The sequence below is a fragment of the Candidatus Dependentiae bacterium genome (assembly GCA_026389065.1).
Classification (GTDB): Bacteria; Babelota; Babeliae; order Babelales; family Chromulinivoraceae; genus JACPFN01.
Window position 1 is genome coordinate 1 of record JAPLIP010000053.1, and the last position, 46730, is coordinate 46730.

General features: G+C 36.1%; 65 protein-coding genes. 15 read left to right on the forward strand and 50 right to left on the reverse strand.

Annotated elements, in window-relative coordinates; translation table 11 throughout:
• Both NTU89_03625 and NTU89_03630 read left to right on the forward strand, forming a co-directional pair.
• Positions 1 to 447: hypothetical protein (locus NTU89_03625; protein ID MCX5923625.1), on the forward strand; the 447-nt coding region annotated here is incomplete at its 5' end.
• A gap of 32 nt (positions 448 to 479) precedes the next feature.
• A complete protein-coding gene (locus NTU89_03630; GenBank protein ID MCX5923626.1) occupies positions 480 to 1064 on the forward strand; it encodes a hypothetical protein in 585 nt (194 codons plus the stop codon).
• A 26-nt stretch (positions 1065 to 1090) separates the two neighbouring features.
• Here the strand turns inward: NTU89_03630 and NTU89_03635 are convergent, their stop codons facing one another.
• The 35 genes from NTU89_03635 to rpsL all read right to left on the reverse strand — a co-directional run bounded on the left by NTU89_03635 (position 1091) and on the right by rpsL (position 20633).
• Positions 1091 to 1336, reverse strand: a complete 246-nt coding sequence (locus NTU89_03635; protein MCX5923627.1) for a NifU family protein — start codon at positions 1334 to 1336, stop codon at positions 1091 to 1093.
• Complete coding sequence (gene rplQ / locus NTU89_03640) at positions 1337 to 1660, reverse strand: 50S ribosomal protein L17 (protein MCX5923628.1); 324 nt, start codon at positions 1658 to 1660, stop codon at positions 1337 to 1339.
• Between the two features lie 63 nt (positions 1661 to 1723).
• A complete protein-coding gene (locus NTU89_03645) occupies positions 1724 to 2782 on the reverse strand; it encodes a DNA-directed RNA polymerase subunit alpha (GenBank protein ID MCX5923629.1) in 1059 nt (352 codons plus the stop codon).
• 64 nt (positions 2783 to 2846) lie between these two features.
• Positions 2847 to 3449, reverse strand: a complete 603-nt coding sequence (gene rpsD / locus NTU89_03650; protein ID MCX5923630.1) for a 30S ribosomal protein S4 — start codon at positions 3447 to 3449, stop codon at positions 2847 to 2849.
• Between the two features lie 32 nt (positions 3450 to 3481).
• Positions 3482 to 3865 (reverse strand): 30S ribosomal protein S11, encoded by a 384-nt coding sequence (gene rpsK / locus NTU89_03655; GenBank protein MCX5923631.1) that lies wholly within the window; start codon positions 3863 to 3865, stop codon positions 3482 to 3484.
• 26 nt (positions 3866 to 3891) lie between these two features.
• Positions 3892 to 4281, reverse strand: a complete 390-nt coding sequence (gene rpsM / locus NTU89_03660) for a 30S ribosomal protein S13 (GenBank protein ID MCX5923632.1) — start codon at positions 4279 to 4281, stop codon at positions 3892 to 3894.
• Positions 4282 to 4292: 11 nt separating this feature from the next.
• Positions 4293 to 4409: a 50S ribosomal protein L36 gene (gene rpmJ / locus NTU89_03665; GenBank protein MCX5923633.1), complete on the reverse strand. Its 117-nt coding sequence runs from the start codon at positions 4407 to 4409 to the stop codon at positions 4293 to 4295.
• Positions 4410 to 4444: 35 nt separating this feature from the next.
• Positions 4445 to 4666 carry a translation initiation factor IF-1 gene (infA, locus tag NTU89_03670; GenBank protein MCX5923634.1) on the reverse strand — a complete coding sequence of 74 codons (222 nt, stop codon included), beginning with the start codon at positions 4664 to 4666 and terminating at the stop codon, positions 4445 to 4447.
• Positions 4667 to 4690: 24 nt separating this feature from the next.
• Positions 4691 to 5446 (reverse strand): type I methionyl aminopeptidase, encoded by a 756-nt coding sequence (gene map / locus NTU89_03675; protein MCX5923635.1) that lies wholly within the window; start codon positions 5444 to 5446, stop codon positions 4691 to 4693.
• Position 5447: 1 nt separating this feature from the next.
• Positions 5448 to 6128 carry a nucleoside monophosphate kinase gene (locus tag NTU89_03680; protein MCX5923636.1) on the reverse strand — a complete coding sequence of 227 codons (681 nt, stop codon included), beginning with the start codon at positions 6126 to 6128 and terminating at the stop codon, positions 5448 to 5450.
• A complete protein-coding gene (secY, locus tag NTU89_03685; protein ID MCX5923637.1) occupies positions 6125 to 7435 on the reverse strand; it encodes a preprotein translocase subunit SecY in 1311 nt (436 codons plus the stop codon). Before secY ends, NTU89_03680 begins: the two co-directional genes overlap by 4 nt.
• A 13-nt stretch (positions 7436 to 7448) precedes the next feature.
• Positions 7449 to 7880, reverse strand: coding sequence for a 50S ribosomal protein L15 (rplO, locus tag NTU89_03690; protein MCX5923638.1), 432 nt, complete (start codon positions 7878 to 7880; stop codon positions 7449 to 7451).
• Positions 7867 to 8388, reverse strand: coding sequence for a 30S ribosomal protein S5 (gene rpsE, locus NTU89_03695; protein MCX5923639.1), 522 nt, complete (start codon positions 8386 to 8388; stop codon positions 7867 to 7869). Before rpsE ends, rplO begins: the two co-directional genes overlap by 14 nt.
• A 23-nt stretch (positions 8389 to 8411) precedes the next feature.
• Positions 8412 to 8777 (reverse strand): 50S ribosomal protein L18, encoded by a 366-nt coding sequence (gene rplR / locus NTU89_03700; GenBank protein ID MCX5923640.1) that lies wholly within the window; start codon positions 8775 to 8777, stop codon positions 8412 to 8414.
• Positions 8778 to 8813: 36 nt separating this feature from the next.
• Positions 8814 to 9347, reverse strand: coding sequence for a 50S ribosomal protein L6 (gene rplF / locus NTU89_03705; GenBank protein ID MCX5923641.1), 534 nt, complete (start codon positions 9345 to 9347; stop codon positions 8814 to 8816).
• Between the two features lie 15 nt (positions 9348 to 9362).
• On the reverse strand, positions 9363 to 9755 hold the full coding sequence (gene rpsH, locus NTU89_03710; protein MCX5923642.1) for a 30S ribosomal protein S8: 393 nt from the start codon (positions 9753 to 9755) through the stop codon (positions 9363 to 9365).
• A gap of 24 nt (positions 9756 to 9779) precedes the next feature.
• Positions 9780 to 10085, reverse strand: a complete 306-nt coding sequence (rpsN, locus tag NTU89_03715; protein ID MCX5923643.1) for a 30S ribosomal protein S14 — start codon at positions 10083 to 10085, stop codon at positions 9780 to 9782.
• Positions 10086 to 10092: 7 nt separating this feature from the next.
• Positions 10093 to 10653, reverse strand: coding sequence for a 50S ribosomal protein L5 (gene rplE, locus NTU89_03720; protein MCX5923644.1), 561 nt, complete (start codon positions 10651 to 10653; stop codon positions 10093 to 10095).
• A 37-nt stretch (positions 10654 to 10690) separates the two neighbouring features.
• Entirely contained in the window at positions 10691 to 10960 is a 270-nt protein-coding gene (gene rplX / locus NTU89_03725) for a 50S ribosomal protein L24 (protein ID MCX5923645.1), read from the reverse strand.
• A 9-nt stretch (positions 10961 to 10969) separates the two neighbouring features.
• Positions 10970 to 11335 carry a 50S ribosomal protein L14 gene (rplN, locus tag NTU89_03730; GenBank protein ID MCX5923646.1) on the reverse strand — a complete coding sequence of 122 codons (366 nt, stop codon included), beginning with the start codon at positions 11333 to 11335 and terminating at the stop codon, positions 10970 to 10972.
• Positions 11336 to 11344: 9 nt separating this feature from the next.
• Entirely contained in the window at positions 11345 to 11590 is a 246-nt protein-coding gene (gene rpsQ / locus NTU89_03735) for a 30S ribosomal protein S17 (GenBank protein ID MCX5923647.1), read from the reverse strand.
• Positions 11580 to 11786 carry a 50S ribosomal protein L29 gene (gene rpmC / locus NTU89_03740; GenBank protein MCX5923648.1) on the reverse strand — a complete coding sequence of 69 codons (207 nt, stop codon included), beginning with the start codon at positions 11784 to 11786 and terminating at the stop codon, positions 11580 to 11582. The genes rpsQ and rpmC overlap by 11 nt, the downstream gene beginning before the upstream one ends.
• Before the next feature lie 3 nt (positions 11787 to 11789).
• Positions 11790 to 12200 carry a 50S ribosomal protein L16 gene (rplP, locus tag NTU89_03745; protein MCX5923649.1) on the reverse strand — a complete coding sequence of 137 codons (411 nt, stop codon included), beginning with the start codon at positions 12198 to 12200 and terminating at the stop codon, positions 11790 to 11792.
• Positions 12201 to 12217: 17 nt separating this feature from the next.
• Positions 12218 to 12862, reverse strand: coding sequence for a 30S ribosomal protein S3 (rpsC, locus tag NTU89_03750; protein ID MCX5923650.1), 645 nt, complete (start codon positions 12860 to 12862; stop codon positions 12218 to 12220).
• A 25-nt stretch (positions 12863 to 12887) separates the two neighbouring features.
• Positions 12888 to 13238, reverse strand: coding sequence for a 50S ribosomal protein L22 (gene rplV / locus NTU89_03755; protein MCX5923651.1), 351 nt, complete (start codon positions 13236 to 13238; stop codon positions 12888 to 12890).
• A 68-nt stretch (positions 13239 to 13306) separates the two neighbouring features.
• Complete coding sequence (gene rpsS, locus NTU89_03760; protein ID MCX5923652.1) at positions 13307 to 13594, reverse strand: 30S ribosomal protein S19; 288 nt, start codon at positions 13592 to 13594, stop codon at positions 13307 to 13309.
• Positions 13595 to 13625: 31 nt separating this feature from the next.
• Complete coding sequence (rplB, locus tag NTU89_03765) at positions 13626 to 14441, reverse strand: 50S ribosomal protein L2 (GenBank protein ID MCX5923653.1); 816 nt, start codon at positions 14439 to 14441, stop codon at positions 13626 to 13628.
• Positions 14442 to 14450: 9 nt separating this feature from the next.
• The gene (locus tag NTU89_03770; protein MCX5923654.1) at positions 14451 to 14816 is read right to left on the reverse strand and encodes a 50S ribosomal protein L23; all 366 of its coding nucleotides are present in this window, start codon (positions 14814 to 14816) and stop codon (positions 14451 to 14453) included.
• The gene (rplD, locus tag NTU89_03775) at positions 14807 to 15430 is read right to left on the reverse strand and encodes a 50S ribosomal protein L4 (protein ID MCX5923655.1); all 624 of its coding nucleotides are present in this window, start codon (positions 15428 to 15430) and stop codon (positions 14807 to 14809) included. The genes NTU89_03770 and rplD overlap by 10 nt, the downstream gene beginning before the upstream one ends.
• A gap of 42 nt (positions 15431 to 15472) precedes the next feature.
• Positions 15473 to 16096, reverse strand: a complete 624-nt coding sequence (gene rplC, locus NTU89_03780) for a 50S ribosomal protein L3 (GenBank protein MCX5923656.1) — start codon at positions 16094 to 16096, stop codon at positions 15473 to 15475.
• A gap of 14 nt (positions 16097 to 16110) precedes the next feature.
• Positions 16111 to 16416: a 30S ribosomal protein S10 gene (gene rpsJ / locus NTU89_03785; protein MCX5923657.1), complete on the reverse strand. Its 306-nt coding sequence runs from the start codon at positions 16414 to 16416 to the stop codon at positions 16111 to 16113.
• Positions 16417 to 16433: 17 nt separating this feature from the next.
• Positions 16434 to 17627 carry an elongation factor Tu gene (tuf, locus tag NTU89_03790; protein MCX5923658.1) on the reverse strand — a complete coding sequence of 398 codons (1194 nt, stop codon included), beginning with the start codon at positions 17625 to 17627 and terminating at the stop codon, positions 16434 to 16436.
• A 47-nt stretch (positions 17628 to 17674) separates the two neighbouring features.
• Positions 17675 to 19753, reverse strand: a complete 2079-nt coding sequence (gene fusA / locus NTU89_03795) for an elongation factor G (GenBank protein MCX5923659.1) — start codon at positions 19751 to 19753, stop codon at positions 17675 to 17677.
• Between the two features lie 6 nt (positions 19754 to 19759).
• Complete coding sequence (rpsG, locus tag NTU89_03800) at positions 19760 to 20239, reverse strand: 30S ribosomal protein S7 (protein MCX5923660.1); 480 nt, start codon at positions 20237 to 20239, stop codon at positions 19760 to 19762.
• 16 nt (positions 20240 to 20255) lie between these two features.
• Positions 20256 to 20633 (reverse strand): 30S ribosomal protein S12, encoded by a 378-nt coding sequence (rpsL, locus tag NTU89_03805; GenBank protein MCX5923661.1) that lies wholly within the window; start codon positions 20631 to 20633, stop codon positions 20256 to 20258.
• A 289-nt stretch (positions 20634 to 20922) separates the two neighbouring features.
• On the opposite strand from rpsL, the gene NTU89_03810 reads away from it, so the two are divergent.
• Positions 20923 to 22005, forward strand: coding sequence for a M50 family metallopeptidase (locus NTU89_03810; GenBank protein ID MCX5923662.1), 1083 nt, complete (start codon positions 20923 to 20925; stop codon positions 22003 to 22005).
• A gap of 101 nt (positions 22006 to 22106) precedes the next feature.
• On the opposite strand, the gene rplM is transcribed toward NTU89_03810, so the two are convergent.
• The 4 genes from rplM to yidC all read right to left on the reverse strand — a co-directional run bounded on the left by rplM (position 22107) and on the right by yidC (position 26423).
• Positions 22107 to 22541, reverse strand: a complete 435-nt coding sequence (gene rplM / locus NTU89_03815; GenBank protein ID MCX5923663.1) for a 50S ribosomal protein L13 — start codon at positions 22539 to 22541, stop codon at positions 22107 to 22109.
• A gap of 148 nt (positions 22542 to 22689) precedes the next feature.
• Positions 22690 to 24018 carry a M24 family metallopeptidase gene (locus NTU89_03820; protein MCX5923664.1) on the reverse strand — a complete coding sequence of 443 codons (1329 nt, stop codon included), beginning with the start codon at positions 24016 to 24018 and terminating at the stop codon, positions 22690 to 22692.
• Between the two features lie 44 nt (positions 24019 to 24062).
• A complete protein-coding gene (gene recR, locus NTU89_03825; GenBank protein MCX5923665.1) occupies positions 24063 to 24662 on the reverse strand; it encodes a recombination mediator RecR in 600 nt (199 codons plus the stop codon).
• Between the two features lie 18 nt (positions 24663 to 24680).
• On the reverse strand, positions 24681 to 26423 hold the full coding sequence (gene yidC, locus NTU89_03830; protein MCX5923666.1) for a membrane protein insertase YidC: 1743 nt from the start codon (positions 26421 to 26423) through the stop codon (positions 24681 to 24683).
• Positions 26424 to 26543: 120 nt separating this feature from the next.
• Between yidC and NTU89_03835 the strand changes: the two genes are divergently transcribed.
• The 6 genes from NTU89_03835 to NTU89_03860 all read left to right on the forward strand — a co-directional run bounded on the left by NTU89_03835 (position 26544) and on the right by NTU89_03860 (position 30621).
• Entirely contained in the window at positions 26544 to 26894 is a 351-nt protein-coding gene (locus tag NTU89_03835) for a MerR family transcriptional regulator (GenBank protein MCX5923667.1), read from the forward strand.
• An 81-nt stretch (positions 26895 to 26975) separates the two neighbouring features.
• Positions 26976 to 28388, forward strand: coding sequence for a UDP-N-acetylmuramate--L-alanine ligase (gene murC, locus NTU89_03840; GenBank protein ID MCX5923668.1), 1413 nt, complete (start codon positions 26976 to 26978; stop codon positions 28386 to 28388).
• Between the two features lie 196 nt (positions 28389 to 28584).
• Positions 28585 to 29232 carry a hypothetical protein gene (locus NTU89_03845; protein ID MCX5923669.1) on the forward strand — a complete coding sequence of 216 codons (648 nt, stop codon included), beginning with the start codon at positions 28585 to 28587 and terminating at the stop codon, positions 29230 to 29232.
• Positions 29233 to 29272: 40 nt separating this feature from the next.
• The gene (locus NTU89_03850) at positions 29273 to 29629 is read left to right on the forward strand and encodes a hypothetical protein (GenBank protein MCX5923670.1); all 357 of its coding nucleotides are present in this window, start codon (positions 29273 to 29275) and stop codon (positions 29627 to 29629) included.
• A 35-nt stretch (positions 29630 to 29664) separates the two neighbouring features.
• A complete protein-coding gene (locus NTU89_03855; protein MCX5923671.1) occupies positions 29665 to 30042 on the forward strand; it encodes a hypothetical protein in 378 nt (125 codons plus the stop codon).
• 30 nt (positions 30043 to 30072) lie between these two features.
• A complete protein-coding gene (locus NTU89_03860) occupies positions 30073 to 30621 on the forward strand; it encodes a hypothetical protein (protein MCX5923672.1) in 549 nt (182 codons plus the stop codon).
• A gap of 84 nt (positions 30622 to 30705) precedes the next feature.
• On the opposite strand, the gene NTU89_03865 is transcribed toward NTU89_03860, so the two are convergent.
• The 6 genes from NTU89_03865 to ffh all read right to left on the reverse strand — a co-directional run bounded on the left by NTU89_03865 (position 30706) and on the right by ffh (position 35616).
• The gene (locus NTU89_03865) at positions 30706 to 31149 is read right to left on the reverse strand and encodes a hypothetical protein (GenBank protein ID MCX5923673.1); all 444 of its coding nucleotides are present in this window, start codon (positions 31147 to 31149) and stop codon (positions 30706 to 30708) included.
• Positions 31146 to 31859, reverse strand: a complete 714-nt coding sequence (locus tag NTU89_03870) for a hypothetical protein (protein ID MCX5923674.1) — start codon at positions 31857 to 31859, stop codon at positions 31146 to 31148. The genes NTU89_03865 and NTU89_03870 overlap by 4 nt, the downstream gene beginning before the upstream one ends.
• A gap of 150 nt (positions 31860 to 32009) precedes the next feature.
• Entirely contained in the window at positions 32010 to 32420 is a 411-nt protein-coding gene (rplS, locus tag NTU89_03875) for a 50S ribosomal protein L19 (protein MCX5923675.1), read from the reverse strand.
• Between the two features lie 98 nt (positions 32421 to 32518).
• On the reverse strand, positions 32519 to 33823 hold the full coding sequence (gene trmD, locus NTU89_03880; protein MCX5923676.1) for a tRNA (guanosine(37)-N1)-methyltransferase TrmD: 1305 nt from the start codon (positions 33821 to 33823) through the stop codon (positions 32519 to 32521).
• Between the two features lie 40 nt (positions 33824 to 33863).
• The gene (gene rpsP, locus NTU89_03885) at positions 33864 to 34223 is read right to left on the reverse strand and encodes a 30S ribosomal protein S16 (protein MCX5923677.1); all 360 of its coding nucleotides are present in this window, start codon (positions 34221 to 34223) and stop codon (positions 33864 to 33866) included.
• Between the two features lie 67 nt (positions 34224 to 34290).
• Positions 34291 to 35616, reverse strand: a complete 1326-nt coding sequence (ffh, locus tag NTU89_03890) for a signal recognition particle protein (GenBank protein MCX5923678.1) — start codon at positions 35614 to 35616, stop codon at positions 34291 to 34293.
• A 130-nt stretch (positions 35617 to 35746) separates the two neighbouring features.
• Here ffh and hflX point away from each other — a divergent pair, with 130 nt between their 5' ends.
• Positions 35747 to 36886: a GTPase HflX gene (hflX, locus tag NTU89_03895; GenBank protein MCX5923679.1), complete on the forward strand. Its 1140-nt coding sequence runs from the start codon at positions 35747 to 35749 to the stop codon at positions 36884 to 36886.
• A 2-nt stretch (positions 36887 to 36888) separates the two neighbouring features.
• Positions 36889 to 39405, forward strand: a complete 2517-nt coding sequence (locus NTU89_03900; GenBank protein MCX5923680.1) for a UvrD-helicase domain-containing protein — start codon at positions 36889 to 36891, stop codon at positions 39403 to 39405.
• On the opposite strand, the gene NTU89_03905 is transcribed toward NTU89_03900, so the two are convergent.
• Entirely contained in the window at positions 39402 to 40268 is an 867-nt protein-coding gene (locus tag NTU89_03905; protein ID MCX5923681.1) for an ankyrin repeat domain-containing protein, read from the reverse strand. The genes NTU89_03900 and NTU89_03905 overlap by 4 nt on opposite strands.
• 178 nt (positions 40269 to 40446) lie before the next feature.
• Positions 40447 to 41448 carry a tryptophan--tRNA ligase gene (gene trpS, locus NTU89_03910; GenBank protein MCX5923682.1) on the reverse strand — a complete coding sequence of 334 codons (1002 nt, stop codon included), beginning with the start codon at positions 41446 to 41448 and terminating at the stop codon, positions 40447 to 40449.
• Between the two features lie 103 nt (positions 41449 to 41551).
• Between trpS and NTU89_03915 the strand changes: the two genes are divergently transcribed.
• From NTU89_03915 to NTU89_03930, 4 genes are read left to right on the forward strand one after another with little or no spacing between them, the layout of a single operon-like run.
• Positions 41552 to 42484 carry a hypothetical protein gene (locus NTU89_03915; protein ID MCX5923683.1) on the forward strand — a complete coding sequence of 311 codons (933 nt, stop codon included), beginning with the start codon at positions 41552 to 41554 and terminating at the stop codon, positions 42482 to 42484.
• Positions 42438 to 42851 carry a hypothetical protein gene (locus NTU89_03920; protein ID MCX5923684.1) on the forward strand — a complete coding sequence of 138 codons (414 nt, stop codon included), beginning with the start codon at positions 42438 to 42440 and terminating at the stop codon, positions 42849 to 42851. Before NTU89_03915 ends, NTU89_03920 begins: the two co-directional genes overlap by 47 nt.
• Entirely contained in the window at positions 42851 to 44236 is a 1386-nt protein-coding gene (locus tag NTU89_03925; protein MCX5923685.1) for a hypothetical protein, read from the forward strand. Before NTU89_03920 ends, NTU89_03925 begins: the two co-directional genes overlap by 1 nt.
• A complete protein-coding gene (locus NTU89_03930) occupies positions 44236 to 44856 on the forward strand; it encodes a DUF502 domain-containing protein (GenBank protein ID MCX5923686.1) in 621 nt (206 codons plus the stop codon). The genes NTU89_03925 and NTU89_03930 overlap by 1 nt, the downstream gene beginning before the upstream one ends.
• 44 nt (positions 44857 to 44900) lie before the next feature.
• On the opposite strand, the gene NTU89_03935 is transcribed toward NTU89_03930, so the two are convergent.
• The 3 genes from NTU89_03935 to NTU89_03945 form a co-directional block, all read right to left on the reverse strand.
• Positions 44901 to 45521 (reverse strand): GNAT family N-acetyltransferase, encoded by a 621-nt coding sequence (locus NTU89_03935; GenBank protein MCX5923687.1) that lies wholly within the window; start codon positions 45519 to 45521, stop codon positions 44901 to 44903.
• A gap of 133 nt (positions 45522 to 45654) precedes the next feature.
• On the reverse strand, positions 45655 to 46407 hold the full coding sequence (locus tag NTU89_03940) for a M48 family metalloprotease (GenBank protein ID MCX5923688.1): 753 nt from the start codon (positions 46405 to 46407) through the stop codon (positions 45655 to 45657).
• 127 nt (positions 46408 to 46534) lie between these two features.
• Positions 46535 to 46730, reverse strand: a 196-nt coding sequence (locus tag NTU89_03945; GenBank protein ID MCX5923689.1) for a hypothetical protein, incomplete at its 5' end; no start/stop codon positions are given.

A 46730-nucleotide genomic window follows, 5' to 3' on the forward strand; every position in this document is an offset into this window, starting at 1 on the left:
AAAATAAAAGGCGCCTTGAAAGATAAAAAAAGTAGTGGTGGCGGCGGTGGTGGAGGCGGTCCAAAAAAAGACCCTAAGAAAGATCCCAAGAAAGACAAAAATATACAATTATTGTGTCCACATGGAATATATGAAAATAATCCAAAACATCATCAAAACTCTAAAGGCAATATTGGCAAGCCACCTCGCGATGGACAAAAAGCACTTAATGAATCAATAAGAGTGCCAAACAAAAATTACAGAGTTGGCATTGAAAATGGCAAGTTTGTGAGGTTTAATGAACATTGTCCAAATAAATATCATGGATATATCATAGAAAAATTCCAAGATTTAGATCGGGCCGCTAAAAACGCTTTATACAATGCTGGATTCATTCGAGACACCACAAAAGGAAAAACCAAGCAAAAACATATGACCAACTATGCAATGATTGCTGTAATTAATTAAGAAAAGAGAGTCGTCAAAGTAAAAATAAAATAATGGATATAACAAAGTTCATAATCTCTGATACTAAGTATTTAAAAATAAATCCTGAGCCTATCGGCAAAGATGATTGCGAGGTTTGTGCTCATTGCGACATCGATTATGTAAATGAAGAAAAAAATATAATCATACGATTTGGATATGAAGAAATATCTAGCTTTTGCTATTTTATTATAAAATCTGGATATATTCAAAAATTAATCAAAGGAAAAATTATGCTAGAAAGCAGCATTAAACAAGACTTAGGACTTGAAATTAATCAATTTTCTAAAGGGTTACAAAAATCAAACAATCATTTCAAATATCATTGCTGGAGTAATGATCATAAACAAACTAGACCATACTTTAATAGCTGGATGTACAATGATAAAAATGGAAACATAGTCTTTGAAATCACTCCTTTTTATCCTTGGCATGGTGAAACAAAAAAATCTAATCCAGATTTTATAACATATAAAAAGTTTATGAAAGATTATAAACCAACCGTCAAAACAATAATCCCAAGAGAAAATTTAATAAAATGGATTGATCAAGCCAAGGAGTTAAAAAGGAAGTTTATCGATGTGCACAAAACAAAATAAAGAAACTTTGCAATTCTAAATACTTCCTATTCTACAGCTTCTACTCGTAAAATAGTTGGTATTTTTTCTTTAAGCTGTTTTTCTATGCCATATGTAAGTGTATAAAAAGAAAGGGGACATTGTACACATGTCCCATAAAATTTGATAAAAAGGATAGAATCTTTAAATTCTACCAACTCAACGCGCCCGCCGTGCGATTCTATATAAGGCTGTATTTCATCGAGCGCTTGTTGAATTTGTACTATAATTTCAAAGTTAGTTTGCTCGAGCATTTAAACCCATTGCAAACGTGCCATATTCGCTGAATCACTTGGACGACGTCCAAGGCGTAGAATACGGGTGTAACCGCCTGGGCGAGTTACATACTGTGGCGCAAGTTCTTTAAATAATTTTTCAAGAGCTACTTCGCTGTATGGTAAAATTTGTTTTGCACGACGACGCGCATTAAAATCATTACCTTTTGCTGCCAAAGTGACCATTTTTTCAGCCAAACGACGTATTTCTTTTGCACCTTCAAGAGATACTGTTATGTGACCATAATTAATTAAATTAATTACTTGGTTTCTCAAATAAGCCTTCCGATAGGAAGACTTCATGTTCAATTTCTTTTTGCTACTTAAATGTCTCATGGGACCTTTTCCTTACCAAAACAAAGATGATTATTTATTTCCAGTTTTTCGCTTTAATGCTTTTAAAGCAACTTCTTCTTTAATTTCCATACCAAAACGTAGACCCAAAGATCTTAAAACGTCTTTTACTTCATCTAAAGATTTTCTTCCGAAATTTTTAATCCGTAAACTTTCATCTTCAGAAACGTTTACCAAATCAAGAACACGAGCGATATTTGCATTTGCTAAGCAATTATGAGCTCGAGCTGATAATTCCAATTCATCAATAGATTTAAACAAAGCTTCAACAGGAATATCTTTAAATCCATTATCTTCAACTTCTTCACTTTGATATGAAGATTCTTCTTCATTAGATGAAGAAATATCATTAAATGGAATTTCTGTATCAACTAAGAAATTTTCAAGCTGTGTTCTTAAAACCGATACTGCATAATTTAATACATCAACCGGATTTTCTGCACCATTTGTTGTTATTTCAAGAGTTAATTTATCATAATCAATCTCTTTTCCAACACGTGTTTTTTCAACAAACAACGCAACGTTGCGAACAGGAGAAAACATTGCATCAAGGTACATACGACCATGCTCTGCAAGTGCTGTACCAATAGGCCATTGAGCCAATTGATAACCGCGACCAGACTCAACAAAGAATTCAATATCAAGTTGTCCATCTTTTGCAAGAGTAGCAATAACAAGATCTTTATTTACCAGTTCAAGGTGTTCATCACAGACAATATCTGCAACCGTAGCTACATTTTTTTCTTTGCCTGAAATAACCAATTTCATTGATCCTGGTTTGTTTTCTTTGTTCTTGATAACAATTTGTTTAATGTTTAAAACAATTTGCATGATATCTTCAACAATGCCAGGCAATGATGAAAATTCATTATTAACACCTTTAATAATAACTGAGGTTACAGCTGAGCCTTCAATTGCCCCTAGCAATGAACGGCGTAGTGCATTACCTAAAGTAATACCAAAACCTGATTCCAATGGCTGAGCAGTTAACTTCCCAAAAGTTTGGGTCATAGACTTCTTTTCCCAACCCAATGTAGGCATAGTAAGTGGCTTATACGTTGATTTCGACATATTATTCCCTAATCAAAACTGACATATACAAACTCGGTTTCTCATTCAACTAGCTTTCTCTTTTTTATTTTGAATACAACGCAACAATCAAATGTTCTTCGACAGGGAATTGTATATCATTTCTAGTTGGATAACGAAGAACGTTTCCTGTTCTGCTTTGCTTAACAAGCTCTAGCCACTCAGGAACTTTAATTGCAATATTCATACGTTTATCAACAACTGTTGCTAGGAATTCTGTTTTGCTTGCAACAGATGAATGCAACCCAACAACATCGCCAATTGATACTATGTATGATGGTTTAGTGACTCTAACGCCATTTACTAAAACATGTCCATGAACAATCATTTGACGAGCTTGGCTGCAAGAAATTGCCATTTTTAATCTGTAAACAACACTATCCAAACGACGCTCTAATAAGATTAAAAGGTTTTCTCCAGGAACACCTTCCATATCAGTAGCTTCTTTAAAGAAACGCTTAAATTGCTTTTCGCGCATCCCGTACATTTGTTTTACTTTTTGTTTTTCTTGAAGCTGGCGACCATATTCTGAAACTCTTTTAAAGCTTTTTTTAGAATTTTGTTCGCCTTGTCCAGAATCAGAAGACTTTGGATCTCTTGATTTTGAGCTTGAATTTGAATTTGATTTTGTATTTGGTTTATTTACCATATCATTCTAACCTGTTCTTGAATTTTAATCTTTTATACACGACGTTTTTTAGGAGGACGAGTTCCATTGTGAGGCAATGGAGTTACGTCTCGCAAAGTCGAAACGTGTAATCCAGAACTTTGGAAAGCTCGCACAACTGAATCACGACCAGCTCCAGGTCCTTGCAAGTTAATTTCTACGGTTTTAATACCCATACCCTGCATGTCTTTTGAAAGAGCATTTGCTATTTGAGAAGCTGCAAAAGGTGTACCTTTACGAGATCCCTTAAACCCTAATTTTCCAGCACTGCTTGACAAAACCACATCGCCTTCAAGCGTAGTAATTGTTACCATTGTGTTGTTAAATGAAGACTTAACATGGGCTACTGCCGCAGACAATTGTCGCTTCGTTTTTTTTACTTTTTTGTTAAACGCCATAATTTATCTTACCTAATCAACAGATCTTATTTTTTTGCTATTTTTTTCTTCATTGCGACTGCAGATCCTGCTCTACGTGGACCTTTTCTTGTTCGTGCGTTTGTTTTTGTACGCTGACCACGAGAAGGAAGACCTTTTTTATGTCTTAATCCACGATACGAACCAATTTCTTGAAGTCTTTTGATACTCATAAGAACTTCTTTGCGCAAATCACCTTCTGTTGTGTATTCGTCAGTAACTTTTTTTTGAATCGCAAAGACTTCTTGATCAGAAAGATCTTTTACACGTGTATTATAATCAATACTAAGGGCTGTTAAAATATCTTGTGATGATTTTAAACCTATGCCGTACACATAAGTAAGCCCATACTCTACTCTTTTTCGAGGAGGTAAATTAACTCCAGAAATTCTTGCCATATATATGACCCTTATCCTTGACGTTGTTTATGCTTCGGGTTTTTTTTACAAATTATTCTTACCACGCGTTCTCGTCGAATAATTCGACAATCGCCACACATTACTTTTACAGATGTTCTTACTTTCATTATAACAGCTTTCTTTCAAAAAAAAATTAATTTAACTATTTATTTCTTCGTACAATTCTTCCACGAGTCAAATCGTAAGGAGAAAGCTCCAAAACAACCTTATCTCCAGGCAATATTCGAATGAAATTCATTCGCATTTTACCTGACACATGTCCTAATATCATGTGCCCTCCCTCTACTTCAATCTTAAACATCGCATTGGGCAATGTTTCTTTTACAATCCCATCAATCCGGACAACATCATCTTTTTGTTTCATACAAACCTTATATCCTTGTACCGCTTATTGTATTAGCCTTGTTAGAATTTCAGGACCATTTTCCCCGACAAGCACAGTATCTTCTACATGTACAGCCAAAGATTTATCCTTTGTTCTAACAGTCCAGCCATCTCGATCAACATACACTTCATATGAACCTTGAGTAATCATAGGCTCAATTGCAAATGTCATTCCAACTTGCAATCTCATCCCAGTTCCTGCAGTTCCAAAATTAGGCACATCAGGCTCTTCATGCATGTGTCTGCCAATTCCATGACCTGCAAAATCTCGCACAACTCCATATTTATAACGCTCAACATGCTCTTGAACAGCTGCAGAAATATCATACAACCTTTTACCCGGAGCAGCCTGAGCTATTCCTTTATCTAAAGCTTGCTGAGCAATCAATATCAAATGATTTTCATGCTCGTTTTGCTCAAATCCAACCACATAAGATCTAGCCATATCCGCACAATAAAGTTGCCAAGCAGCACAAACATCAACTTTTACAAGATCACCTTTTTGTAAAATAACTTTTTCGCTTGGTATCCCATGCACTACCACATCATTTACAGAAATACAGCTCACATGCCTGTATCCCTTATAACCTTTTGATTGAGAAACAAGCTGCCGCTTTTGTAATTCTTCCTCAATCCAAGCATCAATAAATGCTGTAGATACGCCTTCACGTACGATTGGACTAATTTTTTCAAAGATATCGGCGAGTAATTTACCCGCAGTCCTCATCTTTTCTAGGGCTTGTTTACTTTTAATAATCATATTATTGGCGCACTATCTTTTTAAAATCTTCAAAAACATTTTGTACCGATTGATTACCATTAAGCATTTCAATCTTCATGCCTTTATCAATATAAAAATCAAGAACATCTTGCTCATGTTGATAATACGCCTGTAGTCGTAATTTCAATGATTCTAATGTATCATCTGATCTTTTAACCAGTAATGATTCACATTTATCACATTTCATTTCAACTCTTGGTCTAGATTTTGAAATTGACGACGTAGAGTAAATCTGTCCACATTCTTTATTTGAACATAGCACTCGATTTACAATACGATCAGTCAAAAGCTCTGAATCTATATTCAACTTAACTAAAATCAATTCAAATTCTGGCAAATACTTATGCATCAAAGCATCTAAAATATCAGCCTGCTTTTTTGTTCGAGGATAACCATCAAGAATAATATCTTGCGATAATTCTTTTTGCATAATCATCCACTGTGCCAACATATCAGCAACAACTTCATCAGAAACAAACAAACCATGCTCAGTTGCGAACTTAATTTGTTTTCCGATCTCAGAACCTTGCGCAATATGTTCCCTGCATAAATCTCCAGTTGAAACATGCTTCCATCCAAAATGCTCTACACACATAGAGGAAAGCGATCCTTTGCCAGAACCAGGAGGACCAAAAAACAAAAATATTTTGTTTTTGCTCAACGAACACCCCCACGTTTCATTCTGCCCCCTGACAAAAATCCTTCGTAGCGACGTTCAATCAAATATGATTCGACCTGGCTTGAAAATTCTAATGCGACACCAACAACAATCAACATTGATGTTCCAGACTCGTAGAATGGAATACCAAATAGTTTTTGTAAGATCGCTGGAAATACTGCAAGCAATCCTAAATAAATTGCTCCAACGAGTCCGATTCTATTCAATAAATATTCAAAATATTGTACTGTTTGCTTACCAGGACGCATCCCAGGAACAAACCCGCCATTTTTTCGAATATTTTCAGCCAACTCAACTGGATTAATAGCAAGGGCTGAATATAAAAATGAAAACAAAATAATCAATAAAAATTCCGAAACTAAAAACAGCGGTCCGCTATTAAAAGCTTGAACTACCGTGTTTACTATCGGAAAATATGGTGCAAGCATACCAGCTAAAAACAATGGGAATTTCAAAACAGCTCCAGCAAAAATAACAGGCATAATTCCAGCGCTATTAATTTTGAATGGAATATAACTACTTTGACCGCTATAAACGCGATTTCCAACTATTCTGCGTGCATACTGCACAGGAACCTTACGCTCACCTTTTTCTAAGAAAATGATAGAAGCGGTAATAAATAAAAAGACTACAAGAACCATTAAAGCAAGAATAATATTTACACTTCCTTCTTGCACCTCATGAACCAATCTAAGTATCATATTTGGATAATGAGATACGATCCCAGCAAAAATAAGCATTGAGCTTCCGTTACCAATTCCATGTAATGAAATTTGATCACCTAGCCACATAGCTATCATTGCTCCTGCAGTCAATGTCATTACAAAAAGAATTCGAAATGACCATCCTGGAACAAGTACCAATCCTTGATGTTCTAGCAATGTAGCAAAGCCAACGCTTTGCAACACAGCAAGTCCAAGAGCCAAATATCGAGTGTATTGATTGATAATTTTACGACCATACTCACCATCTTTAAGCAATTGCTCTAATGATGGAACAGTCATTCCTAATATTTGCATCATGATCGAAGCACTAATGTAGGGCCCGATGCCCAATGCAAACACTGTACAAGCCTGTAACGACCCACCAGAAAAAATATCAAAATAACTTAATAATCCACCAATTCCTGATTTTTGCCCCATATATTCAGCAAGCTTTTGAACGTTAACTCCAATTACAGGTATATAAGCACCCAAACGGAAAACAATCAAAACTCCTAATGTAAAAGCTATCTTCTTGCGAAGTTCAGAAATTAGAAAAATATTTCGAAAACTTTTTAATAAAACCACGTCTTTACTACTCCTAAACGAGTTTGACAGCACCGCCTACGCGCTCTACAGCTTCTTTAGCAGACTTACTACATGCGTCAACTTCAACAGTTATATTTTTTTCTAAAACACCTGTTGCTAAGATTTTTACCAACAGTCCTTTTTTAACACATCCAGCCTCAAGCAACATTAATTTAGTTACCGTTTGTCCATCTTCAAAAAGATTATTAAGTTGACCAAGGGTTACTAATTCAAATTCTTGCTTAAACATGTGGTTGCTAAATCCTCGTTTTGGCAAACGACGAGATAAAGGCATTTGACCACCCTCAAAGCGAGCAGAAACACTACCGCCTGAACGAGCCTTTTGACCCTTATGCCCTTTTCCTGAAGTTCCACCACGACAACCGCCGCGACCAACACGTTTTCTTTTTTCTGTTAATTTTACTAAATTATTAAGCTGCAACATCTTGTTTTCCTGTTATTTCCTGTATTGTTTTGCCTCTTAATCTAGCAATATGCTTTACAGATCGAAGCTTTGACAATGCGTTTAATGTTGCTTTCACAACGTTAATGTTATTTGACGAGCCAATAGCTTTTGTCAAAATATCTTTAATTCCAAGAGCTTCCATTACTGCACGAACCGCTCCACCAGCAATAATTCCAGTCCCTTTAGAGGCTGATCGAATAACTACTTTACATGCTCCATGATATCCTTCGACATTGTATGGAACAGTTGTGTTACGCATAGGAATTGTAATGCGTTGTTTGTGTGCTCTTACTGTTGCTTTAGCAATAGCAGCAGACACATCTTTACCCTTACCAAGTGCGATTCCAACGTTACCGTTTTGATCACCTGATACAACAAATGCTGAGAATGCAAAACGCTTACCACCTTTAGTAACTTTGGTAACACGTCGTACGCTCACTGCTTTGTCAAACGAGCTCGTTTCTTCCTGGATCTGTTTTTTACTCATAATTTAATACCAACGTTTAAATGTTATATTTTTAATCCGCCTTCTCTCAGGCCATCAGCCAAAGATTGAACGCGACCGTGATACAAATAGCTTCCTCTGTCAAAACATGCAACATCAACATTTGCTTGTAATGCTTTGCGAGCAAGATCTATTCCTACAGCTTTTGCTATAGCTTTTTTATCAAGTTTTTCTGTTTTAGATTTCAAATCTAATGCTTTCGATGATGACGCAACAATAGTTATTTGCTGGCTATCATCAATCAACTGTGCATAAATATGATTAAGACTTCTAAAAACAGAGACTCTTGGTCGTCCTGATTTTGCGATTAAAGCCGTTCGAACACGAGTTGCTCTACGTTGGCGTTTTTTTTGTAATTTCTTAATATTCACCTAAGTGCCCTTTGCAATTTATCTAATTACTTTTTGTTAATTTTTTCCGGTTTTTCTATGAATTACTTCATTTTGCAAACGAACACCAGTTCCTTTGTAGGGCTCAGGTCTTCTTAAAGCACAAATACGCTGAGCAACATCACCAACCAAAAACTTACTCGTTGAACGAAGATTTATTTTTTGGCCAGTTTTGTCAATAACAACCGCAATGTTTTCAGGCAACTTAAAATCAATTTTATGGCTGTAGCCTAAAGAAAATGTAATCATATCTCCTTTAAGTTCACCTTTATAACCTAAGCCAACAATCACAACATCTTCAGAAAATTCATTAACAGAACCCATCAATTCATTTGATAGTAAAGCTCTGTGAAGACCCCAAAAATTGTTGCTTTTTTTGTCTAAAGCATTTGCAAGCTCTATTTTAATGAAGCCATTTTCATGCTTCACACGCAAGCAATCTGGTAACACATATGTACCTGATTTTTTTGCTCCTTGATAAGAAACAACTTGGCCATCTATTGTTACAGCAATATCTTGAGTGCTGATAGGTTTTCTACCAATTTTAGACATACACAGTTCCTTTTCTTACCAAATCGTACAAATTAACTCGCCGCCAACACGATGTTTTCTAGCGACTCTATCAGTCATGACACCTTTACTTGTAGTTAGGATGCTAACACCCAAACCACTAATTACAGGCTTAACGCTATCGACACCAGTATAAACACGACGACTTGGTTTGCTAATACGCGTGATTTCATGAATCACTGATTCACCATCAACATATTTTAAGACTATTTTAATAGTTTTTTGCGCATCTTGTTCTTCTAACAAAACATCAACAACAAAACCTTCTTCTTTTAAGATTTGAGCAATCTCATAACGAAGTCTTGAATAACCAATCTCTACAGAAGATTTTGATCTTACAATGCCATTTCGAACTATCGTTAAAAAATCTGCTATTACATCTTTTGACACATTAATCCCTTATAGTAACCAAATTTACCAACTTGCTTTTTTAACACCAGGCAAAAGCCCTGCTGACGCAAGCTCTCTAAAAACAATTCGAGAAACACCAAAAAAGCCAATATATCCGCGAGGACGGCCTGTTTGTGAACAACGTTTCTTTAAACGAGCTGAGCTTGAATTTCTTGGAAGGTCTGTTAGAGCTGCTTGAGCAGCCAAACGATCTTCAAGAGAAACTTTTGTATTGCTCACAATCTTTTTTAATTCGTTTCTTTTTTCTCTGAACTTTTTAACGAGACGGTCTCGTTTTTTATCGCGTTCTACGACAGAAGTTTTTGACATATCTTACCTATTTACCTTCTTGCACAAAAGGCATACCAAAGCTCTTTAATAAAGCGTATGCATGCTTTTTATCTTTTGTACTAGTTTCGATTGAAATATTTAGACCAAATACTTTACTTGCAGTATCATAATCAACTTCAGGAAAGATAACCCATTCTTTTATCCCTAGATTGTAATTTCCAGAGTTGTCAAAGTTTGTAGTCACACCCCTAAAATCACGTACCATCGGTAAAGACAAATTGATTAATTTATCTAAAAATTCGTACATACGCTGTCTTCTTAAAGTTACCATAACTCCAAGAGGCATGCCTTCTCGAATTTTGAAACCTGCGATAGATTTTTTTGCAATTGTTTTTACTGCAGCTTGACCAGCAATCATCGTCAAAACTTTTTGAACAGTTTGCAAAATTTTGCTATCCGCAACAGCTTCTTTAACACCTATGTTCAAAACGATTTTTGAAATCTTAGGAGTTTGCATTACATTTTCCAAACCCAACTCTTTTTGCAAAGCAAGAGCAAGCTTTTCTTTGTACAAGACTTCTAATCGAGCTTTTTTGAGACTTTTCACTTTTTAAATTCCTTTTGCTGGCCTTGCAAGTATTCTGCTAAACCCGTTTAATTTTACTAACACGTACTGGTTTTCCTGTCATTGCATCAACGGGCATAACATTAGATGCATGAATAAAAGCTTCACGTTTTTGTATTCCAGCAACTTCGCCTTGTCGACGAGCTTTTACATGCTTAGTAACAACGTTTACGCCTTCAACTTTAATTCTACCAAACTTTTTACAAAGTTCTAGAATTTCGCCGACTTTTCCTTTATCTTTGCCAGAAATAACCTGAACTTTGTCGTTTTTTTTCAATATATTTTTCATATTTATTACCTACAAAACTTCTGGAGCTGAAGAAACAATCTTCGATTGACCAGTTGCGCGAATTTCTCTAGCGACTGGACCAAAGATTCTCGTTCCTAACATTTTACCATCTTTTAAAATAACCCCAGCGTTTTCACTAAAACGAATGTAGGTGCCATCAGTACGACGCAACTCTTTTTTTGTTCTAACAATCATGACATCAACGATATCACCTTTTTTGACCATGCCCTGAGGTATTGCTACTTTTACAGAACATTTCACGATATCACCAATGTATGCATATCTTTTGCGAGTGCCACCAACAAGATGGAAACATTTTAATAATTTCGCACCAGAGTTATCAGCAACCATTAAAAAGGATTCTTTTTGTATCATGAATTTACCTTAACTAATAACACGGTGAAGATACATATATTTTGTTTTTGACTTAGGAGCACCTTCAAAAAACTCTACTCTATCACCGATTTTTGCAGACTCTTCTGGATCATGCACTTTGTAATTCTTAACAGTTCTAACAATTTTTTGAAACTTCTCATGCTTAAAAGCTCTTTGATAAGAAACAACAATTGTTTTGTTCATTTTGTCAGATATTACAACGCCACTAAACATTTTTTTATTATTAGTTTCCATGTAATTCCTTTTGTCTTACTAAAGTTAACGCACAAGCTAAGCTTCTACGTAAACTTCTGATAAGAGCTGTGTTTTTTTCTGGTGTTGAGAACTTTTTCATTCTCAACAAAAACATCTCTTTGCGTATTTCTTCTGCACGAATTTTCAATGGCTCTAGCGCCAATTGCTTTAATTCATTTTTTATTTTTTTCTGCATAATTTAAACTTCCTTTCTCACAAACTTCGTTTTCATAGGAAGTTTATAAGAAGCCATTCTAAAGATTTCTTTTGCCGTTGCTTCATCTACATCGCCAAGTTCACAAATAACTCGTCCACGTTTTACTACAGCAACCCAAAACTCTGCGTTACCCTTACCCTTACCCATACGAGTTTCAATTGGTTTTTTACTGACTGGTTTATCAGGGAAAACTCTTAAAAAGAATTTACCAACTTTTTTGATTCTACGAGCAACCGTAACGCGAACAGATTCTATTTGCTGAGCTGTCAACCAAACTGGCTCAACTGCTTCTAGACCAAATTCTCCAAACTCTACAGTACGAGCTCCTTTAGAGATCCCGGTCATTCTTCCGCGGTGTGATTTTCTAAATTTTACTTTTTTTGGCATCAACATGGCTTATTCTTTCTGTTTTATTTTGTTTGGTATTCGCCAACACAGATCCAAACTTTTACCCCAATAACGCCCATCATTGTGTATGAACGAGCGTAACCATAACTAATATCAGCACGAAGCGTATGAAGAGGCACAGAACCAACTCTTGACCATTCAGCACGAGCAATTTCTGCTCCGTTCAAACGACCTTTACAGCAAATTTTAATCCCTCTAGCGCCAGCTCTCATTGCAGAAGTTGTAGCTTTTTTCATAAGCTTTTTAAAGTTAGCACGTTGTTCAAGTTGGCTAGCAATACTTTTTGCTACCAAAACAGCATCAAGCTCAGGGGTTCTTACTTCTTCTACAGAAATATCAACACCACTAACTTGAAGCATTTTTGCTAAATTTTTTCTTAAAATATCAACTTCTTGACCTTTTTTCCCAATAACAATACCAGGACGAGCAGAATGAATAATTACTTTGACGACTCCGCCAGTTTTTTTTATTTCAATTCGTGCTACTTCAGCCTTACTAAGATTTTTTTCTAAATATTTTCGAATTATTAAATCATCACGGAGTTCTTTTCCGTAAGATCCTTTTACCGAACTTCTTGGAAACCACTGAGCATCCCAGTCTCTATAGACTCCGACGCGAAATCCTATCGGATTAACCTTTTGACCCACAAAGTTTTCCTCTCTATCAATCTATTTATTTATTTTCAACTTCTATACGCTTCAACACAATAGTTATATGGCTCAGTCTTTTTCTCAAAACCATAGATCGACCCATAGCTGACGGCTTAAAATATTTATAAGCTGGTCCTTGGTCAACACGAATCTCTTCAATTTTCAAATCTTTTGGAGCAATATCTTCTTGCTTGTTACGCGCATTTGCAATAGCAGACTCAAGAAGTTTTGTTACAGGTAACGATTTTTTAAGTCCGTATACTTTTAACCAACCAAGTGCGTATTGCGCATTTTTGCCACGAATAACATCTACAATCGGTCGCAATTTATACGGTGATCGTTTGATATATTTTGCTGACGCTTTAAAATCCATGTCTTACCCATTTATTAATCATACTATTATTTTAACAAAATGCAGCAGCAACTCAAGAAAAACAACTATTACGATTTTGAAACCGCGCTTGTTTGACGTTGACCACTATGCATTTTAAATGTTCTCGTTGGAGCAAACTCACCTAAATGGTGCCCAACCATATTTTCACTTACCAATACTTCAATAAACTTTTTCCCATTGTGCACTGCAAATACCAGTCCAACAAACTCAGGTAAAATCATACTTCTTCTTGACCAAGTTTTTATAACTTCACGTCTTGAACTTTCTTTTACCTTTTCGACTTTTTTCATAACTGAAGGATCCACAAAAGGACCTTTTTTTGCCGATCTAGCCATAGCTCACTTCTTCCACGTATTTCTAAAGACCTTATTTGCGTCTTCTAATAATTAACACATCTTTTTTGCGACGAGTTCTTGTTCCCTTACAGCCTTTACCCCAAGGAGTAACAGGATGAGAACCAGATTTCGATCTACCTTCACCACCACCATGAGGGTGATCAACAGGGTTCATAGCCATACCACGAACAGAAGGACGGAATCCACGTTGACGAGTTCGTCCAGCTTTACCCCAAGAAATATTCTTGTAGTCAGCGTTTCCAAGAACTCCAACAGTAGCCCAGCAATCTAAATTTAGCATGCGAACTTCACCTGAAGGCATTTTTAATGTCGCAAAATTATCATCTTTTGCAATAATTTGAGCTGATGTTCCTGCGCTACGCGCAAGTTTTCCACCAGAACCAGGTCTCATTTCAATATTATGAATAAAGAAACCAGCTGGAATACGATTTATTGGTAAAAAATTACCAACTTTTGGCTCAACCGTTAATCCTGAAATAACAGAGCTACCTTCTTTTAAGGTCTCTGGTAACAAGATATACCGTTTATCACCATTTCTATAAAAAACTAATCCAAGATGAACGTTACGATTTGGATCATATTCAAGTGAATTAATGATTCCTTCTACATCGTGTACAGAACGTTTAAAATCAACGATTCTATATTTTCTATCTGCTCCACCACCTCTATGACGAACCGTAATTCGACCATAAGCATTTCGTCCACCCTTTTTACGCAATCCAACAGTAAGGCTTTTTAAAGGCTTTTCTTTTGAAAGATGTGACGTATCAATGAATGTTTGAAATCGTAAAGAAGCATTTCTTGGTTTTCTCGCAACAATTGCCATACAAAATCCTTAACTGTTTTCATGTGAGCGAGAAGCATAGCCTTGCAGCTTCTCTGAGTTTTCATGCCCAACTGGCATAGCAGCATCACCAAAAAGATTCAATTCATGACCCTTTTTAAGAGTGATGATTGCAACTTTTCTCAAATTATCAAAACTAACGTTTTTTGTTCGAGAAGTTTTTCGCTTCCCTTTGCGAACAATAACGCGCACAGATTCAACTTCAACGTTAAATATTTTATGCATAGCTTGCGATATCAATGATTTGTTAGCTTCTGGATGCACTTCAAGTGTTATTTTTTTCAATGTTTGATGTAAACGATATGCTTTGTTAGAAACTATCGGCCCAACAATAATATTGTAGATACTTAATTCCATTTTGCCACCATATCTTTAAACAAACCAACGTCTTTTGTCAAAACAACAATACAATTACCTAAAGACAATTCGTAAGCATTAACATCATCAAAACTTAATACTTGAACATTCATTAAGTTATTCATTGATGCCCAATGTACAAAATCTTCTCTTGGCAAAAACAATGTTATTTTTTTCGCCATCAATCCTGCACCTACAAATGCTTTATACGCTAAAGCCGTTGACGGTTTTTCACCTGGCAACGCCCAATCAAAGGAAAATAAATTACCTTTGTTAGCATAAGAAGCTATGCAAGCAGACAGAACTTGGCTTCTTGTTTTTTTATTAACTTTTAAATTTCTAACACGTGGTTGTGGACCAAATATCACACCACCGCTTCTCCACAATGGAGATCTCGAACTTCCTGCACGAGCACGGCCAGTTCCTTTTTGTTTCCAAGGTTTTTTATTTGAAAACGAAATTTCACCACGAGATTTGCAACCAACTGTTCCCTGACGCCAATTTTGCATTAACGCTCGAACCCATATCGCATAGCTGACTTCAGCTTTATGCTCGATAACAAGACCTAGGTCCTGAACGGATATTTTAGTAAGAGAGCTTGCTACCTGGCTCATATCATTTGAATTCATTTTTTTATCAACTTGCTTATTCATCGTTTACCCATTCTTACGAACGTATACTAAAGATCCAGGTTTTCCAGCCATAGCACCCTTAATAAGAACAAGATTATCTTGAGGTACAACTTGTACAACTTCAAGACCTCTTACCGTTTTGCGCGTCACACCCATGTGTCCAGCCATTTTTTTACCCTTAATGACTTTACCCTGTGAACGCATGAAGCTAATACTTCCAGGTCTTCTACCCAACATAGAACCGTGACTCGCTACACCACCCGTAAACTTATGTCTACGCATGACACCAGCAAAACCACAACCTTTTGTTGTTCCCATGACATTAACAATATCTTTTGCTTGAACAACATTTGAAAAATCAAATGGCTGTCCTGCCAAAATATCATCAGACACTAGATCAACTAAAATTTCTTTAACCCAACGAAAATACTTTGATTTTTGTTTAAGCCATTCTTCTTGAAACTGTGCACTTTGATGCTTTTCACGAACATACGCAACCTGAATTGCATTATATCCGTCTTTTGCGTGCGTTTTGATTTGTGAAACAAACCAACCCGAAGCATCAACAGCGGTTACTGGGACGACTTTATTGTTTTCAGAAAAAACCTGAGTCATTCCTACCTTGCGGCCCCAAAAACCATTAACCATAATAACCCTTTGTTTTACTTAATTTCAACATCAACACCAGCAGAAATATTTAGCTTCATCAATGCAGCCATTGTCTGATCTGATGGTGAAATCATTTCTAAAATCCGCTTGTGTGTAATTATTTCAAACTGCTCTCTAGATTTTTTATCAATATGCGGAGAACGTAGAACAGTAAAACAACGCTTTTTATTTGGTAAAGGAACAGGACCGACAAGGTCGGTTCCTGTTTTTTTAGCCGTCATAGCAATTTCTTTTACTGCCTTATCAAGCAATTGATGATCGTAAGATTTTAATGTCAGTCTAATTTTCTGCTTTTTCATCTATCTTCCAATCATTATTACGAAATAATTTCTGTAACGATTCCTGATCCAACAGTTCTACCACCTTCTCTAATCGCGAATCGTAAGTCTTTTTCCATCGCAATTGGAGAGATAAGCTCAATGTCTAAGACCACGTTATCACCAGGCATAACCATTTCACGCCCTGCAGGCAATGTAACAACACCAGTTACGTCTGTTGTTCTAAAATAGAATTGCGGGCGATAGTTGCTGAAGAATGAACTGTGACGTCCGCCTTCTTCTTTGCTTAACACATATACCTGGCCTCTGAATTTTTTATGAGGCTTAATAGAGTTAGGTTTCGCAACAACCATTCCACGTACAATGTCTTCTTTTTTAACACCACGAAGAAGCAAACCAGCATTATCACCAGCTCGACCTTCATCAAGGTTTTTTCTAAACATTTCAATACCTGTAACTGTTGTATCAATAGCTTTTTCATTCAAACCAACTAATTGAACAGCGTCACCGATTTTAACGATACCTTTTTCAATTCTTCCAGTTGCAACAGTACCACGACCAGCAATAGAGAAAACACCTTCAACAGGCATTAAGAAAGGCTTGTCAACATCACGCTTTGGAACTGGGATGTAGCTATCAACAGCATCCATCAATCTTTTAATTGAAGCTTCGCCAAGATCGCTTTGATCGCCATTTAAAGCTTTAAGAGCAGAACCACGAATTACAGGAATTTCATCGCCAGGGAAATCATATTTTTTCAACAAATCTCTGATTTCTTCTTCAACCATGTCAACCATTTCTGGATCATCAACCATGTCTACTTTATTCAAGAAAACAACCAATGAAGGAACGTTAACGTTTTTAGCTAAAAGAATATGTTCACGAGTTTGTGGCATAGGTCCATCTGCCGCAGAAACTACTAAAATAGCTCCATCCATCTGAGCCGCACCAGTGATCATGTTTTTAACATAGTCAGCGTGACCCGGACAGTCAACGTGTGCATAGTGACGATTTGCTGTTTCATACTCAACGTGTGAAGTTGCAATCGTAATACCACGCGCTTTTTCTTCAGGCGCATTATCAATTTCGTCAAACTTTCTTGCTACCGCGCCACCTGTTTTTGACAATACAGTAGTAATCGCTGCTGTTAAAGTTGTTTTACCATGATCAACGTGACCAATAGTTCCAACGTTTACGTGCGGTTTACTACGTACAAATGTATCTTTTGCCATAATTTCTCCTGAAACACATCTTTATTAATTAAACTAAATTAAACCTATTATTTTTTCGCTGCTACAATTTCATCTTGGACATTTTTTGAAACTTCACGATAACACTCAAATGCCATCGTATAACTTGCTCGACCTTTGGTCATAGATCGTAACTCAGTTGAGTATCCAAACATTTTTCCAAGAGGAACTTCTGCCTTAACAATCTGAATTGAGCCCTTGCCCTCCATCCCTAATATTTTTCCACGTCTCGCGTTAAGGTCACCCATAACATCGCCCATGTATTCATCAGGAGTATCAACTTCAACCTTCATGATTGGCTCTAACAGAACAGGCGAAGCCTGACTCATACCCTCACGAAAAGCCATTTTTGCTGCCATTTTAAAAGCTATCTCTGATGAGTCAACATCATGATATGATCCATCATAAACAGTAACCTTAAGATCAACAACTGGACTTCCAACCAAGATCCCAGTATTTACTGCCTCAGCTAGACCCTTTTCAACAGCAGGAATATATTCTCGCGGAATAGTTCCACCTACAACTCCATTTACAAATTCATAACCAGTACCGCGCGGCAATGGTTCCATTTTTAACCATACGTGACCGTACTGACCTTTTCCACCCGACTGTTTAATGAATTTACCTTCAACATCAGATGACTTTTGAATTGTTTCTTTATACGCAACACGCAAAGCACCTTGCGCAACTTCAACTTTGTGCTCACGCTTCAAACGATCAACCACAATTTCCAAATGCAACTCACCCATACCAGCAATCTCTGTTTGATCAGTTTCATGATTGTACGTAAAGTTAAATGAAGGATCTTCTTGGTTCATCTTTTTCAAAGCAATAACCATTTTTTCATAGTCTGCTTTAGTTTTTGGCTCAACAGAAGTTGAAATCACCGGTATTGGAATATCAATTGACTCAAGCAATACTGGATGCGATTCATCACACAAAGTATCACCAGTGTTAATCTCTTTTATTCCAACAATAGCAACAATATCGCCAGCGGAAGCTTCTTTAATTTCTTCTCGCTTGTTTGCATGCATCCTTAAAAGTCTACTTACTCGCTCTTTGGTTTGCTTTGAAGCATTGTAAACATATGATCCAGATTTTAAAACACCTGAATAAATACGAGTAAATGTCAACACACCCACAAAAGGATCTGTCATAATCTTAAACGCAAGAGCTGAAAACGGCTCTTTGTCAGACGACAACCGAACAACTTCTTGCTCAGTCTTAACATCAATACCTTTAATTGCAGGAACATCCAAAGGAGACGGTAAATAATCAACAACCGCATCAAGCAATAAATGAACACCTTTATTTTTAAAGGCCGACCCACAAAATGCAGGGAATAGTTGTCGCTTCACAACGCCATTTCTAATCGCCTGTTTTATGTCAGCCAAAGTAATAGGCTCTTCATTTAAATACTTTTCACCCAACACTTCATCAGCATCAGACGCTTTTTCAACAATTGTTGCATACATTGATTTAATTTGATCCGCATATTCTGCAGGAGCATCTTCAAATACAACATCTTTTTGCATGTCGCGCTCATCGTTATAAAAACGAATCATTTTTCCAGTAAGCACATCAATCAAGCCATAAAGAGCTTCTGACTCACCCAAAGGAATTTGCATAGCAACTGCGCGACCAACTGCTAATTTTGTATTTATATCCTGAATTGCTGCGTAATAATCCGCACCAATTCTATCTAATTTATTAATAAAAATGATTGCAGGAACATCATAGCGATTTGCCTGGTTCCAAACAGTCTCAGATTGAGGCTGCACACCAGCAACACCACAGAACACGCTCACCACTCCATCAAGAACACGAAGTGATCGACCTACTTCAATAGTAAAATCTACGTGACCAGGAGTGTCAATGATATTAATTTGACAGTTTTTCCAAAAACAAGTTGTTGCCGCAGATTGAATTGTAATCCCACGCTCTTGCTCTTGTTCCATCCAGTCCATAATGGCTGCGCCTTCATGAACTTCACCGATTTTATGTGAAATACCTGTATAAAACAGAATACGTTCAGTAACCGTTGTCTTCCCAGCGTCAATATGAGCCGCAATCCCTATATTTCTATATCTATCTAGCGTATAGCTCATAACAACCTACCAAGCGTAATGTGAAAATGCGCGATTAGCTTCTGCCATTTTATGAACATCAAGTTTCTTTTTAAATGCTCCGCCACGTTCTTCATACGCATCTAAAAGCTCACTGCCTAAGCGTAAACCCATAGACTTGTCTGAACGTTCTGCAGCAGCTTCAATAAGCCAACGCAGCGCCAATGAACGGCCACGAGCTTCTCCAACTTCACGAGGAATTTGGTAAACACTTCCACCAACTCGTCGAGAGCGAACTTCAATAAGAGGCATAATGTTGCCATAAGATTTATGAAATGCAGAAAGCGCTTTTTCTTTGCTTCCGAACTTTTGTTCTAAAACATCAAGCGCAACATAAACGATTTTGCGAGCAACATTTTTTTTACCACGCCACATAACTATGTTAATGAAGCGTTGTAACAACTCTGACTGATAAATTGGATCTACACCAACATCACGTCGTATAATATTTTTTTTCTTTCTAGGCATACTTTAATTCCTTTGTTTACGCCGCTTTAGGTCTTTTTGCACCATACTTAGATCGAGATTGTTTTCTGCCTGTAACGCCAGCTGTATCAAGAGCTCCACGCACAATGTGATATTTCACACCCGGCAAATCCTTAACGCGACCACCACGAAGAAGAACCATTGAGTGTTCTTGCAGGTTGTGACCTTCTCCAGGAATGTAGGCTGTAACTTCTATTCCGTTTGACAATTTAACACGAGCAACTTTTCGAAGCGCTGAGTTTGGTTTTTTTGGGGTCGTTGTGAATACACGAGTACACACACCACGAACCTGTGGACATTGTTTCAAAGCACCGCTTTTTGTCTTGTTGACAGTCTTTTTGCGGCCGAGACGAACAAGCTGATTAATTGTAGGCATATAAGAACCTTATTATAACAAAGTAGAGTTATAGTCGCTATCTAGATTACGTATCGCTCAAAGCTGACTGGACTTATCATTAATAATATGACGCACAGATAAACTTTTTGCATATTTTAATTATAGACTCTTTGCAACTTTTTTCAAGAAAATTAAAAAATCCCCTTCAGGATAAGCATCGTCCAACATTTTGGCGTAGACTTGTGCAAAGCAACATGCTAGCTTGGTACAATGTAATTTTATATTACTTTTCTTTTTTAAAATACTTCTTTTTTAGCATAGGGTCCTTATGATAGAATCAATTTTGCATCAATTTTCATCAATAATTTTAAGCCTTATTGGAATCTCTTTTATAATAGTGTTTCATGAATTTGGACACTATGTTTTTTGTAAGCTATTTAATGTCTATACCCCAACCTTTTCTATTGGAATTGGCAAAATTCTATACTCGAAAAAAATAGGCGATACTGACTTTTGTATATCAGCTGGGCCAATTGGAGGATACGTTGAAGTTGCATCAGAAAGCGGCATCAACGGATCATTAGGTTTTAATCAAATCCCATACTACCAAAAAGTGCTTATGATGCTTGGCGGGATCATGTTTAACTTTATTCTTGCATACCTGCTATTTGTAGTGTTGTTTTTTACTGGAATGCCTGATTCAGGGCAAGCGCCATACGAAACGAACACAACTGTAATCGCCAAGGTTCAAGAAAACTCTATAAACCTCAGCAACATTCATCCAAATGACCAATTAATATCAGTAGACAATCAAAATATAAACAATGACTTAACTATTGCTAGAAAAATCATTTCTAGCTACAAACCAATTGACGCAACAGCCTTTCCCGCAACTATACCTGCAGCTGTTAACAGATCTGGAGAAATCATACATATAGACCTTGCCCTAAAAGGACCACTACTGAGTAATTTCATTTCAAAGCAACTAGAAGTCTCTTTTGAGCCAAAGCCATCGCTATCACTCTCAAAATCTATCCAACAAGCTTATATAGCTACAAACTTTTACCTGGGCGCAATAATAAACGGCCTAAAAGACATGGCTTCATCTAGAAACACAAATGGACTAATCGGGCCACTAAAAGCAGTTATGATTGGTAGCAAAAGCTCGCAAAAAGGATTTAAATCTCTTCTGTTCTTTTTAGCACTCATAAGCATAAATCTAGGCTTTATGAACCTACTCCCTCTGCCTATTTTTGATGGCGGTCAATTTGTGATCTTTACCATTGAAGCAATCACCAGAAAAGAGCTTTCAGAAAAAGTGAGACATGCTGTTGGCATATGTTCATGGGCACTTGCAATTGGCCTTCTTGTTGTTTTCACCGTTCGTGACCTATACTCACTGATTTTTTAAAGAACTATTAAATTTAACTTTTATTAAAAATTCGTAATAAAAAAGCCCCTTGTTTTCCAAGGGGCTTTTAATTTTTAACTATTTATAAGAAATTTTAATTCTTATACGGTTGCTGCAAATTGAGCTTTATGAGGATGCTCAGCTTGCGGATAAACTTTTAATTTCTTAAAAATTTGACGGCTTAATGGATTTTTTGAGTGAGATGGAAGCATTCTTTTAACAGCAAGCTCTATAACTTTTGCTGGATTTTTTGCCATCATTTCACGAGCTGTTTTGCTTTTTTGACCGCCTTGGTAACCGCTGTATGTAAGATATACTTTACCGTCAAGCTTATTACCTGTAAGCACTATGTGAGCTGCATTGATTATAACAACATAGTCACCGCAATCTGTATGCGCTGTATATTCTGGTTGGTCTTTGCCGCGCAAAATGTCTGAAACTTCTGTAGCCAAACGGCCTAATACTTTTCCTTTTGCATCGATTAAACGCCATTGAGGGTTTGAATCTTCTTTTCTAAGGAAAAATGCTTTGTTCATATCCATCGTAAAACCTTACTTGATGATTATTTTAAATAAATTTTTGCGTAATTTTATATCTTAAGAAAACGTAAAATGATTAATTACAGGGTACCTTAAAACGCTATCAAGGTCAACTTGAAAACGAATTCTTGCGCAATATCAATACTTATTTTCCAAATCGCTGCTTTACCATCTGCTCAATTTCAGACACCGTCTTTGGAATTTCTTCACTTAAGCAAACAGGTTCGCTGTCTTTAACAACCCAATAATTATCTTCAATTCTAATACCAATCGATTGATCAGGAATATAAATACCTGGCTCAACCGTTATAACATCACCATCTTGCAACGGCTCAGCCCTGGAACCAACATCGTGAACATCAAGCCCCAAATAATGCCCAATTCCATGAATAAAATATTGATCATATCCCTTTTGCTTTAAAAAATTCATAGCGATGTGCTGCAACGAAGCTTCTTGTTCTTGCGGATTACAAATCCACATCCCTGGGCGAATCTTTTCAACTACTCGCTGCTGAGTCTCTAGAACGATTTCATATATAGCCCTCTGGCGCTTATCAAACTTTCCAGAAACAGGAAAGACTCTTGTAATGTCTGCGCAATAATGATTATACATAGCGCCTGCATCAATCAAAACAAGATCGCCTTTTTGAAGAGTTGATTTATTGGTATTATAATGCAAAACAGTAGCCATTTTACCACCAGCAACAATTGCTGGATAAGCCTTGCGTGAATGATTTTCAGTAAATATATATTCCATCGCCGCTTGAACTTGTGCCTCTGATGACCCAGGCTCAATCACATGCGAAGCAGCTTGAAAAGCCGCATTTGTAATTTCAACTGCTTGATACAGATTTTCTATCTCAGAAATATCTTTTTTCCGTCTAAGCTTTGCAACTAAAGGCGAAATATCAATTATCTGCAAATGCAATCCGGGAACAAACAAGCTTAATCGGTCAATAATCATTTTAACCGATGCGCTTAATTTACCATGCGCAGGATATAGCGTAAAAATAGTTTTTTTAGCTGCAACCATTTCACGAAACAGCTCAATAATGTTTTTATAGTCATCAGGTGAAAAATACGGATCAACGCTGTAGCCAGCAATCCGACCTCCAAGTGGCTTTAATTGATCTATCCCAAAGCTTGATATTGTTTGATTGCTGATCTCATCAATACTATGTACCCATTTTGCGCGAAAATCGCCAAAGTCTGGCATGTACAAACTAGTTCCATTATAAATATCAAAAGAAAGAACCGCCGCAGGCTCAGACAGACCAGAAAAATAATAAAAATTACTTTCTTGTAAAAAAGTATCACAATCCCCTTCAAAAGGAGCAAACAAAAAGACTGATCCTTCTTTTTCTGGATACTCTTGAGCTATAAGCTCTAATAATTTTTTACTACGCAATCTAAACTTTTCAGATTTATCTTGGCTGCTTGCATCAGCCATAATTTTGACCATATCTCCAAACATATCCAACCCTTAACTATTTGTTTAAGTTTTATTTTTTTTAACTATTAAAAAGGCTTACGATCAGTTAATGCTTTTCCAACCGTAAGCTGATCTACGAACTCTAAATTTGAACCAATAGGAATTCCTTTGGCAAGACAAGAAATTTTGACCGGATTGCCATGCAGCTTGCGAGCAATAAATGCCACAGTTGCCTCACCCTCTGGTGTTTGATTCATTGCAAACACAAGTTCTTTTACGCGACCATCTACCCGACAAATCAACTCTTCGATATGAAGATCTTTCGGCCCAATACCCTCAAGAGGAGAAATAACCCCACCAAGGACATGGTAAAGCCCTCTAAATGTCTCTGTACGCTCAATCACCAAAAGTTCATGCCATGTTTCCACCACACAAATTATTGAAGAGTCTCTGCTTTTATCAAAACAAAAAGAGCACTGCTCATTTTTTTCTTGCCAAACAAAGCAAATTTCGCAAAGTACTATTTTTGCCTTTGCCTCTTGAAGAGCCCTACAAAATTGATTAATCCGCTCATCATCAAGAGTTAAAAAGTAGGACGTCACTCTGTACATATTTTTTGACGCAAGAAAAGGCACCTGTTGCAGGTGCCTCATCAATTTTTTTATTGTTGGTAATTTGTCAATCACAGCTCTCCTTAAATATAACTACGCAAACCTTTTAGACAAAGAACCAATGCTTCGAATCACATAGCTTTGCACAACACCAAAAATAGTATTTAAAGCTATATAAAGAGCTAATCCTGAAGCGAGATACGAAGTAAACGCACTTACCAAAAGACCAAATCCAAATTTAGATGCCAACTGCCTTGGTCCTTGGTTTACAGCAGGAGTTAATATCATTCCAATAAACATCAAGCCAGATAAAATATAATATGGGTCTGCCGCAGAAAGATCAGGTATCCATAGAAAAGATGCGCCATGAAGCTCTATGGAACTTGTTAAAACCTTATTTAAAGCAATAAAAACAGGGATATTAAGAAGCATAGGCAAACAACCAGAAAGCATCGGCATGCCATGTTTTTGTAAAAGCTCTGCGGTTGCTTGATCCAATCCAGCTTTATCATTTTTAAACTTTTGCTGAAGATATGCTCTCTTTTTTTCAAATTCAGCTTGTTGTTTTAAGCTTTTTTCACCTTTTAAGGTAAATGGCAAAAGAAGGAGCTTTAACAATATCGCAAGCAAGATAATTGCTATCCCATAACTTCCACACTCTTTTTTTAGAAAAACAAGCAAGCTAAAGAGCGGCTTTGAAATTGGATTTAACCATCCATACTCAACCAGCCCAGATAGGCTAGAATCAACCGATTTCATACAAACTGCTGTTTTTGGCCCCATATAAAACGACCATGAAAGCTCAGAATCTTTAGTTAACACTTTAGACTCTAAAATAGCTTGATACTTTTTATCACCTAATTTTTTAAAATATGCACGAATTATTGCATCTGGTGAGCTTGAAAAGCAAACTTGAGATAAAAACTTTTGAGAGAATCCAAAGGCTTTTGGCTCAAACCAAAATTGCTTAAATACATCAGATTTATCAAGTGAAACGGTTTGCAAGGAAATCTTTTCACTGCTTGTAGGAGAATTAACGATCCCTTTAAATTCATCCACCAAAAGAGGCATGTAGAAAAACAATCTAACCTGATCACCATCAATAGATTTTGATCTTCCTTCAAATGATACTTTTACATCAATTTGATATGTGTTTTTATGCACCACAAATGTTTTAAGGATTGTTCCATGATTATGACGAGCTACATATTCAACAGCAACAGCTTCCAAATCGCACAGATCATACTTTTTGACAAAATCATATTTCATCGGAGTTTGTCCACTCAGGCCAATTAGAAAACAGTCAGAATGCTCAGGAAGCATAACTACTTGCTTGCTATCATCTTGCCATGCAAACTCCATAGACTCGAGCACAGCACCATGAGAAGAGAAACGATATGTGCCAAGCTGCGTTTTAACCTCTGTCATCACAGGCTCACAGCACTCATCTTGAACAAAATCAATATCAATGTTTAAAGGCTTTTGAATTTTTTCCATCTCTGGCGCAGAAAAAGTTTGCCCAGACGTAAGAGTTATCTTTGGAGCTTGCGTAATCGACTCTGTCGATGTTTGAGCTGGCACGCCAATGAGAAAATATCGCAAAATCATAATGTATAAAATAAATCCAAAAATCGTACTAAAAATTCTTGTCAAAGAAGGCCATTGATTTTCGCGATTTTTAAAAACATATGTATTAAAAAAAGCATTGAAAACAAAGAACATAACGGTGTACATTACTGCCTGATAAGCAATATCTATAAAACCATTAAACAAAACTCCGTCAAAAAAATGAGTAACCGAAAACAATGCTTGATGCATTACTTCTGCAAAATTCATAGACAATACCTTATAAAAGTGTAAAAAAAAGAATATTCGATGGCAAACTATTGAAATGAGTTTAACAAAGATCAGATGATTAAGCCAGAAAATTAAAGGGTTAAAAAAAGGAGCTATTTTATGAAAATGTCCAAACGACAGTATCGAATTGGTGAGCTGGCAAAATCTCTTAATATTGAAAAGTTTGTTATCAGGTTCTGGGAAAAAGAACTTGAAATCAAACCACAAAGATCTCAAGGCGGGCAAAGGTTTTACCAAGAAAAAGACCTTCAAACATTTTTAGCGGTAAAAGATCTTTTATACCACAAAAAATACACTCTTGCTGGAGCAAAAAAAGAATTATCTAACATGAAAAAAACACGCTCTGTTATTCCTACGCAAACAGTGAAAGAAAGCCAAGAGCCTTGTACATGCAAAGAACAGCTAAACGTGCTCAAAGCTGAACTCTTAAAAATTAAACAAGCTCTTTAGATTTTCTCCACTTTTTGCCTAAGCCTGGTAGAATATCTCCATGAACTAACTACAAAGAACTGTAAAGGCACGAAATATTTTATGTATAACAAAAACATGCATATTCATTTCATGGGCATTGGCGGCATTGGCATGAGCGGCATTGCAAAAATATTGATCTTACAAGGCTACCGCGTCTCAGGATGCGATAGCCTTGTGGACCAAGAAACGATAAAAGATTTAATCAAACTTGGCTGCACAATTGCTCCTCACCACAAACATGATATCTGCCTTGACAGCAGCATTGACACATTGGTTTACAGTACCGATGTTTTAAAAACAAATTATGGAACTATACCTTTTGAGATGCAAAAGGCTAAAGATCGAAACATTCCTGTTATTTTACGAGCAACAATGCTCGCAGAAATAATGAGACCAAAGCACTCAATTGCGATTGCCGGATCACACGGAAAAACAACAACCTCATCACTTTTATCTCACCTTTTATTATATGCAAAGCTAGATCCTACAATTATTGTTGGTGGATACATCCACTCTATTAAAAGCAACGCGCGCCATGGAAAAAGCGATCTGCTCGTTGCTGAGGCTGATGAAAGCGACCGATCTTTTTTGCAACTACCCAAAACATTCTCAATTGTGACCAACATCAATCGCGAACACCTAGATGTTTACAAGGACCTTGAAGACATCAAACAAACATTTCTTCAGTTTTTAAAACAAATTCCTTTTTATGGAAAAAACGTTATTTGCCTTGACGATCCAGGAATACAAAGCATTATCCCAGAGATTACAACCCCATACATTACCTATGGACAACACAAAAATGCTGATATGCAGATTCAAAACATTAAGCTTTTAGACGACCAATCAACATTTGACCTGTTCGACTCTCTTCAAAATAAACACATAGGAACTGTTTCTATATCTTTGCCAGGGATTCACAATGTTTTAAACGCAACATCCGTAGTCGTCATCGGGCAGATCTTAAAAATACCACTTGGGACGCTCCAGGATGCGCTCAGTTCGTTTACTGGGGTTGATCGCAGGTTTACCTACAAAGGAGTGGCTCGCGAGAGCAAGGCGTTAATTTTTGATGATTATGGACACCATCCGACTGAGATCTATCACACACTTCAAGTTGCTCGAAAAAAAGCTAAAAATCGCTTAGTCTTGATTTTTCAACCGCAACGATTTACCAGAACAAAGCACCTCTGGAATGAGTTTGTAGAACTTTTTTCAACAAGCAATATCGACCAATTAATAATTACCGATATTTATCCAGCAAGCGAACAGCCGATTGCTGACATTTCAAGCCAGAAACTGGTTGAAGCAATTAAATTAAAAAATCCAAACGCTGCTGTTTTTTATTATCCACTTGAAGACGATGGTCAAGAAATAATAAATCACCTAAAAAACTACCTAAAAAAAGAAGATCTAGTGCTGCTTCAAGGCGCTGGAAAAGTAAACAAATTAACTAAAGCTCTTTTATCCTAGAAAAATAGTCGTTTTTAACAAAAAAGACTATTTCTTACGACTTTTTATCAAAAAGGCTCAACGTCAATATGAGCATCCAATCAAAAAGCCCAAAGACAAATCGTTTTAATTCTTAAAATTGTTGACTTTGGCAGACCGTTTTTGTCATTCTGTAGGCATAATATTGCAAAACAAAAATGGGAAATGGAGGTTTTTCATGAAGAAAAAATTATTACTTTTACTCACTTTAGTTTCAGCTAACGAAATGATCGTATCTCGCGGCGGTGGCGGTGGCCATGGTGGCGGAGGTCGTGGTGGCGGTGGCCATGGCGGCGGCGGTCATGGCGGCGGCAGTCATGGCGGCGGTGGTCATGGTGGTCATGGCGGCCATGGCGGTCATGGCGGAGGCTATGGACGTGGTGGCGGCTGGGGCGGAGGCTGGGGCGTAGGTCTTGGTGTCGGTCTTGGAGTTGGTGTCTTTACTGCTGCAGCCTTAGGTGGCTGGGGCCATGGTGGTTGGACGGATAATTCAACTGTCAACAATTATTATGGACCAAATGATTCAAGCGCTTGGTGGAACACTCCCCCTGTTTGGTATACAAACGGAGCTAGCTCTTGGAATGAATTAGGTATGTCTGGAAAATTAGATCAAATTTCAAGTCAAATTGATGGATTGAAAAAAGAAATCCAAAACAACAATAAAAACAAGGATGCTAAAACTCAACTTAAAGAATTACAAGCTCGTTATGATGATTTAGCAAAACAAGTTAACAAATCAAGCGACACCGGAACTATGAGAAAAGATCTTAGAAAAGACGCTTCTGAATTAGAAGATGTTTATAAAGACTTAGAAAGCGACATTTAAAATATAAAGGGTTTGTAAATATTTATAAAAAGGAAAAATTATGAAAATTAAAAATTTAATCATTGCCCTAGCCCTTATTTCATCTACAAACATTGTACCATGGTGGGGAGATCATAGAGAATATCGCCCTGGACTGCTTGGTGGAATATTTAATACAGCTGTAGATATTGCAGAAGTTCCGGTAGCAGCAGTTGACGACGTTTTCGAAGGCCCTGGTTACTACGATCGTACATACGGCTACAGAGATAGTTATTATGGCGATGGCTACGGATACAATCGCAGACATTATAACAACTATAGAAGAGACGAAGACAGACGCAGTGAAGATAGACGTAAAGCAAATTCAAGATCAAGTCAAAATTCTAGACCTTCAAGCGATAGATCTAGAAAGGGATAATTGATCTTAAATTAATTTAAAAAATGGAGAATATTATGAAAAAAACATTATTAGTACTCGCTCTTTTAACAGCTTCTCAAGCACTACCCTACTGGGGTGGCTATGGACCTGGATACTATGGCGGATGGGGATATGGACCCGGATATTACGGCGGAGGATACTATAACAACGCAGGCGCTGGTATCGTAGCTGGATCTAATCTTTTAGGAGCTGCAATGATTTCAGGATCTAGACCAAAGTCTGACGCTGAAGTAGATGCGCAAGAAAGAAGAAATGACAGAAGAGCAATTGAGCGTCAAATAAGAGATCTTAAAAAAGATATTAGACGAGCAGATAAAGATAAAGATAGAGAGTTGTCAAAAGATTTAAATAAACAATTAGCAGAATTAAGAAATAGTTTAGCAAATGGTTAACAATTAATTAAATAAAAAAGGAGATTTAAAATGAAAAATAATAAAAAACTATCAACAATGTCATCATCTATGAAATCAACATTTCAACGAGTTATGTTTACCAGCTTAGCATTAATGACTGCGGTTCCTGCCGCTGCATTATCAGGTGGCGGTATTGCTGGTGTTACAATAGCCAGTGCTGCAGCTGCCGGTGTTCTTGTTTATGCTGGTGTAAAACATCGCAATAAAAGAAACAGAGAAGATGATGAGCAATGTTCAAATATGAACAAACGCCAAAAATCTGAAAAACATGAAAAATCTTATAAGTCTGGAGAAGGAAAAGCTTTCCAATCGCAATATTTTCATAAAGAAAAAGTAAATCCATCAGAAACAAAACGTGGTATGAAACGTGATTTAAAGTTTTATAAACGAGACATAGAAAAACATTCTAATTCTTTAGAAAGTCTTAGAAGAAAAGGTAAAGGTATGACAGAAAGTGCAACTGAACATAAAACCAAAATTAACGAATTAAGAAATATCGTTGACGAACTTGAAACTAAAATAGATAACTTTGCAGAAGAAGTTAAATCAAAGGCTTAAAAAGCTACGATTGAAATATAATTGCCTCAAAAAGTCCCCCAATATTTACTTTGGGCAATTAAATTAAAGAGACGGACCTGTGTTTTACAGGTCCCTTTTTTTGCTTAAAATAGAAACAACTAACTTTCCACCAGACCTTAAAGAGATCATACAAGCTTTTCCAGAAGGCTTTACAAACATAAGAATTAAATCTGGCCCACCAAATTCATACGAAAGATTCCAGCCAAGAAGCTCCATATCACTAGAATATGAGTCTTTTATCATACGGTAATCAATCAAGTCTTTATTTGTCGATTGGTAGAAAATTTGTAAATTTTCAGAATTGTTTTCATCTGTTACAATTTTTTTAACTTCAAAACCAAACGGACAATCTGGCAGCTGAGAAATTCGAGCAACCGATTCTTGCAAAAATAGCTTATCCTGTTTTTTTTGCTTTTGCGGTTTTACAAGCGCTGCTTTTTTATTTTGACAACCACCGATAAAAACCAATGATAAAAATAAGATTAATATTTTATTTTGTAACTTCATGGCTTTAAACATAAATGATAAATTGTTATAGGCGGAACATTTCGATAAATAGTTATTTGATCAACTAGATAATTTTTTCTAACTATATCCATAAATTTTTGGACTTCTTGAAACTCACGCTTACCATTAGAGCTATAAAAATGCTGAACAGCTTGCCTTACAATTGGATATTCTACATAAGAAAACATGCATAAATCATTTGCAACAGACTTGAAATAAGCAATTGCCTGCGCTGTAAAGCCAACACCCAAAGAATTAAATGGCAAAGTAGAAATTATTCCATCATACCCTGATTGCGGCTGCCAATCCAAAATCGAACAACAATGCACTGAAACATTTTTAAAGCTAGCTAAACGTTTTTTTAGCATCACAGACATTTCAGGATCAATCTCAATAACATCTAAATGATCTAACGGATGCATTGCTTGAGCAATACAAATGCTTGTCGCTCCACACCCACCACCAGCCTCTAAATACCTTTTACCAGTATAATTTTCGCCTCGAAAAGAGTTAGAAACAAACCTTGAAAGCTCAACTCCTGAAGCCTTTGAAAGTGGTGCAATTTCTCCAACCTGAGATGGATTCTTTAAGTACCGAGAGAAAATAGTAACAACTTCAAGAAAGCTTGTTGCTTGCACAGCCAGACTAGAACTAAATAAAAAAAGACAAAGAAATGACCTAGAAAGAAATAAATAGTTAGCAGACTTCATAAAACTCCTTAATTTTAATTTTTCACAACTTATAAAAATTTTTAATTTATAAATTTTTTGCTCTTTATAAAAATAGTGGGCTGTTTTTTAAACAACCCACTAATAATTTTGCTTTTCAAAAATCTTATGCTTTACGCACAGAAATGATATTTATGCAGCAACTTCAGCCGCAACTTTTGCTGCAACTTTTGGCGCTTTTTTTACAATTTTTTCTTTAATTGCAGCAGCTTTACCTACTTTGTGACGAACGTAGTACAATTTAGCACGACGAACTTTTGCTTTTGATACCAATTTAATCGAATCGATAATTGGAGAATAAATTGGATAAATCTTTTCAACGGCAATTCCGTCAGCACTCATTTTACGAATCGTAAATGTTGAAGAGCCAGCATTGTTATTCTGAGCTATAACGTTACCTTTAAAGATTTGAGTTCTTTTTGTTGTGCCTTCAAGCACCCATTGAGAAACTTCAATAACATCACCAATGCTGAATTTTGCAAAGTTTGTTTCACGCACAGCAAGATTTTGAATAGTTTCTTTGTTTATTTTTTTAGATTTCATGATGTTTTTTAACCCTTATCAATCATTTCATTTCTTATTTTTAAGAGTACCTTAAATAAAGCAGAATGACAAATTTACACACAATTTTATCTGATAATTTATTTTTTTAACGCAATCCCTAACCATTTATCAAAGATTATAGCCGCAGCCGACCTTACAGATAAATGATTAAACTGACTAAAACCCTGAAGTGGTTGCAGTAAATAATCACATTGATCTATCAACTCAGTCGCCATTCCATGACCAGTCCCAAGTAAAATTAACACTGGCTGATTATGACTCCAAGCTTTTTCTTGGTCAAAGTAAGAAAGCATTTTAAGCTCATCTATCGAAGGCTTTGCTGATGTCCCTATAAGGATTGGCTTTTTGCCTTCTTTTTTTTCAATAGAGGCAATAACTTCTTGTAGCCCATTAACTACGATCACCCTATTCATAGCCTCATGCCTATCATGATTATACTGACCGCCAACTTCAGCTTCTTGCCAAAATCCCAAAAGGGACTTAACCATATTTTGCTGATCAATCAAAGGAGTAACTATAAAATAATTTTTTATATCATAGGTAGCACCAGATCTTGCAATGTCGTGAATATCAATTGATGTCACAGACGTTGTTCCTATTCTTCCACCCTTAAGCTCAATGCCGGTATGCATCAAAGCAACATAGTGATGAGGAATATACTGCAACGCCAAATCTTTCTCGGCCTTTGTAAGAACGCAAGACCTTAGCCAATCAAAATGTTTTTTTACCGTTAACTCTGCAGATTTTTCCTTACGCCAGGTAGAAATAGCAAGATGATTTCCAGAACGAAGAACCTCTGGAACAACCTTTTCTCTCCATTCAACTGGCTTTGTATACTCTGGATGATCCACAAATGAACCAGAAAAAGAATCTAATAATACCGATTCTTCCTTTCCCACAACCCCTGGCATATGCCTAAAAAGGCATTCTATCAAAAGCATTGCTGGAATATCTCCACCCATTACAACAAAATCACCCACAGAAATTATTTCATCTGCATACTCTTGCTCAACTCGCGCATCAATGCCTTCATATCTACTTGCAAATAGCATCACATGTTGACGTGATGCTACCCGTTTCCACAATTCTTGCGCTCGATGCTGCGTTAACTTAGAACCTTGCGGAGAAAGAAAAATCTTAAATGATTTTCCAAACTGAAGATCTGCAGACTCAATTGCTTTTTCCATAACATCAGGACGAATTAACATTCCTGAGCTATGACCAAATGTTGGAGCATCTATTCGCTCTTTTGGTTGAACCTGATCAAATAGATTTTGCACAGAAAAAGAAACAAGTTTTTTCTCTGCGGCTCTCTTGAGTAAACTTGTTTGTAAAAATGGTTGATACAACTCTGGAAAAAGAGTCAAGATAGAAACATTCATACAACAATTTTACACAATAACATTTTTAAATAACAACAATCTACTTAGCTTCAGGCTTTGATTTTTTAGCTGCAGCAGGCTTTGCAACAACTGCTGCTTTTTTTACCGCAACTTTTTTGACTTTAGGCTCAGATGCAACAACATCCAAAACTGCTACTGGATTTTGTTTTGATCTGATTTTCATCAAACGAACAACCGGTTCTGTTATTTCTGCACCAACAGAAACCCAATAAGCAATACGATCATCATGGAACTGAACAAGTTGTTTAGTTTTAGGATCGTAAGTACCAAGATTTTCTAAGAACATTCCATCTCGTTTTCTACGAGAATCAATTGCCACAATCCGATAGATTGGAGCATGTTTTTTACCAATACGGGCAAAACGAATTTTCACTGCCATTCGGCAATCCTTTTAGATAGAGTTAAACAATTACACATTTACAAATTTATAATTTTACAAAAACTTTTTATTTAAAAAAACGATTCTTCTTTAGAAGCTTAACAAATTGTTTACTTTGTTCAAACCTTTGCATTAAAAGATTTATACTAGAAACATCTACTCCAGCTCCTAAAGCTATTCTCTTTTTTCGAGACGCATTTATTATTTCAGGCATTAATCGCTCTTTTGATGTCATTGAGCTCAAAACTGCACGAAATCTTTTAAGCTCAAGATCACCCTTTTGAGCGTCTTGATCTGAAACTTTTACCGAAGACATACCAGGCATAAACTTCATAACCGATGACATTGAGCCTAATTTTGACATCATCGTCAACTGTTTGGCAAAATCATCAAGCGTTAACTCTCCAGACATAATTGACTTAGCAACAGCATCTTGATCTGACTGCTTAATCTTATCTTGAGCCTGTTCCATCAATGTCAGCACATCACCCATTCCAAGCATACGCTTTGCGATGCGCTCAGGACGAAATATTTCTAAATTTTCTAACTTTTCACCAGTGCCCATAAAATAAATAGGCTTTTTTAATTCATAACGAAAAGAAAATGCAGCACCACCACGAGCACCGCTATCCATCTTTGACAAAATTGCACCATCAAAACCGATACTGCTCTCAAATGTTTTTGCAACACTTAAAGACTGCTGACCTGTCATAGAATCAAGGACCATAAAGCTATATTTTGGCTGCATGATTTTTTTAATACCTGCCAGCTCTTGCATCATAGATTGATCAATTTGCAACCGCCCTGCTGTATCAAACATCAAATATTCATATCCATGCTTTTTATAATAATTTAAAATATCTTTTGAGGCTGCTGCTGGATCAGTTTCTGTTGATCTATAAAAATCAGCGCCAACTTGTCGAGCCAGAATTTCAAGCTGATCAATTGCAGCTGGTCTATAAAAGTCTACTGAAGAAAAAAGAATTTTTCGCGTTTTTCCATGTTTTTGCGCCTGGTTTTTGATAAAGTAAGCCAACTTTGCAAGCGATGTTGTTTTACCAGAACCCTGCAAACCCATGACCATAATAACCGATGGTATCTGAAAACTAAATCCTTCTTGAAGGTAAGCACCCCCCAAAAAAGATAGCATTTTGTCGTAAACTATTTTTACAAATTGTTCATCTGGCTTTAAAGAAGAGACTACTTTTTGACCAATAACTTCATTTTTAACACCATCTACAAACGTTTGCACGCTCTCGTAGGCAACATCCGATTCAAGCAATGAATCTTTAATTTGATCAAGAACAACACTAAGATTTTGCTCTGTTAGTTTATTTTTTCCAGTCAGGGAAGAAAATATCCCAGAAAGCTTTTCGGTTAAAAAATCAAACATATGCACCTTTATTTATAATGAATTTACCTGTTAGTATAACAAAATTTACCCTCTCTTGCTATAAAATAACTACACTCACCAACGCTTTTCTAGTAGACTATCTATATGATCTCGATTTTAATGTAAGAAAGTGAGAAATCTCATGGCAAAAGGCGGAACAGTTTCTACAGAGTTTTACAAAAAATCTCTGCTCATCGGGGTTCACTCTCCCCATAATAAAACAAGCGACATTCAAGCTTATTACCAAGAATTCATTAATCTTGCGCAAACATATGGCGTAGTTGAATTTGTAAATGTTGATGTAAAGCTTCGATCAATCGATTCTGCTCATTATTTTACGAAAGGAAAGCTTGCGGAAATCAAAATACTTTTTGACGAAGGCAACTTTGATGAAATTCTTGTCTCTGACGTGCTATCTGGACAACAAGAGCGTAATTTAAACGATATGTTTGATTGCCCTATTCTTGATAGAACTCGACTGATTCTTGCAATTTTTGAAAAATCAGCAGTAACCGCTGAAGGAAAAATCCAAGTTGAAATTGCAAAATTAGAATTCGCAAAAACACGAGTTACTGGAATTGGCGTAACCCTTGATCAACAGTCTGGGTCTGTCGGAATTCGCAGTGGACCTGGTGAAACGGTTAAAGAAGCAACCACTCGCTATCTCAACCGAACTATTCAAACCCTTAAGGGTCATTTAATAAAAATAGAAAAAGCTCGTGGCGCACAACGTAAAAAACGACTTACGCAAGAAATCCCACAAATTTGCCTCGTTGGATATACCAATGCCGGAAAATCTACTATTTTAAATGAATTAACTCATAGTGATGTTCTGGCAAAAGACCAACTATTTGCAACATTAGACACCACAACAAGACAGCTTTTTGTCAACAAACGAAAAGTTGGGCTTCTTTCTGATACTGTTGGATTTATTCAACAGCTTCCACATCAATTAATTGAATCTTTTAAATCAACGCTTGCAGAGCTTTCATACGCTTCACTTCTTCTAGTCGTTACAGACATTGCTGATAACAATTGGAGATCTCATATTGATGTTGTTTTAAAAACTCTTGATGAAATTGAAGTAGAAAAAGAAATTCTTTTTGTCTTTAACAAATCAGACAAAATTACTAAAAAAGAGCTTCAAAAACGCTTAGAATCATTTGATATCGACGCTCCATTTGTTGCCGTAAGCTGTATTAAAGAAGACGGACTTGCGCCGCTTCAAAAATATTTAGCATCGTGGAAACCGAAACAGGATAAAAAATAAACATGTTTGAGCAGGAAAAACAACGAGATCTATTTGTAGAAACATCTACAAACAACACGCAGCTACAATCTGATCAAGATGAGCCAACAGAAAATTATAACTTAGAAGAATTTCAAGAAGAGATTGCTCCTCAAGATTCTTTTGAACTGCGCTCATTGTTTAATGATGAAGAAAGCCAAGCGCGTTTTCATCGCGAGATAGAAAACAAGCCAGAACTTCAAGCAGCATTTAATTCTTTTGTTTCTCAAAACTTAAATCATGAGCAACAAAAAGCCGTAGCTCCAAAAGATGGCTCATTTTTGGTTATTGCTGGTGCAGGATCTGGAAAAACTCGTGTTATTACTGCTCGAATTACAAACTTAATTTTAAACTGTGGCGTTGAACCATCTTCAATTATTGCTCTTACTTTTACCAATAAAGCGGCACAAGAAATGCAGCATCGTATTGAACAGTTTTTGCCAAACTTGCGCACAAAACCAACGATTGCAACCTTTCATGCCTACTGCTTAAAGCTCCTTAAAAAGAATGCTGCAATCTTACAAGCTCAGCCGTTTTCAGTTATTGATTCTCAAGACGCTTTAAAGCTTTTGCAAACCATTGTTAAAGATCGAGGCATGGATAAATTGTTTAATCCAAAACAACTCCTTCCGATGTTTTCTTCATATAAAATGAATGACACTTTGCATTTAGATACCCCTGCATGGAACATGCATCACGCCCAACAATTTATGGAACTGTACAATGCCTACGAACAACAAAAGCGACTGAGTAACTATTTAGATTTTGATGATCTTTTATATAAGACGTTCCATCTTTTTGATAGCAATCCACAATTTAAAGAAAATCACATCAAACGACACAGACATATTTTAGTTGATGAGTATCAAGATACTAACTTAATTCAGCATGAACTTTTAAAGCAAATGACCTTACAAAATAAGCAAATCATTGTTGATTCTGTTTGTGCAGTTGGAGATGAAGATCAATCAATTTATTCTTGGCGTGGAGCAACGGTTAAAAACATTTTAGAATTTAATCAAGAGTTTCAAAACACACAAATTATAAAGCTTGAGCAAAATTACAGGTCTACACAACAAATCCTGGATGTAGCAAACAGCATTATTAAAAATAACGTTGATAGAAATCATAAGCAGTTATGGTCTGCCAACACAAAACAACATCAGCCAATGCTTCTTGAGTGTCTTTCTGATTTGCAAGAGGCCTACTCAATTGCTCACCTAATAAATCTTGTTGCTCGTACCGAAAAAAAATCATCAATTGCGATTTTATATCGAACTCACTATCAATCTCGTATTATCGAAGAAGCGCTCATTAAAGAATCTATCGCCTATAAAATTATTGGCGGCATTCAATTCTATGAACGCAAAGAAATTAAAGACTTACTTGCATATTTACGATTACTAAAAAATCCATTTGATCGAATTTCGCTTTTTAGAGCAATTAACTGCCCACTTCGAGGACTTGGTGAAAAATTTGAAGAAGTCTTTTTAAAAACATGGAATGAAAACCCTTTTTCTAATTTCAAAGAAGTTGCGGCAATTATCATTAATTGTGGCCTTATTCCTATGAAGCAAATTGCCTCTGTTCAAAGCTTTACCAGACTTTTCGATGAAAATTTATTACTTGACCTACAAAAAAACGATGATAAAAAATCTGAAAACATACATCAAAGCGTTGCTAAAGTCCTTGAGCATTTTATCAAGAAAACAGAATATATTTCATATTTACAAGATAGCTGCGATAAGGCTGAAGCTGAAACAAAACGAGAAAACGTTGCTGAGTTTATACGAGCAGCTGAGTATTTTGATGACAATAACACATCTGGCCTTTCACAATTTTTAGATGATATTTCCTTGATGCAAGAACAGATTAAAAAAGACGATTCTGCAGTAGACAGAATAAGCATGATGACTCTGCATAGCGCCAAAGGCTTAGAGTTTTCAACGGTGATTTTAGTTGGGCTTGAAGAAGGAATATTGCCAAGCAACCAATCAATTGGTCAAGAAAACGTAGAAGAAGAACGAAGACTTTTTTATGTTGGAATCACCAGAGCCAAAGAAAAACTTTTAATTACATACAGCAAATACCGAAACGTCTATGGCAAAATGGATCAACAAAGACCATCTAGGTTTTTAAGTGAAATACCACAACATTTAATGGTTCATCAAGAAGCAGCTCACTGGACAAAATCTAGCTTTATGACATTTTTCCAAGACTGGATCAATAATCAAAAAGCTCCAAAAGCTCAAGCGACATATCAAGCTCATACCATGACTTCTAATTTGAGCTCTACTGCAAATACTAATTTAAGCAAAGATAGCGCTAAAGTTTCTGCCAAACAACTTCACATACGAAGACTTCAAGCTGTCAGACATGCAACGTTTGGTTTAGGCATTGCTCATCACGTAGAGCAAAAAGGTGACAAGAGTTTTGTCACCGTACATTTTACTCATCATGGCACAAAAAAAATCGACAGCTCTTTTTTAGAAATTGTTTAGAATCTTTTACTTAACCATGCTAAAAACCCGTCCATAGTTTTTTCTTCTTCTGTTTGTACAGGATGTGCATCATGTATTAAAATATCGATAATTTGCTTGTGTCCATATTTTGTAGCAAGCTCGAGAGCTGTTTGCCCAGCTTTGTTTTGAACATCAAGCTTAGCGCCAGCAGAAACAAGAAAGCGAACCACCTGAGTTTTTCCATTCATTGCAGCTACAATCAATGGCGTATTTCCATTAAAGTCCGGTTTATTAAGATCAACTCCTGCATGAATCAATTCTTTAACTGGTGCAATATCTAACATTTTAATAGACATTAACAATGGAGTATTTCCATTTTCATCAGCAGCATTCATATCAGCTCCAGCACGAATCAATTCTTTAATCATGGGAATATCGCCATACCGAGCAGCTTTTGTTAACAAAAAGCAATCATCTTGGTTTACATTTGCACCAGCTGCTATCATTTTTTTAAGCGCATTTAAATTTCCTTGCTCAACAGCAAGAACTAGATCTGAGCCAGGGTACGACTTAGGCATATGATAATGTTGATAATTTTTATCAAGTTTTAAAGGAGTCGATTTAAATGCTCCAGCCCCTGAATACATTTTCTGATTTGTCCATGGCTGAGTAGATTGCCCACTAGCAGCTTGACTGATAGCTTGATTTAAAACATCTTGATTTGCTCTTGATTGTGGATTTTCTGGCAAACGCTTGAGGTTTATTCCATTTGTATTGTTTGCTCCAAGCACGCCTACGGCACCAGCCCCAATGGAACTAGCACCCCTTTGCATGCTAAGTATCGCGCCATGAAAGGCAACCGTGACACATAAAATTGATATGAAACTTTTTTTGTTATTCATTTGAGAGTCCCCACCCTTATAAATTTAGGCCGCAACAATTTGTGCCCTTCTTTTCTAAATAATGACAGGACTGGCCAACTAAAATCAATAGTTTGATCAAAAAGCTAAAGTGATAAATAAGAAAGCAGCCCTGAATCAACAGAGCTGCTTAATTTTTACAATCTAAGTTAATTTAAAATTAGTAGTCCAATTTCAAGACTTTTTTAACATCTGACATCGTCTGAGAAGCTACTTGTCGAGCATCTGCTGTTCCAGCCAAAAGTAAACGCATGACTTCACCTTGGTCTTTAGAAAACTCTAAGCGACGATTTCGAATAGGCGTAAGCATTTCATTTACAACTTCAAAAAGATATTTTTTTAACTGAACGTCACCAAGGCCACCCTTTTGATAATGATCCTTAAGCTGTAAAACTTTTGCCTCATCTTTATCAAAGGCATCAAGATAGGTAAAAACAACATTGCCTTCAACTTTTCCAGGATCAGTCACTCTTACGTGTCCAGGATCAGTGTACATGCTCATAACTCGTTTGTTTAATGTATCTTGGTCATCACCTAGAAATATTGCATTATTTAAACTTTTGCTCATCTTTGCTTGGCCATCAAGCCCAACCAAACGTGAAACTTTTGGGACTAAGGCTTTAACCTCAGGAAAAACATCAGTTCCATAGGTATGATTAAATGTTCGAATAATTTCGTTTGTTTGTTCTATCACTGGCAACTGATCATCGCCAACAGGAACAATGGTCCCTTTAACAATCGTGATGTCTGCAGCCTGACTAACTGGATACATTAAAAATCCTGCTGGAACAGATTGACCGAAGCCTTTTTGTTGAATTTCTGTTTTTACCGTCGGATTTCGAAGTAATCGATTAACCGTAACTAAATTAAGATATAAAATCGTAAGCTCTGCGATTTCAGGAATCATTGATTGAATAAAAATAGTGGTTTTTGAAGGATCAATTCCGACAGCCAAATAATCTAAAGCAACTTGAACAACGTTTTCTCTAACTTTTTCAGGGTTCGATGCGTTATCGGTTAGTGCTTGAATATCTGCAATCATGACATATTGTTTATACAAATCTTGCAAAGTAACACGATTTAAAAGCGATCCAGCATAATGTCCAATATGCAATGCTCCTGTTGGTCGATCACCAGTCAATACGATTTCTTGCTTTTTCATCTAGTTCCTTTTAGATTCAATTTATTAAAATTCATACTGATTAAAATATATTATTTATAATCACTATGGTGAGTACATGATACAAAATATAAAGGAAATTTGAATGCTTGCTTTCTTTTCTCTTGCAAACTTATCTGAATTTTGCGCACAACAATTAGGACTTTACACCTATCAAAATTATATCGAACTATTCTTCTTTGTTTTGATTACAAATAAAACATTAACCTGGCTAAAAAAGGATCATACAAAGCATCTGCTTTTTTATACTTACTCATACTTTGCACTGCTTTTTGCAAGTTATAGTTTTTCATGCACCATTCTTTTTTCCTCAATGATTATTTTTTCACCTGCACTTGTCATTTTTTGCATAGTTATTCATCAAAAACAGATACAAAAAAACTTTGTTTTTGCATCATTAAAACAAGTTTCACCAAGCACGATTCCGGATCAAAACTGGCTTGAGGTTTTAATACGATCATGCCTTCTTTCTTCGTATCAAAAAAAACAGCTCATCTGCATCGTTCAAAGATTTGATCATCTTGGAACACTCCTGCAAGCGCCATACGAATTAAATTTACCCGTTCAGCAAGACATTGTTGATCTTATTCTTGCAAGTAACGACCTAGATAATCCATCAATTTTATGGGCCGACCAGTCAGGAATTCTTTGCAGCGTTAATGTAAAATGGAAAAAATTGTTGTCAGAAGAAGTTTTTATGTTTGATAAACAAAGTGAATTACATCCACTCACGCATCATCATGCAACTATTTCGATGCTTACAAAAAAAACAGATTCTTTCGCTTTTTTAATAAATGCATCTACTGGAGAACATGCTCTTTGGTACCAGGGAAAATGCTGTAAGCAAATCACGATAGATCAATTACTTAAAAGCTGTAAACAGATTATAAATCTTTCAAGCAATGCTCATCAAGAAAGCATTATAGCTTCTACCTTTATAAAACAAGCTGAACATATAAAAGGAAAAAACAATGATCAGAAAAACAATTCCTCTCATACTTCACCCCCACTTCACTAAAATATCATCTTTTTTTATTGGATATATGCTATGGGCTTTTGTTGCTCAATTTCAATTAACAACTACTAACAAAGTAGTACCCATTTGTTTTTATCAAAACAGTGATCAATCAATTAATCGAACTATAGTTGCTCCGGACTCAGCCATGATATCAATTACTGGAAATAGAAAGGACATCTATGAATTTAACTCCTCGCAGAGTGCAATTCATTTAGATCTTTCGCAGTATTGTGACGGAGATCATGAAATTCAGCTCATCAGAGAAAATCTTTTTTTACCTGATAGTTTAAAACTGGTACACTTAGTACCTACACATATTTCTATAAAAATTTCTAGCAACAAAATAAACGAAAAACTATCAGAATAATGAAAAATATTTTTACAAACAGTGGTATCAGGGGCAAAGTTGACCAAGGACTTTTAAATCCAAAGGACATACAAACACTAGGGCACGCAATCGGATGTTTGCTTGCACAAGAATTTGATGATCCTTGCAATATTTTAATCGCCACTGACACACGAACTTCAAGCCCATGGATAAAAAAAGCTATGATCCAAGGACTTGTTGCCTTTGGACATGATATTTTTGATGCTGGAATTGCGCCAACACCATTTGTTGCGAAGGCAATCAAAGATTACGGCATGTCTTCTGAAAGTGAAGAAGATGACTACGATGAAGAAGAAGACAACGAAGAAGAAAAAATGTTTACTCTTGGGATCGTCATTACAGCTTCACACAATCCAGCTGAGTACAATGGTATAAAATTTTTAACCGAATTTGGATACCTCAACGTAGAAATGGAAGAAGAAATATCTTCTCTTTTTCATGAATTTACAAATGATCCAAAAGAACTTAAAGAAATACTTGCAACCGAAGAGCATGGAACCGTTGTAGATTTTGATTTAACCGGATTTTATCAAGAAGTCGTAGTAGACCAGCTTGATCATGCTCCCTACAAAGACGTAAAAGTAGTTCTTGACTGCGCACATGGCGCAACATCATTTATTGCTGATCGAATTTTTAAAGCCTGCGGGATGACAACTATTGCAATCAACAACACGCAAAACGGGGAGCTTATAAATAAAGATTCTGGATGCACTAATCGTGAAATTTTAGTAAAAGCCGTAAAGCAACATAACGCTGAATGGGGCTGTGCATTTGATGGAGATGGTGATCGCGTTATCATCGTAAACAATTTAGGTGAAATATTTGATGGCGATGACATTATGGCTATCATCTCTGAGCATCCTACTCACCAAGGTGATCCTATTATTGTTGGCACAGTAATGACCAATGGTGGAATGGATCAGTATTTTTCATCTCAAAAAAGACAACTTATAAGAACTCCGGTTGGTGAACGAAATGTTATTGATGCGCTTATAAAGCATCAAGCATTTCTTGGTTTTGAAACCTGTGGTCACATTACTCTGATGGAACATGCGTTTTGCAGTGACGGAATCTTTGCAGCTTTAATGTTTTTTGACACACTTGCATCAGGCAAGAAAATAAATTTACACCCCTATAAAAAACAATCTCAAGAGCATACAGTTTTACCACTTGGTTCAAAAAAAATTGATCAAAAAGCAATCAATGCTATCATCTCAAAATTTTCAATTCAACCAGGACGAATTATCATACGTCCGTCAAATACTGAGCCAATTTTAAGAATCATGGTTGAACATGAAGATGCTGCTCAAGCAAAAATAATTATTGAAACTGTTAAAGAACTATGCCTAAAGGAAATTAAGTAATGGAATTTAAAATTTTTTACGAAAAGCCAATTGCATACATCAAGCACATTTTTATTACCGGATTAATTTTTTTACTTCCAGTAACCATTACTTTTGTTCTGCTTCGATTCTTTTTTGGATTAATAAAAGGATGGCTCATACCCATTAGAAATATAGATTTTCCTTTTATTGAAAATGTGCCTCACCATGAAATACTAATTTTACTTATGTTTGTATTTGTTATGGGCATGCTCATAAAAATGCTTATTTTAAATCCGATTATTCACTTAATGGAGCGTTTCTTTAGCAAAATCCCCCTAGTCAAAACTATTTATCTTGCAACAAAACAGCTTGTTCATGCTTTTACGGCCCACGATGAAGCAAGCTTTAAAAAAGTAGTCATCATTGAATTTCCAAGACAAGGAATGTACAGCATCGGATTTTTAACCAAAGAAGTTCCATCAGAAATTTCAGATCTTAAATTATACGGCATTTACGTTCCGCACACACCAAACCCTGCAACTGGAAGCTTTATTATGTTACCAGCTAGTCAATTTACTCAAACTGATTTAACTCGCCAAGAAGCAACAGCGCTAGTAATTTCAGGTGGAATATTACAACCAAATCGATTCAAAAAATAATCAACAAAAAAGGCGCATGTTTTTAGCATGCGCCTTTTAATTTTTTAAGCTTTTTTAATTTTATTTAGAAAGTACAAAGGAGAATCTACATAGTCTAAAGACTTGTGCATTTTCTTTGTCAGACTTCCTTCCTCCAAGATAGAGAATCCTTCTTTTTCATAGCACTCAATAGCTCTTTTATTATCTTTATACACCCACAGAATAATGTTTTTCATGCCAAGTGCGATACAAGATTTATCAGTATGCTGCATAAGCTCTGTTGCAACCCCCTGCCGACGATACTCTGGATGAACAGCTATAATACTATAACAAATAGCATCTGAATTCATTTTTACATAACCAGAACCAAGGGTTTTCCACGCAATGTTTTTACCATGTTCCACCATGCCTTTATGTCTATAAACATAACTCAAAACACCAACCACAACTGGTGGAACAGTATTTGTTTTACATACAACTGTTTTATAGGTATCACCATGAATCATTTTTGATATATCTTCTGGATCAGTAAATGATTCTCTGCTATTTTTTGTATCTTCAAATAATGCACAAATTTGTGACAGTTCGTTTTCATCGTTTTTATTTACGTCAAAAACAGAAAACGAGGAACAAGAAAAGCCATTTATCAATGATATAAAAAAACCCAATAAAACTTTATTTTTCATAAGAACCCCTCTAAAATTTATTTTATATAAAAATTATGATATCCAAATCAAACAGGAAAAGAAAACAAAAATGTATTTGTTTTCTTTTCCTGTAATCTATTTAACCATTTTGAGCTTTTTCTAGACTTAAACTCTATACTTTAAGATCTGCACGCTTATCTAATTCTTTTTGAATCTTTGCAATGCGACTATCGCATGATGGATGAGTTAAATCCATAAACTGCTGTGCAATACTAAAACCTAAAGGAGAAAAAGGTTCACCTTTAGACCAATGTTTTTGTTGCAGAGCCTTAGCATCTTGTAAAAATTCAATTCCACCTTGCAAAGTTTTTTCATCAGAATTTTTATTTGCCCAGTTATCAGCTCGACGCTCTTCTAGTCGCATGCTAGCAGAATTAAAAACTAGCCCTGCTAATGCCGATGCCATAAATTTTGAATACACTTTAGTGGAAAAATGCTTATAAGGCTTTGCTTTGTGAGCACCCCAAAAATAAGCTGTTGCTATATTTATAGCTAATTGAGTTCTTGGAATTATCGTTGATGTGACATTTGGCATTTGAGCATGCCCTGTTTCATGTGAAAGTAACCATGTAGCAGCACGAGAGTTACTTCTATTTACCATATCTCTTTCAAGCAAAATACTATGATGACCCGCAGAATAAGCCGCACCCATATACATTTTATTTCCAAGAATGTCGTAAATGTTATTAATAAACAGAAACTTCTCAGGAATAGCTAAGCCATGCTTGTCGCGAAGAGACTGTTCAACTTGCGCAACAGAAATGCCATCTGTAAAAAAAGTCTGATTTTTTGCGCTTTCTTGATCGATATCATAGTCCCACTTCATTGCACTGATAGGAGCGTGAAATAAGCCAATAATTATCATAAAAAGTACATTTATTTTTTACATAAGAACCCCACTAAAACTTATTTGATTTGTCATAGAAACAGTATAGCACAAAGGCTTTTTAAGCCAAACGCAACAACATTTTTTTGAATAGCAAAAATAATTTTTACGAGAAATCGCCTGCAAAAAACAGTGCGAAAAATGCATCAAGACGATACTGGCTACCACCAGATTTTAAGGCTAAATCAATTTCATACATTTTTTGATGAGCGGCTTGCAGCTCAAAAGTTGTATAAAGCTTGAAATCCTGCTTTAAAAATGAAAATGGCAAGCCAAAAGAAATCTGCCTTTGGTCAGCAGGA

Excerpts from the sequence above, each read along its gene's own strand:
- NTU89_03935 (MCX5923687.1), bottom strand. The coding sequence starts at position 45,521 with ATGAAAAATAAAGTTTTATTGGGTTTTTTTATATCATTGATAAATGGC.
- rplC (MCX5923656.1), bottom strand. The coding sequence starts at position 16,096 with ATGGTTAATGGTTTTTGGGGCCGCAAGGTAGGAATGACTCAGGTTTTT.
- rpsS (MCX5923652.1), bottom strand. The coding sequence starts at position 13,594 with ATGGCTAGATCGGCAAAAAAAGGTCCTTTTGTGGATCCTTCAGTTATG.
- NTU89_03925 (MCX5923685.1), top strand. The coding sequence starts at position 42,851 with ATGAAAAATATTTTTACAAACAGTGGTATCAGGGGCAAAGTTGACCAA.
- NTU89_03915 (MCX5923683.1), top strand. The coding sequence starts at position 41,552 with ATGCTTGCTTTCTTTTCTCTTGCAAACTTATCTGAATTTTGCGCACAA.
- rpsL (MCX5923661.1), bottom strand. The coding sequence starts at position 20,633 with ATGCCTACAATTAATCAGCTTGTTCGTCTCGGCCGCAAAAAGACTGTC.
- rpsG (MCX5923660.1), bottom strand. The coding sequence starts at position 20,239 with ATGCCTAGAAAGAAAAAAAATATTATACGACGTGATGTTGGTGTAGAT.
- trmD (MCX5923676.1), bottom strand. The coding sequence starts at position 33,823 with ATGAATGTTTCTATCTTGACTCTTTTTCCAGAGTTGTATCAACCATTT.
- rpmJ (MCX5923633.1), bottom strand. The coding sequence starts at position 4,409 with ATGAAAGTAAGAACATCTGTAAAAGTAATGTGTGGCGATTGTCGAATT.
- NTU89_03850 (MCX5923670.1), top strand. The coding sequence starts at position 29,273 with ATGAAAATTAAAAATTTAATCATTGCCCTAGCCCTTATTTCATCTACA.
- NTU89_03835 (MCX5923667.1), top strand. The coding sequence starts at position 26,544 with ATGAAAATGTCCAAACGACAGTATCGAATTGGTGAGCTGGCAAAATCT.
- rplO (MCX5923638.1), bottom strand. The coding sequence starts at position 7,880 with ATGTTGCAGCTTAATAATTTAGTAAAATTAACAGAAAAAAGAAAACGT.
- rplS (MCX5923675.1), bottom strand. The coding sequence starts at position 32,420 with ATGAAATCTAAAAAAATAAACAAAGAAACTATTCAAAATCTTGCTGTG.
- fusA (MCX5923659.1), bottom strand. The coding sequence starts at position 19,753 with ATGAGCTATACGCTAGATAGATATAGAAATATAGGGATTGCGGCTCAT.
- NTU89_03810 (MCX5923662.1), top strand. The coding sequence starts at position 20,923 with ATGATAGAATCAATTTTGCATCAATTTTCATCAATAATTTTAAGCCTT.
- rplP (MCX5923649.1), bottom strand. The coding sequence starts at position 12,200 with ATGTTGATGCCAAAAAAAGTAAAATTTAGAAAATCACACCGCGGAAGA.
- NTU89_03820 (MCX5923664.1), bottom strand. The coding sequence starts at position 24,018 with ATGTTTGGAGATATGGTCAAAATTATGGCTGATGCAAGCAGCCAAGAT.
- NTU89_03645 (MCX5923629.1), bottom strand. The coding sequence starts at position 2,782 with ATGTCGAAATCAACGTATAAGCCACTTACTATGCCTACATTGGGTTGG.
- NTU89_03845 (MCX5923669.1), top strand. The coding sequence starts at position 28,585 with ATGAAGAAAAAATTATTACTTTTACTCACTTTAGTTTCAGCTAACGAA.
- tuf (MCX5923658.1), bottom strand. The coding sequence starts at position 17,627 with ATGGCAAAAGATACATTTGTACGTAGTAAACCGCACGTAAACGTTGGA.
- NTU89_03930 (MCX5923686.1), top strand. The coding sequence starts at position 44,236 with ATGGAATTTAAAATTTTTTACGAAAAGCCAATTGCATACATCAAGCAC.
- rplQ (MCX5923628.1), bottom strand. The coding sequence starts at position 1,660 with ATGAAGTCTTCCTATCGGAAGGCTTATTTGAGAAACCAAGTAATTAAT.
- NTU89_03865 (MCX5923673.1), bottom strand. The coding sequence starts at position 31,149 with ATGAAGTTACAAAATAAAATATTAATCTTATTTTTATCATTGGTTTTT.
- NTU89_03920 (MCX5923684.1), top strand. The coding sequence starts at position 42,438 with ATGATCAGAAAAACAATTCCTCTCATACTTCACCCCCACTTCACTAAA.
- rplN (MCX5923646.1), bottom strand. The coding sequence starts at position 11,335 with ATGATACAAAAAGAATCCTTTTTAATGGTTGCTGATAACTCTGGTGCG.
- rplF (MCX5923641.1), bottom strand. The coding sequence starts at position 9,347 with ATGTCTAAAATTGGTAGAAAACCTATCAGCACTCAAGATATTGCTGTA.
- rplX (MCX5923645.1), bottom strand. The coding sequence starts at position 10,960 with ATGAAAAATATATTGAAAAAAAACGACAAAGTTCAGGTTATTTCTGGC.
- NTU89_03630 (MCX5923626.1), top strand. The coding sequence starts at position 480 with ATGGATATAACAAAGTTCATAATCTCTGATACTAAGTATTTAAAAATA.
- rplM (MCX5923663.1), bottom strand. The coding sequence starts at position 22,541 with ATGAACAAAGCATTTTTCCTTAGAAAAGAAGATTCAAACCCTCAATGG.
- rpsQ (MCX5923647.1), bottom strand. The coding sequence starts at position 11,590 with ATGGAAACTAATAATAAAAAAATGTTTAGTGGCGTTGTAATATCTGAC.
- rpsN (MCX5923643.1), bottom strand. The coding sequence starts at position 10,085 with ATGTCAAAAACTTCTGTCGTAGAACGCGATAAAAAACGAGACCGTCTC.
- rpsP (MCX5923677.1), bottom strand. The coding sequence starts at position 34,223 with ATGGCAGTGAAAATTCGTTTTGCCCGTATTGGTAAAAAACATGCTCCA.
- rplD (MCX5923655.1), bottom strand. The coding sequence starts at position 15,430 with ATGAGCCAGGTAGCAAGCTCTCTTACTAAAATATCCGTTCAGGACCTA.
- NTU89_03905 (MCX5923681.1), bottom strand. The coding sequence starts at position 40,268 with ATGAATAACAAAAAAAGTTTCATATCAATTTTATGTGTCACGGTTGCC.
- NTU89_03635 (MCX5923627.1), bottom strand. The coding sequence starts at position 1,336 with ATGCTCGAGCAAACTAACTTTGAAATTATAGTACAAATTCAACAAGCG.
- rplB (MCX5923653.1), bottom strand. The coding sequence starts at position 14,441 with ATGGCAATTGTTGCGAGAAAACCAAGAAATGCTTCTTTACGATTTCAA.
- rpsD (MCX5923630.1), bottom strand. The coding sequence starts at position 3,449 with ATGGTAAATAAACCAAATACAAAATCAAATTCAAATTCAAGCTCAAAA.
- NTU89_03900 (MCX5923680.1), top strand. The coding sequence starts at position 36,889 with ATGTTTGAGCAGGAAAAACAACGAGATCTATTTGTAGAAACATCTACA.
- NTU89_03770 (MCX5923654.1), bottom strand. The coding sequence starts at position 14,816 with ATGGAATTAAGTATCTACAATATTATTGTTGGGCCGATAGTTTCTAAC.
- rplV (MCX5923651.1), bottom strand. The coding sequence starts at position 13,238 with ATGGATTTTAAAGCGTCAGCAAAATATATCAAACGATCACCGTATAAA.
- NTU89_03860 (MCX5923672.1), top strand. The coding sequence starts at position 30,073 with ATGAAAAATAATAAAAAACTATCAACAATGTCATCATCTATGAAATCA.
- map (MCX5923635.1), bottom strand. The coding sequence starts at position 5,446 with ATGATTATTAAAAGTAAACAAGCCCTAGAAAAGATGAGGACTGCGGGT.
- NTU89_03940 (MCX5923688.1), bottom strand. The coding sequence starts at position 46,407 with ATGATAATTATTGGCTTATTTCACGCTCCTATCAGTGCAATGAAGTGG.
- rpsK (MCX5923631.1), bottom strand. The coding sequence starts at position 3,865 with ATGGCGTTTAACAAAAAAGTAAAAAAAACGAAGCGACAATTGTCTGCG.
- murC (MCX5923668.1), top strand. The coding sequence starts at position 26,976 with ATGTATAACAAAAACATGCATATTCATTTCATGGGCATTGGCGGCATT.
- NTU89_03855 (MCX5923671.1), top strand. The coding sequence starts at position 29,665 with ATGAAAAAAACATTATTAGTACTCGCTCTTTTAACAGCTTCTCAAGCA.
- trpS (MCX5923682.1), bottom strand. The coding sequence starts at position 41,448 with ATGAAAAAGCAAGAAATCGTATTGACTGGTGATCGACCAACAGGAGCA.
- ffh (MCX5923678.1), bottom strand. The coding sequence starts at position 35,616 with ATGTTTGATTTTTTAACCGAAAAGCTTTCTGGGATATTTTCTTCCCTG.
- rpsE (MCX5923639.1), bottom strand. The coding sequence starts at position 8,388 with ATGAGTAAAAAACAGATCCAGGAAGAAACGAGCTCGTTTGACAAAGCA.
- rpsJ (MCX5923657.1), bottom strand. The coding sequence starts at position 16,416 with ATGAAAAAGCAGAAAATTAGACTGACATTAAAATCTTACGATCATCAA.
- infA (MCX5923634.1), bottom strand. The coding sequence starts at position 4,666 with ATGAAACAAAAAGATGATGTTGTCCGGATTGATGGGATTGTAAAAGAA.
- rpmC (MCX5923648.1), bottom strand. The coding sequence starts at position 11,786 with ATGCAGAAAAAAATAAAAAATGAATTAAAGCAATTGGCGCTAGAGCCA.
- rpsM (MCX5923632.1), bottom strand. The coding sequence starts at position 4,281 with ATGGCAAGAATTTCTGGAGTTAATTTACCTCCTCGAAAAAGAGTAGAG.
- yidC (MCX5923666.1), bottom strand. The coding sequence starts at position 26,423 with ATGAATTTTGCAGAAGTAATGCATCAAGCATTGTTTTCGGTTACTCAT.
- NTU89_03870 (MCX5923674.1), bottom strand. The coding sequence starts at position 31,859 with ATGAAGTCTGCTAACTATTTATTTCTTTCTAGGTCATTTCTTTGTCTT.